The 57,671-nt window shown below is 39.9% G+C and carries 47 protein-coding genes and 1 tRNA gene (2 of these 48 cut by a window edge); 14 read left to right on the top strand and 34 right to left on the bottom strand.

Translation table 11 applies throughout. The annotated features are described in order from the left end of the window. The 10 genes from EAX61_RS06820 to EAX61_RS06870 all read left to right on the top strand — a co-directional run. A protein-coding gene (locus EAX61_RS06820; RefSeq protein ID WP_121916933.1) for an ABC1 kinase family protein crosses the window boundary here: on the top strand, positions 1–1,239 show its 3' portion. It extends 96 nt beyond the left edge of the window; 1,239 of the gene's 1,335 nt are visible here — the last part of the coding sequence; its start codon lies off the left edge, out of view; it ends in the stop codon at positions 1,237–1,239. A 90-nt stretch (positions 1,240–1,329) separates the two neighbouring features. Then, on the top strand, positions 1,330–3,165 hold the full coding sequence (locus tag EAX61_RS06825) for a WS/DGAT/MGAT family O-acyltransferase (RefSeq protein ID WP_121916934.1): 1,836 nt from the start codon (positions 1,330–1,332) through the stop codon (positions 3,163–3,165). Positions 3,166–3,168: 3 nt separating this feature from the next. Then, positions 3,169–4,101 (top strand): alpha/beta fold hydrolase, encoded by a 933-nt coding sequence (locus tag EAX61_RS06830; protein ID WP_121916935.1) that lies wholly within the window; start codon positions 3,169–3,171, stop codon positions 4,099–4,101. 8 nt (positions 4,102–4,109) lie between these two features. Next, a complete protein-coding gene (locus EAX61_RS06835) occupies positions 4,110–5,288 on the top strand; it encodes an alpha/beta hydrolase (RefSeq protein WP_121916936.1) in 1,179 nt (392 codons plus the stop codon). A 6-nt stretch (positions 5,289–5,294) separates the two neighbouring features. Next, complete coding sequence (locus EAX61_RS06840; protein ID WP_121916937.1) at positions 5,295–8,528, top strand: HAD-IB family hydrolase; 3,234 nt, start codon at positions 5,295–5,297, stop codon at positions 8,526–8,528. A 39-nt stretch (positions 8,529–8,567) separates the two neighbouring features. Beyond that, positions 8,568–9,569: an NAD(P)H-dependent glycerol-3-phosphate dehydrogenase gene (locus tag EAX61_RS06845; protein WP_121916938.1), complete on the top strand. Its 1,002-nt coding sequence runs from the start codon at positions 8,568–8,570 to the stop codon at positions 9,567–9,569. Positions 9,570–10,213: 644 nt separating this feature from the next. After that, positions 10,214–10,969 (top strand): hypothetical protein, encoded by a 756-nt coding sequence (locus EAX61_RS06855; protein WP_121916940.1) that lies wholly within the window; start codon positions 10,214–10,216, stop codon positions 10,967–10,969. A gap of 1 nt (position 10,970) precedes the next feature. Beyond that, positions 10,971–11,366, top strand: a complete 396-nt coding sequence (locus tag EAX61_RS06860) for a DUF5675 family protein (RefSeq protein WP_121916941.1) — start codon at positions 10,971–10,973, stop codon at positions 11,364–11,366. Positions 11,367–11,370: 4 nt separating this feature from the next. After that, on the top strand, positions 11,371–11,655 hold the full coding sequence (locus EAX61_RS06865; protein WP_121916942.1) for a hypothetical protein: 285 nt from the start codon (positions 11,371–11,373) through the stop codon (positions 11,653–11,655). Between the two features lie 5 nt (positions 11,656–11,660). Continuing rightward, positions 11,661–11,891, top strand: a complete 231-nt coding sequence (locus EAX61_RS06870) for a hypothetical protein (protein WP_121916943.1) — start codon at positions 11,661–11,663, stop codon at positions 11,889–11,891. 300 nt (positions 11,892–12,191) lie between these two features. On the opposite strand, the gene EAX61_RS06880 is transcribed toward EAX61_RS06870, so the two are convergent. Further along, positions 12,192–12,803, bottom strand: coding sequence for a hypothetical protein (locus EAX61_RS06880; RefSeq protein ID WP_121916945.1), 612 nt, complete (start codon positions 12,801–12,803; stop codon positions 12,192–12,194). 1,128 nt (positions 12,804–13,931) lie between these two features. Between EAX61_RS06880 and EAX61_RS06890 the strand changes: the two genes are divergently transcribed. Beyond that, a complete protein-coding gene (locus EAX61_RS06890) occupies positions 13,932–15,158 on the top strand; it encodes an ImmA/IrrE family metallo-endopeptidase (RefSeq protein WP_121916947.1) in 1,227 nt (408 codons plus the stop codon). Positions 15,159–15,162: 4 nt separating this feature from the next. Beyond that, on the top strand, positions 15,163–15,756 hold the full coding sequence (locus EAX61_RS06895; protein WP_121916948.1) for a P63C domain-containing protein: 594 nt from the start codon (positions 15,163–15,165) through the stop codon (positions 15,754–15,756). A 185-nt stretch (positions 15,757–15,941) separates the two neighbouring features. Here EAX61_RS06895 and EAX61_RS06900 read toward each other — a convergent pair whose 3' ends face one another. The 28 genes from EAX61_RS06900 to EAX61_RS07035 form a co-directional block, all read right to left on the bottom strand. Next, the gene (locus EAX61_RS06900) at positions 15,942–16,625 is read right to left on the bottom strand and encodes a P-loop NTPase family protein (protein WP_121916949.1); all 684 of its coding nucleotides are present in this window, start codon (positions 16,623–16,625) and stop codon (positions 15,942–15,944) included. Then, the gene (locus EAX61_RS06905) at positions 16,622–17,320 is read right to left on the bottom strand and encodes a hypothetical protein (protein WP_121916950.1); all 699 of its coding nucleotides are present in this window, start codon (positions 17,318–17,320) and stop codon (positions 16,622–16,624) included. The genes EAX61_RS06900 and EAX61_RS06905 overlap by 4 nt, the downstream gene beginning before the upstream one ends. A 5-nt stretch (positions 17,321–17,325) precedes the next feature. Beyond that, positions 17,326–17,604 (bottom strand): helix-turn-helix domain-containing protein, encoded by a 279-nt coding sequence (locus EAX61_RS06910; protein ID WP_121916951.1) that lies wholly within the window; start codon positions 17,602–17,604, stop codon positions 17,326–17,328. 187 nt (positions 17,605–17,791) lie between these two features. Further along, the gene (locus EAX61_RS06915; protein ID WP_121916952.1) at positions 17,792–18,649 is read right to left on the bottom strand and encodes an RteC domain-containing protein; all 858 of its coding nucleotides are present in this window, start codon (positions 18,647–18,649) and stop codon (positions 17,792–17,794) included. A 115-nt stretch (positions 18,650–18,764) separates the two neighbouring features. Further along, positions 18,765–20,729 (bottom strand): heavy metal translocating P-type ATPase, encoded by a 1,965-nt coding sequence (locus EAX61_RS06920; RefSeq protein ID WP_121916953.1) that lies wholly within the window; start codon positions 20,727–20,729, stop codon positions 18,765–18,767. Between the two features lie 11 nt (positions 20,730–20,740). Beyond that, on the bottom strand, positions 20,741–20,947 hold the full coding sequence (locus EAX61_RS16630; RefSeq protein WP_083798876.1) for a GDCCVxC domain-containing (seleno)protein: 207 nt from the start codon (positions 20,945–20,947) through the stop codon (positions 20,741–20,743). A gap of 5 nt (positions 20,948–20,952) precedes the next feature. Next, entirely contained in the window at positions 20,953–21,540 is a 588-nt protein-coding gene (merTP, locus tag EAX61_RS06930) for a mercuric transport protein MerTP (protein WP_121917036.1), read from the bottom strand. A gap of 59 nt (positions 21,541–21,599) precedes the next feature. Beyond that, positions 21,600–22,013, bottom strand: a complete 414-nt coding sequence (locus EAX61_RS06935) for a Fur family transcriptional regulator (RefSeq protein WP_121916954.1) — start codon at positions 22,011–22,013, stop codon at positions 21,600–21,602. After that, on the bottom strand, positions 22,006–22,647 hold the full coding sequence (locus EAX61_RS06940) for a cation diffusion facilitator family transporter (RefSeq protein ID WP_121916955.1): 642 nt from the start codon (positions 22,645–22,647) through the stop codon (positions 22,006–22,008). The genes EAX61_RS06935 and EAX61_RS06940 overlap by 8 nt, the downstream gene beginning before the upstream one ends. A gap of 5 nt (positions 22,648–22,652) precedes the next feature. Next, positions 22,653–23,879 carry an efflux RND transporter periplasmic adaptor subunit gene (locus EAX61_RS06945; protein WP_121916956.1) on the bottom strand — a complete coding sequence of 409 codons (1,227 nt, stop codon included), beginning with the start codon at positions 23,877–23,879 and terminating at the stop codon, positions 22,653–22,655. 5 nt (positions 23,880–23,884) lie between these two features. Further along, entirely contained in the window at positions 23,885–28,330 is a 4,446-nt protein-coding gene (locus tag EAX61_RS06950; RefSeq protein WP_121916957.1) for a CusA/CzcA family heavy metal efflux RND transporter, read from the bottom strand. A 119-nt stretch (positions 28,331–28,449) separates the two neighbouring features. Further along, complete coding sequence (locus EAX61_RS16725; RefSeq protein ID WP_041566902.1) at positions 28,450–28,758, bottom strand: DUF6660 family protein; 309 nt, start codon at positions 28,756–28,758, stop codon at positions 28,450–28,452. A gap of 47 nt (positions 28,759–28,805) precedes the next feature. Beyond that, positions 28,806–30,533, bottom strand: coding sequence for an efflux RND transporter periplasmic adaptor subunit (locus tag EAX61_RS06960; protein WP_121916958.1), 1,728 nt, complete (start codon positions 30,531–30,533; stop codon positions 28,806–28,808). 4 nt (positions 30,534–30,537) lie between these two features. Then, entirely contained in the window at positions 30,538–31,029 is a 492-nt protein-coding gene (locus EAX61_RS06965) for a DUF305 domain-containing protein (protein WP_121916959.1), read from the bottom strand. 25 nt (positions 31,030–31,054) lie between these two features. Beyond that, positions 31,055–31,762, bottom strand: a complete 708-nt coding sequence (locus EAX61_RS06970) for a PepSY domain-containing protein (RefSeq protein WP_121916960.1) — start codon at positions 31,760–31,762, stop codon at positions 31,055–31,057. 1 nt (position 31,763) lies between these two features. Then, positions 31,764–32,333 carry a DUF2911 domain-containing protein gene (locus tag EAX61_RS06975; protein WP_236641999.1) on the bottom strand — a complete coding sequence of 190 codons (570 nt, stop codon included), beginning with the start codon at positions 32,331–32,333 and terminating at the stop codon, positions 31,764–31,766. 34 nt (positions 32,334–32,367) lie between these two features. Next, positions 32,368–34,869, bottom strand: coding sequence for a heavy metal translocating P-type ATPase (locus EAX61_RS06980; RefSeq protein ID WP_121916962.1), 2,502 nt, complete (start codon positions 34,867–34,869; stop codon positions 32,368–32,370). An 18-nt stretch (positions 34,870–34,887) separates the two neighbouring features. Continuing rightward, on the bottom strand, positions 34,888–35,364 hold the full coding sequence (locus tag EAX61_RS06985) for a YybH family protein (protein ID WP_121916963.1): 477 nt from the start codon (positions 35,362–35,364) through the stop codon (positions 34,888–34,890). 134 nt (positions 35,365–35,498) lie between these two features. Continuing rightward, complete coding sequence (locus EAX61_RS06990) at positions 35,499–35,954, bottom strand: heme-binding domain-containing protein (protein WP_121916964.1); 456 nt, start codon at positions 35,952–35,954, stop codon at positions 35,499–35,501. Then, complete coding sequence (locus tag EAX61_RS06995; RefSeq protein WP_121916965.1) at positions 35,955–36,551, bottom strand: DUF3347 domain-containing protein; 597 nt, start codon at positions 36,549–36,551, stop codon at positions 35,955–35,957. Positions 36,552–36,581: 30 nt separating this feature from the next. Next, positions 36,582–38,996, bottom strand: a complete 2,415-nt coding sequence (locus EAX61_RS07000; protein WP_121916966.1) for a multicopper oxidase domain-containing protein — start codon at positions 38,994–38,996, stop codon at positions 36,582–36,584. A gap of 68 nt (positions 38,997–39,064) precedes the next feature. Continuing rightward, positions 39,065–39,631 (bottom strand): helix-turn-helix domain-containing protein, encoded by a 567-nt coding sequence (locus EAX61_RS07005; protein WP_121916967.1) that lies wholly within the window; start codon positions 39,629–39,631, stop codon positions 39,065–39,067. A 2-nt stretch (positions 39,632–39,633) separates the two neighbouring features. Further along, entirely contained in the window at positions 39,634–40,851 is a 1,218-nt protein-coding gene (locus EAX61_RS07010; protein ID WP_121916968.1) for a TolC family protein, read from the bottom strand. Then, on the bottom strand, positions 40,848–44,600 hold the full coding sequence (locus tag EAX61_RS07015; RefSeq protein ID WP_121916969.1) for an efflux RND transporter permease subunit: 3,753 nt from the start codon (positions 44,598–44,600) through the stop codon (positions 40,848–40,850). Before EAX61_RS07015 ends, EAX61_RS07010 begins: the two co-directional genes overlap by 4 nt. 108 nt (positions 44,601–44,708) lie before the next feature. Then, a complete protein-coding gene (locus EAX61_RS07020; RefSeq protein WP_121916970.1) occupies positions 44,709–45,128 on the bottom strand; it encodes an HYC_CC_PP family protein in 420 nt (139 codons plus the stop codon). A gap of 81 nt (positions 45,129–45,209) precedes the next feature. Further along, positions 45,210–46,463: a site-specific integrase gene (locus EAX61_RS07025; protein WP_121916971.1), complete on the bottom strand. Its 1,254-nt coding sequence runs from the start codon at positions 46,461–46,463 to the stop codon at positions 45,210–45,212. 232 nt (positions 46,464–46,695) lie between these two features. Continuing rightward, positions 46,696–46,769 (bottom strand) — tRNA-Arg (locus EAX61_RS07030). 129 nt (positions 46,770–46,898) lie between these two features. Then, entirely contained in the window at positions 46,899–47,648 is a 750-nt protein-coding gene (locus EAX61_RS07035; protein ID WP_121916972.1) for a hypothetical protein, read from the bottom strand. Between the two features lie 144 nt (positions 47,649–47,792). Between EAX61_RS07035 and EAX61_RS07040 the strand changes: the two genes are divergently transcribed. Then, a complete protein-coding gene (locus EAX61_RS07040; protein WP_201739430.1) occupies positions 47,793–48,305 on the top strand; it encodes an adenine phosphoribosyltransferase in 513 nt (170 codons plus the stop codon). Between the two features lie 157 nt (positions 48,306–48,462). On the opposite strand, the gene EAX61_RS07045 is transcribed toward EAX61_RS07040, so the two are convergent. The 5 genes from EAX61_RS07045 to EAX61_RS07065 form a co-directional block, all read right to left on the bottom strand. Continuing rightward, entirely contained in the window at positions 48,463–49,863 is a 1,401-nt protein-coding gene (locus EAX61_RS07045) for a peroxidase family protein (protein ID WP_121916974.1), read from the bottom strand. 176 nt (positions 49,864–50,039) lie between these two features. Beyond that, the gene (locus EAX61_RS07050) at positions 50,040–50,189 is read right to left on the bottom strand and encodes an SsrA-binding protein (protein WP_121916975.1); all 150 of its coding nucleotides are present in this window, start codon (positions 50,187–50,189) and stop codon (positions 50,040–50,042) included. An 878-nt stretch (positions 50,190–51,067) separates the two neighbouring features. Further along, positions 51,068–52,276 (bottom strand): redoxin domain-containing protein, encoded by a 1,209-nt coding sequence (locus EAX61_RS07055; protein ID WP_121916976.1) that lies wholly within the window; start codon positions 52,274–52,276, stop codon positions 51,068–51,070. Between the two features lie 58 nt (positions 52,277–52,334). Next, positions 52,335–55,130, bottom strand: a complete 2,796-nt coding sequence (locus tag EAX61_RS07060; RefSeq protein WP_121916977.1) for a M56 family metallopeptidase — start codon at positions 55,128–55,130, stop codon at positions 52,335–52,337. A 35-nt stretch (positions 55,131–55,165) separates the two neighbouring features. Then, the gene (locus tag EAX61_RS07065; protein ID WP_121916978.1) at positions 55,166–55,519 is read right to left on the bottom strand and encodes a BlaI/MecI/CopY family transcriptional regulator; all 354 of its coding nucleotides are present in this window, start codon (positions 55,517–55,519) and stop codon (positions 55,166–55,168) included. A 392-nt stretch (positions 55,520–55,911) separates the two neighbouring features. Here EAX61_RS07065 and EAX61_RS07070 point away from each other — a divergent pair, with 392 nt between their 5' ends. After that, positions 55,912–57,671: the 5' portion of a T9SS type A sorting domain-containing protein gene (locus tag EAX61_RS07070; RefSeq protein WP_121916979.1), read on the top strand. The gene runs 3,172 nt beyond the window's last position; the window shows 1,760 of its 4,932 coding nt (coding positions 1–1,760); its start codon is at positions 55,912–55,914; the stop codon falls past the right edge of the window.

The following is a 57,671-nucleotide window of genomic DNA, read 5'->3' on the forward strand; positions in this document are numbered from 1 at the left end:
TATGGCGATAAGATGGTAAACTCTGAAGCAGATGCTAAGGAGCGCCTCAACGAGAACAACGCCACAGACATATACGACAGCTTAAAAACACTTAAAGGGAGCGCTCTAAAAATGGCGCAAATGATGAGTATGGAGAAAAACATAATGCCTAAGGCATTTGTAGAGAAGTTCTCGCTCTCGCAGTTTTCTGTACCACCATTATCTGCGCCACTTGTCTTAAAAACCTTTAAAAAATCCTTTGGGAAATATCCAGAAGAACTCTTTGACACCTTCAATACTTCGGCTACGAATGCGGCGAGTATTGGGCAAGTGCATCAAGCCACTAAGGATGGAAAGACCCTCGCTGTAAAAATTCAATACCCAGGAGTTGCACATAGTATACAGTCCGATCTCGCGATTGTGAAGCCTATCGCGATGAAAATGTTCAACATTAAAGGCGAGCACTCAGAGCAGTACTTTAAAGAGGTAGAAAACAAGCTCATTGAGGAAACCGACTATGTGCTGGAACTGGAACAAAGCCTTGAAGTGGCCAAAGCCTGTAAGCACATTCCTAATTTGCATTTTCCAACCTACTATCCAGAATATTGCGCCGAACAAATCATAACGATGGAATGGATGAAGGGCATCCACCTTTCAGAGTTTACGCAAATTAATACAGACCAAGAAGCCGCGAACAGCCTCGGGCAAGCACTTTGGGATTTTTATATGTACCAGATGCACGTACTGCGCAAAGTACACGCAGACCCACATCCTGGCAACTTCCTCGTTTCTGAAGATAAAGAGCTTGTGGCGTTGGATTTTGGCTGTATGAAGGAAATTCCGGAATCATTTTACAATCCGTATTTTGAACTTTTTAAGATGGATGTGATTGATAATCCAGAACTTTTTCACGAGAACCTGATGGCGTTAGAAGTCCTTCGAGAAGATGATTCTGAGGAAGAGCTCAAGTTTTTCAAACAAATGTTTTACGAAGTATTAGCGCTTTTTATTGAGCCTTTCCAGCAAGACACGTTCGACTTTTCTGATGAGACCTTCTTTAATAATATTTCGGCACTTGGGGAACGTTATATGAAAAACACAAACATTAGAGATTTGAACGGGAATCGCGGTTCACGACACATTATTTATATGAATCGCACCTTCTTTGGACTTTTCAGTTTGATGTTTGACCTCAAGGCAAAAAATATTAAGATTAGAAATTATGATGCTTTAGTATCCCCTGAAAGCATTGGGGAATAAGCAGTATATGAGTACGCTTTCGCGAAACGCTAAAGACGTTTTTATAAAAAGCGTAATAAAAACCAATCCATAATTAAATTGCATTAGTAAATGGCAAAGAAATTAGATTTTAAAGACATTGTACAGGACGCCTTAGACGGAAATATCAAACAGATTTCAGGCTCTGACGCGGCATTTTTATATGCAGAATCGCCCACGAGCCCCATGCATATTGCTTCACTTTGCATCGTGGAGGGTTCAATCGAGTTTGAAGATTTTAAGAAAAATGTGGCTTCAAAACTGCATCTCATCCCAAAATTTCGCCAGCGATTGCTCAACGTCCCTATGAATGTGGATTATCCGTACTGGGTAGATGATCCTAATTTTGACTTAGATCTGCATCTTAATCGTGTACGACTTCCGGAACCCTCTAACTGGAAAACACTGCGATCTCTTACGTCTAGTATTTTTAGTGCACCGTTAGATTTGCGTCGTCCTTTATGGTCTATCCATTTTATTGAGGGTATAGATGAGATTGCGCAAGTGCCCAAAGGTTCTGTAGCGATTGTGAGCAAGGTGCATCACGTGATGATAGACGGTAGCTCGGGTGTGGGGATTATGGGAGTACTTTTTGACAAAGAGAAAAATCCTTCGGCTAAGATGCCTGACCCAAAACCCTACGAACCCGATCCGTTACCAGATGACATCAGTTTGCTACTTAAAAGTGGTTATGGTTTTCTAAAAAATCCATTTAAGCTCCCTAAAACGATTGCTGAGACGGCGTACACTTTCGTGAAATCAAAAGCAAACAAGACGCTCAGTATTCAGAAAGAGTTTGCATCTGCGCGCTACCCGGTGCCTATTACGATTTTTAATGAAAATATATCGGCCAAAAGGACTTGGGGAACAGCCATCCTTTCTTTTGACAGAATAAACGCACTCCGAAAAATCACGGGCGGTAGTGTGAACGATGTCATTCTCGCTTTCTGTGCGGGAGCGATACGCCGTTACCTTCAGGACAGAGAAAAATTACCCTTGCAACCACTGGTAGCAAATGTTCCCATTTCCATACGTGGAGAGGACAAGTCGCTCAACAACCAGATTGCAAATATGATGATACAGCTGGCCACGCACATAGAAGATCCGCTGGACCGTCTAGAATATATACAAGAGCAAACCATGCTGGGCAAGTCACGCCATAAAACGATGGGCGCCAAAACACTATCGAAAATGGCAGATGCTGTCCCTTTTGGACTGGCAAATCTCGCCGCAGGACTATACAGCAAGTATAATATGAAGGACTTGCACAGACCACCATTTAATGTGACGATTACCAATGTACCTGGTCCTCAAAAAGCTTTGTATCTCAACGGTCACAAAGTTGTCTCTGTATTTACACTTACTCCTGTAGTGGACGGCTTTGGACTTATCATTGCGGCCTTTAGCTACAATGGTAATGTGACTATTACCGCTACATCAGACTCTAAGACAATGCCAGATGCAGAGAAATTTGCAAGATACATACGAGAGAGTGCAAATGAGCTGGAAGCATTGGTGCTAAAAAACGAGAAATCTAAGGCGAAAGTATCAAAGGCAACCAAAGACAAAAGCAAGAGTGCAACCTTTTTTAGCACGCTTAAACGATACTTGAACAAGGAGGCCGAAGTAGTTAAAAAGTATAAAGGCGTTTACCACATAGACGTAGATTTAGGAGCAACGAGTCAGTGCTGGGTTATAGACCTAACCGGCGAAAAGGTGGTCATTAAAAAGACGAAGAACCTCGATCCAGCCACTTTGATAGAGATAGAGGATGCAAATCTTTACGATATGTATAAAGGAAAATTGCTTTTTGATGAACTTAAAATACAGCAACGTATTAAGATTTCTGGTACGGTTGCAAACAAGAAGAAATTTACAAATCTTCTTAAGGCATTTTTGGCGCGATAATTTATGCATTATAAAACTCATACATTTCAAGCCAGCGACGGCGAAATTATTTGCTACTACAAATGGGATACATTACCCAATGTAAAACAGCGAGGCGTCATCCAGATAGCCCACGGTATAGGTGAGCACGCCGGGCGTTATGATCACATTGCCCACCGTTTGCAAAAAGAAGGTTTTACGGTCTATGCAAATGACCATCGCGCTCACGGTAAAACGGCAGAGATCAAAAGGCTTTTTGGCTTTTATGATGGCGATGATTATTTTGAAGATGCAGTTGCAGATATGCACGACCTTTCCAACCTCATGCGCGCTGAACATCCCAGCGAGAAATTTGTTCTTTTTGGGCATAGTATGGGTTCTTTATTAAGCAGAAAATATGTACTTCATTATGGTGACGAAATAGACGCGCTCATTCTTTCAGGAACAGCAAGTTTTATAAAAGGACTTGGCCATTTTGGATTGGTTGCCACAAAAGCAGTAACTGCGGTACGTGGTCGTGAGCGTGGAAATGAGACGTTGAGAGCGCTGTTTTTTGATGAATTCAATAAAAAATTTAAACCTAATCGCACAAAACTCGATTGGATAAGTAGTGATGAAAAAGCGGTAGATGCTTTTGAAGCAGATCCGTATCGCATTGAGAATTTCTCACTAGGCGTTTTTGCAGATATTATTTCAAACTCGCGCAAGCTCAATAAAGATGAAGCTTTTAAAAAAACACCAAATGCATTACCCATTCTCATTTTCTCAGGAGATAAAGACCCTGTTGGTGAGATGGGAAAAGGCGTAAAGAAAGTCGCAAAAGGCTTTAAAAAGAATGGAAATGAAAACCTCACTTTCAATTTATACAAAGGAGGCAGACACGAAATGCTCAATGAGACCAATAGTGACGAAGTAGAAGAAGACATCATCACGTGGCTCAATACCCAAATCCCCTAAATCATAGAATGAACGAAAAATTAAATTTATATAAAACCTTTATCCAGTTTGCCTCAGCGCTCGGGCTCCTTAACGGACTCACGCTAGAGGAAAGTAAAAAGGTGTTGTTAGAAAGTTTTAAGCTCCACCCCAATAGCGAGGACATTCTGCCTATTATTGATGGTTTGGAACTGGATGAGAGTCCAGATATAAAGTTTTTATTTAACGAATGCATCCGACTGTGCGACGAGCTAGGTCCTAGCCGAGAATATATTACGTTACTAGTAATTTTAGAAAATATTCTCACAATCGCTTCACAAGCTGGAACAAAAGAACAAACGGAAGTAGCAAGCTCAGTATTCTTTAAGTTTAAACAAGAAATTGCCGAAATTAATTTAAAGATTCCTAAGCCTCCCTTGTTTAATATGTTGCTGGAAACACGCTCTATTATTGAGTGGGCTTCTATCTACGCTATTTATCCTTTTATTCCTAAACGTATAAAGGGTGAGGGTCGTCCTGTGTTATTGATTCCTCCATATCTAGGAGATGATTACTCTACTTCATTTGTCCGTAAGTATTTGACATCGCTCGGTTTTAAAACCTACAAATGGGAAATGGGTTTTAATATGGTAAAGTCGCATTATATCCCGAGGTTAGAGGAGAAACTAGATGATATTTATCAAGCTCACGGTAAAAAAGTAAGCATCGTAGGTTGGTCTGGTGGTGGCATTTTTGCAAAGATTATGGCAAACCGTCACCCTAACCAAGTGGAACAAATCCTGACTATAGGCTCTCCTATTTGGGGCGTGATGGATATGAAAACCCCTGTTTACGGTATCTTAGAGTTTTTTAGAGGAAAATCGCTCAAGGACAGGAACAAACGTTTTTTAGAAGAATTAGAACCTATACCAGACGTTCCAGTTACTTGTATCTATACAAAAACCGATGGTCTTGTCCCGTGGAAACATTGTATGGAAGCCGAAAGTTACCGTAACAACATTCGCAATATTGAAGTATTTGGGAGTCATTCAGGACTAGGCGCAAATGCCAGTGTGCTTATGATAACCGCAAATGCGCTGAGTGCAAATATCAATGGCCAGACCATACAACAGGCCACGACAAACATTGAGCGCGTCCTGTATCCTTTTTATTGGAATGGGAAAAAGCGTAAATTCACTTTTAAGAACTTTAGAGTACAGAAGACTTAAACGATAATGGAACATATAATCAACCATCCAGATTTTCAGAGAGCTTTAAAACGAGTAGCAAAGGAGGAGGATATCGCTTTCGCGAAAGCGCAAAAAGAAGGCGCAAAATACATCAAAGAACTCTACGCCGAACAGCATCCACTCGCTAAATCGCTCTCCGTACGCGGGTTTGATTATATACTTTCCAGAGCCTACAGCGACAAGATAGATGTAGATCCTAAGGGTATCAAAAAGTTAATGCGACTGATGCGTCAGAATTCGGTGGCGTTTATAATGACGCATAAGACATACTTGGATACTTTGGTGCTCATTTCAACATTGGCGAGATATGGAATGCCAGTACCCTACTCTTTTGGTGGTGATAACCTTGCATTCCCGGGATTGAAACAACTAGGAAACAATGCTGGACTTATCTTTATACGCCGAAGTTTTAAGGACAATGCGATTTATAAAGTAGCGTTGCGTCACTACATTTCAACCATTATAGATAAAGGAGAACATCTCACTTGGAATATCGAGGGAACGCGATCACGTACGGGGAAAATCCTGCACCCGCAAATGGGTATCCTTAAATACATTATGGATGCAGAAAAGCAAAGCACAAAACCTATAAAGTACGTTCCCGTTTCCATTGTTTATGACCTTATTCCTGACGTAAAGGAAATGACGGAACAGGCAAAAGGAAGCAAAAAACGTTCTGAAAATCTGAAGGAAGGAATTGATTATGTGCGTAGTTTGTCTAGTGATTATGGGCGTGCGGCCATTCGATTTGGAGAGCCCGTAGATGCAGATGAAAGTTACTCTGTGGTTGTTCCGCAGTTTAAAGAGAATGCGACAAAGCCCAAGAATTCGCTACCACATTTCGCCTTTGAGCTTATTCATCAAATGTCTAAAATTACACCAGTCACAACGGTTTCTCTGGTGTGTAATGTTTTACTTAATGACTTTGCACTCACAAAAAAAGAAATTGAGTTCAAGGTGAACAAATTGATGGAATACATCGAGAAAAAGCAACAAAACAGTTTGCTGGATCGAGGCAATCCTATTGCTGTAAGTATTCAAAAAGCACTTAATTTATTGCAAGGAGCAGGAATTGTTCAGAAAAGTCGTGCCGGTCAGAAAGCACAGTATAGTCTAGTTTCATCTGAATATCTGCCAGCCACCTATTACGCAAATATGGCTGCTGGACATTTTTATCACGCAGCGTTTATCGAGATGGCACTTGCCAAAATAAAAGACGATACTTCGCCGAATCGTATTGTACATTTTTGGGAAGAGATAATGAAGTTGCGCAACCTCTTTAAATTTGAATTTTTCTATACAAACAAACCAAAATTTAGCGCAGAGATAGAGGAAGAATTGAGCCGTTTTAATAGAAACTGGCGTTCCATATTGAGCGACCCGTCTAAAAGCGTAGAAGATATTTTAAAGAAGCAAAATCTCTTTGTTTCAAGGGCTTTACTCCTCACCTATTTAGAATCAGATAAAGTAGTTTGTCACACCCTCAATAATTGGGATGAGGACGATCAATTTAAAACAACAGATTTCTTAGAGCTCTGTATGTTTAAAGGAAAGGAGTTACACTGGCAAACCAGAATTACTCGCCTAGACAGCGTCTCAAAACCATTTTTAAGCAATGCGCTACGATTTGCAGAGAATGCAAAACTTACACCTGTAAACCAAAAAATAGACTACAAAGGACTAGAAAAATGGATGGAGCAACTAGACGACTTAACAGCCCGTCTTGCATATCTTAAATCTATAGAAGTTGATCCGAGTGTTAAAGTTCTTGAGCAAATGGCAGCTCAACAAGGCCTTGTACCTGATACTGATGAAAATGCTAGAAAACGTAAAAAAGATAAGCCTGAAGAAGGTCCGCACATAGCAGCTTATTTTGATATGGATCGTACGCTTATAAATGATTTCTCTGCAAAGAAATTTATGACTACGCGTTTATTTAGTGGGGAAACTACGTTTAAGGAGTACGTTACTCAGTTTATGACCGCTCTGGTATTTTCCTTTGGCAATCGCGATTTTGAAATTCTTACTAAAGTAGCAGCACTTGGCGTGAAAGGGATTCCAGAAAAAGTGTTTAAGGAACTTGGTCAGGCCGTTTTTGATGATTATCTGGTAAACACAATCTACCCAGAATCGCGTAAACTGGTTGAGAAGCATTTAGAAATGGGTCATAAAGTGGTGATTATTTCAGCGGCGACTACCTATCAAATTGAACCTATTGCCAAAGAACTAGGCATTAAGGATGTATATGCCACTAAGATGGAAGTACATAAAGGTAAATTTACGGGTAGAGTTGCAGAGATGTGCTGGGGAGAAGGAAAAGCCCGAGCCGCAAGAATCTTTGCCAAAGAAAATGACATTGACCTAGAAAAAAGTTATTTCTACTCAGATGCTATAGACGATTACCCGCTGTTTAAAATTGTGGGCAACCCTGTTGCAACTAATCCAGATAAAGCCTTATCTCAAGTGGCTTTTGAAAATGACTGGCCTATCCTGCGCTTTGAGCAACCTGTAGAAAAACCTGTGGTAAATGGACTACGCACCGGGCTTGCGATTGCGAGTATCTATCCTTCAGCATTAAAAGGTGCGATACGAGGATTAATGACAATGTCCCGTCAGGAAGCGGCAAATACGACTTTTGCTAGTATCGGTAATTTGGGTACAAAACTCGCTGGACTTGAAATCTCCGTAAAAGGCGGTCATAATTTGCGAGATTTTCGTCCCGCAGTATTTGCCTTTAACCATCAGAGCGCTGCCGACTTTTTTATCTTAATGAAAATTCTGAAAAACAACATTACTGGAGTTGCCAAGAAAGAACTAGAACGCACACCCATTGGTCCTATATTTTCAGCCTTAGGTGCAATCTATGTTGACAGAAGTAATAAAGAAAAAGCCATAGAAGCAATGGAGCCCGCGGTAGAAGCGTTAAAAAATGGTATCTCTGTAGTGATCGCTCCTGAAGGAACTAGAAGCGGTAGTGCAGAACTAGGAAGATTTAAAAAAGGTGCTTTTCACCTTGCGATGCAAGCAGGAGTACCTATCATTCCTATCGTGATTAAGAATGCTTATAAGGCAATGCCTAAGGGAACCTCCGCACTGCGACCTACACATATTGAAGTAGTCGCACTGGATCCTGTAGATACAGGACTTTGGAAACTAAAAGACCTAGATAAAAATATAGAATACGTAAGAAATCTCTATCTTCAAGAACTAAATAATTAAGTAGCATATCGAGCTCTTGCTTTAAATAAAATCAGCAATATGAAACTAAAAGTCGGATTATTAGGGGGTGGCTCTTGGGGGACAACAGTTGCATCGCTCACTGCAAAAAATGCAGATGTCACCATCTGGGCGCGTAGTGAGGAAACGGTAAACGAGATCAATGAACATCATACCAATCATAAATATCTACCTGGTGCAACATTGCACAAAGGGTTAAAAGCATCGACCAGTTTTGAGGAGGTCGTAGGAAACGCAGACGTGTTGATAATGGGTGTACCATCGCAACATTTCCGGCAAGTTTTACTGGACGCCAAACCTCACATAAGACCGTGGATTCCTATTGTGAGTCTTGCCAAAGGTCTAGAGTTGGGCACTAAAATGCGTATGACGCAGATCATCCAGGAAGAACTTCCTGGGCACCCAGCTGGGGTCCTGACTGGTCCTAACTTGGCTAAAGAAATACATAGTGGTAAAGCTGCGGCTGCAGTAATCGCAATGGTAGACGATGTTATAGCCAAAGAGCTTCAGGATATCTTTAATTCTGGCGTGTTCAGAGTATATCGTAATACAGATGTTATAGGATGTGAACTAGGTGGTGCACTTAAAAATATTATGGCAATTGCCACAGGAATGGGAGATGGGGCAAATGCTGGGGATAATACCCGAGCAGCGCTTATAACAAGAGGACTTTCTGAACTTACGCGCTTAGGAACAGCAATGGGAGGGAAGCGGCGCACCTTTGCCGGACTTGCGGGGATGGGCGATCTAGTTGCCACTTGCTCAAGTTCTAAAAGTAGAAACCACCACGTAGGGTTTCAATTGGGCAAAGGAAAGAGTCTGGACGAAATCATCGAAGAAATGAATGAGGTGGCAGAAGGTGTAAAAACAGCTAAAGCGGTTATGGAGCTTTCTAAGGAATATGACGTTCCTATGCCTATATCGGAGCAGGTTTACAATATTCTCTATGAAGGAAGCTCCGTATATGATGCCTTTAAAGGCCTTATCCAGATGGAAAGTGGTTCTGAGGCTGAGCCAGGATAGCAATGTAATCTATTGCTTGATTTCGATCAGGATGAATATGCCCATAGAACGAAAAACCACGTTCAAAAAAATGAACGTGGTTTTTAATAGTCGTGACCTCGACAGGATTGCCGTAAAACCACGCATTATGCAGTATTTTCAGGGCTTAAACAGTTAGTCAAGATATACAACTGACCGATTAACTACCATTTTTAATGAACTTGCTTGAATTGTTTTGATACTTTCAAGACTATATAAAGATAACAATTTCCAGTATTCAAACCTACATAAACAGCACTAAATACTATGAAACTTGCTGTAAATATTCTGTGATAATTTCCTCTTCTATGCCGCTATATTCGGCGAATTCTTTGACGGTTACAAACTGATGGGATTGCTTATCAAAGTGCCTTCTAATATCATTTAAAAGCTTCCTGCCATAGCGTTCGCTTCTGCCAGTTAGGCAATGCACGTCTTTTGGGAATATGCAGGCTCTTAAAATCTTCATAGTGATACACTATCCATACGTCATCCATAGGGAATCCTTGCTTGAAGTATAGGTCATTCTCGGCAAAAATCGTGCTAATCGGCTGAGGTGGTATGGGTTATTTCTCTTTCCTTACAAATCTACTTTGATTTGTTGAGTAATCATAAAATTTTTAAAAATGGCAAGACAAACTGGTATTATCAAACTGAAGGGAACACTTGGCGACATTTCCTTTTACAAAAGCTCTGACGGGCACTTGGCGCGCACCAAAGGTGGTGTGGATGCCAATCGTATCGCCAATGATCCAGCGTTTCAAAGAACGCGTGAGAATGGGTCTGAATTTGGACGTGCCGGCAAAGGCGGCAAAGTCATCCGCAATGCTATCCGTGTGCTTTTGCAGAATGCAAAAGACAAGCGTGTGGTAAGTCGATTGACAAAAGCACTTGTGGCAGTAACCAAAACGGACACGGTCAACGAGCGTGGCGCCAGAACTATCGAAGATGGTGATATGGCAACGCTACAAGGCTTTGAGTTCAACCTCAATGGGAAACTTGGTGCAACCTTGTTTGCTCCTTATTCCACCACTCTCGACCGTGCAACTGGCGATGTGGAATTGAACTTGGCACCATTTGCACCAGCGGTGCGAATTGCTGCTCCTGGTGGAACTACACACTTCAAAGTTGTAACTGGTGCTGCAGAGCTTGACTTTGCAAATGAGACCTCGAGCTTCGAGAGTGCTGAGACGGCAATTTTGCCGTATGACGGTGCAAACACCGCAGCCATCAACCTTGCGGTCGCTCTTCCAGCTGGATCGGCGTTGCCGATTGTGCAGGTGGTTGGAATCGAATTCTATCAGCAAGTGAACGGGCAGATGTATTCGTTGAAAAATGGTGCATTTAATGCGCTTTCAGTTGCAAATGTAGATAAGGTTTAAGATGGACCTCATCCTGAAGCGAAGCTATTTTGAAAAGGGTACCAACGGTGCCCTTTTCATCAATGGCAGATTCATCTGCTTTACGATTGAGCTGCCTTGGCAGGACAATCGGCGGAATGTTTCTTGTGTTCCGGAAGGCGCTTATGAGGTTGTACCGAGAATTTCGAAGCGGTTTAGAAATCATCTTCACATTTTGAACGTTCCTGGTCGTAGTTTGATTCTCATACACCCTGCAAATGATGCCGCAAAGGAACTGCGCGGCTGTCTATCGCCAGTTTCGCAACTCTCAGGCATTGGAACGGGCTGGTTATCTCGGGCTGCATTGCAGAAGCTGTTATCGCTCTGCTATCAAGCCTATGACCGAAAAGAAAAAGTAACATTAACTATAAAATCTTAATACAATGAACCTTGTACAACGTTATAAAAAACCAACACCGAAGTTTTTCAAGACTTTGAGAAATATAGGTATCGCATTGGCCACCGCTGGCGGTGCCATTATCGCAGCTCCCATTGCACTTCCTGCAGCTGTTGTAACCGTCGCAACCTATATGACCGTCGCTGGCACGGTTGCCACAGCTGTAAGTCAAGCAGTAGTTTCAGATGATTCCGCTTCCGCGAAAGCGAAAAAAGAAAAGTCTGAGGATATAGGCAAAACTGATTCCCGTCTAAGTAGGAATGAAAAGTAATCGCTATGCCACACCGATATCTTCCAACGATAATGGGCACTTTTGGTGGTACTATCGCTGCTACTGTTCCGAGTATTGACAGTGAGAGCTTCTTGACCTCAGCAATTATGGCAGTATTCGGTGCGACTATCAGTTTCATAGTGTCTTTACTTCTCAAGATTTTGGTTAAGAACCGTATTAAGAAGATACTTTCGCGAAGTACCAATCGGCAGGTAAAAAAGCGTAAACGAAAATGACATCGGTAATTGAGTAAACCCTGGAATTAGTTCTAGGGTTTTTCTTTTAGCAGGATGTTTCTACTTACTACCAAAGCCCACCAATATTATTTTAAAAGAAAAACAAAAAAAGAAAGCAATCTCTCTGGTGGCGTGGCGATGCTGTCAAGTTTTTTGGTAAAAATCTTGCGACCGACCGATAAAGGGTTGAAAAAAATGATGCGTTTCTTCGGCGCATTATTTTTTTCAAAACCGATAGGCCTGAACTTTACTGCATCATAACGCTGGCCGTAGGAAGCCAACTATATTTGTGACCTTTTTTTATTTTATCGATTCTAAGCTTTTGATGAAAGAATCATAAACATCACTGTGCTCTAAGACGAAAAATATAGTTGCATTTCTTAATTTATTGATGTCGAATGTGGTTTGATTATATTGTTTTGATACTATATAATTCTCCGGACTCAAATCGAATATTGTTTTGAAATGACTAACATTATTCTTTATTAATGGATAAAAGTTTTCAGTAGCGTAGTTGAACCACTTTTTACCGACATCCTTTAATTCTGGTCTGATGGATATTGAATATAAGTGCAACGCATCTACTTTGCCATTGCCAATATTGTTAACTAAATAATCAGTTTTACTAACTGAGGACTTCAAGCAAGATTTTATATCAATATTGCGGTATAGTGATTCAAATAAGCAGCCGTAAAATGTTTGGGCATATTCTTTAGCACTATTAATTGGGTTGTAACTGCCGGTTGTAGCTTTGTCAGTGGAAATACTACCATTGTAAAATTTAGTATTTATTCTTGGTTCAATTTTTAGTCCTATAGCTCTTCTATCATAATTGTATAACCGGAAATTTAACTCTAAGGCAATAAAATGACCTAATTCGTGTATAAATACTTTTTTGAAATCTTCGTTCATTTTCTATTACTAAGTGTATAGGATTAATGTATAACGCAAAGGTCTTTTTATTTGTTGTTAAGCAGGTAATCCAAAAGGCGCGAGCCGCCTGCGAGATGAGCAAGGGTGCCGTGAGTGGGCGCCTGTAGGCACGGAAGGCGGTCACGGCTATGTTGTACACTAGGTGGCGCAGTTTTTTGATTCTTTTTAATGGAAGGATGAGGTTTCTTGATATGGGTAAGTGCTGTGCGTGAGTGTAGTGGCTGACGATAGGAAGTCGCGGAAGGAAGGTACAGCTCTTACTTGCCAGGACGGAAGCTGTAACACTTTTTCTGTGTTACGGCTGTAGGACGTTATTGCATTTACAAGTGTTTATTAACTAGACATCAAAAAATGTGACACCGTATAAGCCCGCAGCGACACGCAGGCTCGCAAAACGTGAAGCGGCGGTTGTCCCTTACTAATTATGCCGGCGATAGCCGTCCTATTTGGGATTTTAAGGGACAATAGTAGCCGCGAGTGCAGAAGGCGTGGAATGTGTGGAATAAAACAAGCCAGCACTTCTGGATGGCGCGTTGGACGTGTGGCGGTCCCGACAAGGGCAGGCAAGATGTGTGTTTAATTTGAAGACCTATTGCTAATGCCTGTTTATATACCCTTGTCGGGATGTTTTATGGAACAAAATGGAACAACTGGCGCACACCTTATTACCTGCCTTCCCGAATGTTAATGCTATTACTGCTGTTTAATTGAAAGACAAATCTTTCGACGATTGTGCGCGCAAAGGCAAAGGGTACGAGCAATGATTATCTAAATGAAGATTTAAAAAAAGATGCGTCATAAATTAACCATAGCAGTTAGTTTATTATTTGAATGATTGTGGTAATCATTGCTGGTACCGCGCGGAACCGTAGGCTCTTGTTAGTGAAGAGTGAATGGACGAATGTAGCGTGCGGAATAAGGTAATGAGTGATGAGCTGGCAAGTGCCGTAGGTGGGGTATTAAAATTGAATTATGAATGGTTGATAGGAATAAAATATAAGTTAATAAGTTTGTTAAAAACGAGCGTAACAAAAAAATGTATGGATACATCTTTTGCGTATTTTTACAGAAATTCTATAAATAAATTTTTATACATACATCTGATATATGAGTAAAAAGCATTCCGATATTGACGATATTCTAAGAAAAGTATTTGAACCAAAACCCACACAGATTAAGGAAAATCTTGAAGAATTGTTCGAAAACAGAATCGACAGTTTAAGTATTACTAAAACTACCGCACTTAAAATGATGGGGATGACGGTCAGGACCCTTGATGGAATACTCACAGGGCAGCAAAAAATGTTGGATTACACTCAATTGATTAAGCTGTCTAATTTCTTGGGTGTTGAACTTGAAGAAACTACCGTTTTGTATGTAAAAAAGTTACAAGAGGTTCACAACCCTGAAGAGGACTTAGAAAAGATGAGCCAGAAAGTAAAATTTGTCAACGAAAAATTCAATCTGGCGGAAATGCGAAAAGTGGGATTAATAAAATCTCTAAGTGATTACGATGATATCATTGAACGCTTATGTAACTATTTTGGACTTACAAATATTTTGGACTACAGAGAGCCTGATATAAATGTTGCTTTTAGCTCGGGTAAACGCGCTAAAAGAAATTGCGCTATTATGAATTGGATGTATCTCGCCGAGAAAACTTGTATTGAGCTAAGAAACACAAATGAATTCGACCAGGAAAAATTAGTATCTTATTTTCCAGAAATTAGATGGCAATCTATGGATGTTGACAATGGTTTGGTCAATGTAATTCAACAGCTATATCAACTTGGCGTGACCGTTGTATTTATACCTTCATTTCCCTCACTACATATTCGAGGTGCTACTTTTGAAGTTAATAATAAGCCCTGTATCGCCTTAACAGATTATGTAGGCTTCTATCCAACCTTGTGGTTTGCGTTAGTGCACGAGTTGTACCACGTATTGTTTGACTGGGACGAAATTAGGCTTTCTTCATATCACATTTCTCAAGAACAACAAAAGAGCCTTGATAGTCATTCTGCAAATGAAGTTGAAGCTGATGCATTTGCAAGAGAGTACTTCTTTTCTACGAGTAAAACAAATGAGGTGCGTGGTCTTATTAAAAATGACAATTACATTAGAGAATTTGCTTTGTCTAATAATGTACACCCGAGTTTCATCTATACGTTTTACGCGTGGGATACTCCTGATGCCGACAAATACTCTTGGGCCAGAGCTAAAAAATTTAATCCTGATACAACGAGACTGCTGCGTAAAATAGATTTTCCGTTTGGTAATAATATGTCATATAGCGAGCACATAAAAAATTTAAGAAGAACGATTTATAACTAAAATTATGAAAAAAACAGAGATGACTCCAGAAGAGTTGAGACAGGTACAGGCATTACAACAGAGCAAGAATGCTCAAATGCTCAAGCGTTTTATTCTTGATAAAACGGAAGCCAGAGTAAAGGATAAAACCTCGGACGAGTCATTAGACCAAGAGATTCTGAAAAGGAAAATTCTTGATACTATTGAAGACAAATGGAAGCTAAAAAATCTTGATGCGAAGGTCCTCAAAACACCTGCCGAGTATGAGCCGATTTTTACCCAAGAATATTATAAAGAGATGTTCAGGCTTAAGGGCTGGGAATATCAAGGGGTAATAGCAGAGAAACCGTGGATGGCGGGAAGACATACTAATGAGATAATCTATTTTCGTTTCTCACAAGAGGTTCTGCCATTTTTGCGGATTGTAAATCCATTCATAATGCCTGGAATCAGAAAATATAAACATCATCAATATTTGACACAGGGTGAGAGAGAGCTCCTTAAACAGTTTATTGAAGAAGCGACTGAATGTATGAGAGGGCACGCTGACTGGAATTGCTTTAGGATTGATTATTGCAAAAAATACAATGTACCATATCAATTGAAATTCAGCTTATAAAGCATTTTGTAGCCGTATATGGCATATATAAACGTAATTCTAATTAAATTCATTTCATCTGCTCCCAGCAGGAACTTATAAAGCTATTGTTTAAACCCTTTTGTCAGCACTATTTTCATCAAACGATATCAGGTTAAACATTTACTCGCAGGTTTTCTATTTTCCAAATAGGTGCTCGTGAATGTTCAACCACGCTTATCGGTGCTATTTGATGGAAAACTAACAAGGTTGAACATTTCCCTCATTCGTGACCTAACTCGCTCGCCGTATTTCTCTTGTAGCTCGTCTGCGTTGAGGTTGGTGGTGATATGTGTTTTGATGCCTTTCTGTTTGAAGATGTCGTATCTGGAAATGAGGATTTCGCCCATCACATTGCAGTCCTTGCCGTAATAACGGCCTACGTGCTCAACACCCAAGTCATCAAAGCAATAGGATTTGTGGTCTTCGTAATCCTGTATCATTTTGAAGCCTATTCCATTAAAACCAAAAACGATATTCCGGCACGGAATGAAGTTGTAACCGCGCTTGTGTGGAACGATGTGCGGTAACAACCGCATCAATGTGGTTTTACCACATCCTACTGGACCTGTTAATAGCAGGCCTTTATCTATGTCGATGTCGTACTTCTTACACTCGACTGCATCAGCTACGAAGTAGCTGCAGAGCTTGTACAACAATTGTTTGTCTTCATCGTAAAGTTTGAAGTTCTTACCGAAAAGTAACTTCCCTTTGGCATCAATGTAGCGAGCTATGCTTGCGAAATCGTATTGGATAAAGCTACCGTCAAACGTACCGAGCTTATATTCCACAGCACCTTCAATAATGATATGAGGGTTCTTTGGGTCGAATGTAGTATCCGGTGTTTTCATAACGGCTTATTATAATTCTTGTTCCGAGTGGTATGCAGGTTGTCCTGACCCTTCGACAAGCTCAGGGCAGCGTTTTGGGACAGCTCGTTTTTATTTTTTTCTTGTTTGAGTTCTTCGGCTTTTAGCATCCAATTTTTTGCGGAAGCGTGCCAATTCTCAATTTTGATTTTCCCGCCAATCTTCCAGCCGATAGATTGGTAGTGATTGAAGAATTTTTGCGCTTCGACTTCTGGCCACTCTTCTTTTTTAAAAAATTGTAGAACTTCAATTTCATTTTTAGGCTTGGGTAGTTTATAACTGTTTAGATTAGTTTGTATATGTTTATTATAACGTACCACTGCTTGTCCTTGATTTGGGACAGCTTGGTACACAGCTTGTTCCAATACTTGTCCAGAAGTTGTCCCGAATTTGAGCATCTTAATTTTTGACCCTTTAAATGGATTGTGTGATGGCTCATAGACCAAATATTTATAGTGATTTAACTCCTTAACACAACGGTGATAGGTAGATTTTGACCCAATCTTTGAGAGCTTCATCACATCTTCACGGTTGACGTGAAAGCTTTCGCGAAAGCGATGGTGATTCCAAAGCTGGAACAACGCCAGATATAAGCTGATGTGTGTAGGATTTAACCGGCTATCTTCTTGGAATGCTTTGAAAACTGCGTTGAGGTGCTGGATGTAGTTGACTTCCATTTCATCTATTGAGAATTATCAATACGGTTCTCGAGAATTACTTTGGTAATCTCATCGGCATCGTAGAAAATGATGCCACCAATTTTAGAATAGGGCAGGGTGCCGTTTATTCTCAAATTTTGAAGTGTTCCTGGGCTTACCTGTAGCAATTCCATAACCTCAGCTGACTTGAGATATTTCTTCTTTTTAGGTTGAACAGGTGTCTGAATAAGTTCTTTTAGGTCCTCGAGTAATTCCATTTTGAATTCTCTTAGGTCATCTGATGTGATAATCGATGTGGGCATAGTAAAACGGTTTAAAATTAAAACAACCGCCGAACTGATTGCAGTTCAAAGCGGTTGCTTTGCTTTGCTTTGACTTGACATTCGTTTTACAAATGTGTGGTTGTTTGATGAATTTTATTCCCAAGTTGGGAATGGGTTGGTAAGAGTTTTAACATTTCAAAGTGGTTAAGTTACTCATTCCTTATGTCTAATATCTTTCATCATCATTTTTCATTTTTTGTTCAAGATCTGTTTTGAGCTTAGTTAAAAATCTTGTTCTATCATTTTTACGCTCTTTAATTTCAAAATAGGTGCGATAGAAATTTCCTAATTCTAAATCAAATAATTTTTCACAGACCAATGCCATCTTATTGATTTCTGCCTGACCATTTCTAATCGCACCAGACGCTTGCAGTGCATATATAATCTCAACTAAATCAGTCTTGGAAGCGGTCCAGGATAAATTATTAAGAATTGCTGGGCTGTCTGGCTCAATTGATAAGTTGAGTTCTTTTTTACGTAGTCTATCCAATTCTTCATTATAATGTTCAATCAACAAATCATAGGCTATTATCTGAGCTGCCAAATTATCGTGACTGGTGCTAAATTCTGGATCTGTATAAAAGTGTGAAGAGTCAGACGCTAAGCCTATCTCGTCTTTGCCACGTACGAAATAGTATTTGTCTAAATTTTTTTCATCCCTTCGATAGTAACCTACAAAATCAATGTTTTTAAAATTATATGCCTCCAACTTCAATACGGCTTCATCAATGTGCGCCCGTTGTTTTGCTATACTTCCTTGAGGTTTGAGAAGTAAATATTTATGAAGTTTTACAAAAAACTTTAGTCGTCCATATACATAAGGTTTTGTGTATTTGAAGAAATGTACCTCAGCTTTTCTACTTCTAAATTTTGATGATCTAAGAGTAGTTCTGAAACTATGAATACACATTCTTGACTTTGCAATTCCATTGCTTACGATTGCTATATCTGATAGGTCAGATGTAATGATGGGTTCAATTTCTGTTTTGTAATTTGAAAGTGTAGCGAGTAAATTTTTTTCCATTGGTTGATGTTTGCCAAGAAAATTAATTTAAAAACAATTCCTTTCATAACAGAAAACCGTAAATGTAACTTTTGAGTAAGTGAATCATCCAGTTGACTTATTGAATTCTACAATGCTATTCCCACTTCATTTTCTGTAATCGCACAGCATTCAGAATAGCAAGCAATGCGACGCCCACATCTGCAAAGACTGCTTCCCACATTGTGGCGAGACCTCCAGCGCCTAATATTAATACAATAACTTTCACGCCAAAGGCAAGTATGATATTTTGCCAAACAACCCGACGTGTAGAACGGCCTATTTTTATCGCTCTTGAGATTTTACTGGGTTGATCTGTTTGTATAATAACATCTGCGGTTTCAATAGCCACATCGCTACCAAGACCGCCCATCGCGATTCCTACATCACTAGCCGCAAGTACAGGCGCATCATTAATACCATCACCTATAAAAGCCACCTTAGTATCTGGTTGCTGTTTTAATTTTTCCACCTCATTGAGTTTGTCTTCTGGAAGCATTCCACCTTTTGCCCAGTCGATGCCTAATTCTTTTGCTACTTCTTGAGTGATAGAATCCTTATCTCCAGAAAGCATAATAATCTTATCGATTCCTGCTGCCCGTATTTCTTTGATCGCTTGATGCGCATCGTCTTTCAATTCATCGGCGATTGTTACATAACCTGCAAATGCGCCATCTATGCCTACCATCACTATAGACTCAACAATGTTATCGGTTGCTGCTGGAACTTCTATCTGATGTGCTGTCATCAATGCTTTGTTCCCAACTAAGACTGTTTTTCCATTTACGCTACCTTTCAAACCTTTACCTGCAATTTCAGAAACGTCTGTAGCGTTATAATCTGCTCCTTCAGCTTTATATTCCATAATGGCTATTGCTATTGGATGCGTGGATTGCTCTTCCATTGCCATTAGGTATTTCATAAATTCTGCTTTCGCGAAAGCGGAACCAGTAACAATTTCTTTAATCTTAAATACTGCTTTAGTGACCGTTCCCGTCTTATCCATCACTACGGTATTAACTTGAGTCATTGCATCGAGAAAGGACGCACCCTTAAAAAGAATACCATTACGTGAAGCAGCTCCCAAACCACCGAAATAACCTAGCGGTATCGAGATAACCAAAGCACAAGGACACGAAATCACGAGGAATATCAATGCACGATATAACCAATCTCTAAACACATAATCATCTACAAAAAAGTAAGGAAGAAACGTCAGGCCGATGGCAAGGAATACAACGATAGGCGTATAAATCCGCGCAAATTTTCTAATGAACAATTCCGTTTTTGATTTTCTAGCAGTTGCGTTTTGCACCATATCGAGAATACGTGCAATGGAACTGTCCTTAAATTCTTTTGTTGTTTCAACTTCAATAACTCCATCGAGATTAATACTTCCAGCAAAAACACTATCGCCTTTAGCAATTGTATCAGGCTTGCTTTCACCTGTCAAGGCCGCAGTATTAAAAGATCCCTTTTCAGAAAGCAGAATACCATCTAGTGGGACTTTTTCGCCCACACGCACTTGTATCTTTTCGCCAATTTCAACTGTCTCGGGATTTACTGAAACATAATCGCCATCACGATAAACTAATGCCTCATTTGGTCTTACATCGAGTAGGGCTTTTATATTTCCTTTTGCACGGTTAACAGCCGCATTCTGGAAGAGTTCGCCCACAGCATAAAACAGCATTACGGCTACCCCTTCTGGATATTCTCCAATCGCAAATGCACCCAAGGTGGCAATGGACATTAAGAAAAATTCTGTAAAGACGTCTCCACGCATAATACTTTTCCAACCTTCTTTAATAACTGGAAAACCTACAGGTAAATAAGCAATGGTGTACCAAACAATCCGTACCCAACCTTTAAAGGCTGGAATGGCATCAAAATAATCAACAGCTATGCCTAGAATAAGCATTACAAAGCTTACTATCGCAGGGATGTACGTTTTAAATGCACTTCCATCTCCGTGATCGTGATTGTGACCATCATCGTGAGAATGTTCGCCTTGATGTTCTTTTGGGTCTATGTCACGTAAGTTTACTTTTTTCTTTTTCATCTAATTTTGTGTTAGCAACAACTTTTGTTTTGTTGAATTGGTGGACAAGGAACGGTTCCGTATGAGCAATACACGCAGCAATCTCCTTCCTTTGGTTTGAGAACTATTTTACAATCCTTACATTCATAAAAGAACTGACAGGCATTTGTTGGCATATTTTCTTCTTTTTTATAACCACAGGCTGGGCAAGTGATTTCCGATTTTAATATGGTTTGCATCAATTTTATTTTTTATCAGTTACTTTATACCCTGTAGCATTAATTGCTTTCTCAATTTCCGTTTCGTTCGTTTTAGTTTTATCATACTTAATAATTGCGTTAGCATTTTCGTATGATGTTTTTGAATTTACAATTCCGTTGAGTTTATTTACTTCGTGGTTTACGTGTGCTTCACAACTGGCGCAGGTCATACCGCTTATTTTATACTCTGTTGTTTTGATATTTGAGTTATTAACTATTATGATTTGTTTTTCGGTTTTTGGATATAACATACTTGAGTAGTATGGGAAAGCCAACATCACAATTGCAAATGCCGTTACAATACCTAAAAAGGTTTTTGAATACATAAATTTTGGTTTTTCATCCGTTTCACATTCGCAGTCTATTTCTTTTTCTGGTTTCAATTTTTGATACCAAGCAAACAGAAGAACCAATATGGTTAGCCCTATTAAGTAAGGTCTAAATGGTTCTATCCAAGAAAAAGTTGAAGCTACACCACTTGTTCCTGCAATTAATGCCAAAACAGGTGTGATGCAACACAATGAAGCTGTAATTGCTGTTAGGATACTTGTAACCGCTAATTTATTTTTCATTTTATTTAATTCATTAAGTACAAAAATGCAAAAAATAGTTGCGCAACTGTTGTGCAATGTCAACTACTGCACTTTTCACAAACACCTGTCACAACAAGATTTACATCTTCGGCTACGTAGCCATCTGGAAGGTTGATGTGTGGTATTTTATGTTCTGTCAAGCAAACAGTTTCATCACAATTACTGCAATGAAAATGCAAGTGTAAATCTTGATCTATCTCGCAATTGCAACCTGGCTCACAAAGTGCGTACTTATTGATTCCGGTACCATCTTCTATTTGGTGTACAATACCGTTCTCTTCAAAAGTTTTTAATGTTCTAAAGATGGTAGATCGTTCCGCTTTCGCGAAAGCGGTCTCTATATCAAGCAAAGCCAGTGCAATCTTTTGTTGAGCCAGATATTTGTAGATCAAAATGCGCATTGCGGTAGGACGCACCTTATGATCGCTCAATGTTTTTTCTATTTCAGTCATTTTTCGCGATGTTATAATTGATGTTTCTGGCTTTGTTGTAGGCTTCCCAGCCTTCTTTTGCCGCATAGGGCACGATAAGCAATGCTGCCACAGGGTCTGCCCACCACCAGCCTAACCAATTGACCAATAGTAAACCTATAAGAACGACCACGGTTTGGTATAGACAAATAAAGGTGTCTTTAGCATCGGCCATTAAAGCTGGACTGTCCAGTTTCTTTCCATATTTTCTTTTGAAATATATTAGAATTGGATTTACAGCGAGGGAAACCAATAATATAATAAGTCCCAAAGTGCTCCAGTTTGCAGTTTCTTGATTTATAAGCTTTGTAATGGAGTCATACGAAATGAAAACACAGATGAGCGTAAATGAAATTGCTATTACGTTTAACGTGATTTTTTGTCTTCGTTTTACTTTTTCTTCATCAATACCTTTAATCTCGCCGTGTAGTCGCCAGCCTAATGTTCCCGCACTTACGACTTCAATTGTGCTGTCTAATCCCCAACCAATCAATGCCGAACTATTGGCCGTAAATCCTGCTATAAGCGAGACCACTACTTCAATAACATCATAAATAACATTCCAAATCTGTAGTGTCCTGGCTTCTTTTAAATTTTGTTTTCTTGCTTCTTTCATATCTTTTAATGTTCGTGTTCAGTTTCTCCCTTTTTCATTTCTCCCATCAGGTAATAGGCATTGTTGAATGCAAAACGTGTGTTAGGATCTGGGGTTTCAAAAAAGCGTATGGCTATCCAGTCGCCATCTTTCTCGCCTGTTGTAACCTCTACTGGTTTAAAACTCCAAGCATCGCCTTCCCTTTGCGCTGTAAATACATAATTCTTTCCAGCTTCTGTAACTATGGCACTTTCAGGTAGTGCAGTAGTCTGTTGGTTATCAACTTCAATTTTACCTTTTATATACATACCAGGGATAAGACCACCTTCTTTATTCTCAATTTCAGCGTGTACGTGAACCGCTTTTGGATCTTGCTCAAAAGTTTGACTAACCGAATAAATTTCGGCTTCCAACTCTTTTCCTGGCCTCGATTGAATACTGAAACGTACTTTTTGGCCTTTCTTCACTTTGTCCACATCTTTTTCAAAAACCATTAAATCTGCGTGCACGTGGTCTGTATCTACTATTTGCATTAAGTTGGTCTGTGGCTCCACATATTGCCCAGTCTTTATAAATACTTTTTCTACGACACCTGCTATGGGACTGCGCAATGCCACACTCTGATAGATAGTACCATTGCGCACACCACTCGTATTGATGTTGTACTGTCGCAACTGCGCTTCAAGCCCTTTTACCATTGCGGTAGATGACTGATAGTCTGCCGTTGCTTTTTGGAAATTCATTCCTGATGCTACACCAGCTTCATAAAGTCTTTTTTGACGTTCATATTCCTGTTTCAGAAATTTACTATTGCTGTAAGCGTTCAAATAATCTGATTGAATCTGGATGATGCTGGGATGTGATAAATAAGCCACCGCTTGATTCTTTTTGACTTCGTCTCCTTCTATAACCTCTATGGATGCCACATTTGCTCCTGCAAGCGCGGTAATATTTGCTTCGTTTTGCGGTGGTACTTCCAGCGTACCGTTTGCTTCTACATAACCACTCATATTGCGTTGCGCGAGCGTGTCAATTTCCATTTGTAAGGCATCAAACTGCTGTGCCGTGAGCATTACTTCTTGAGCTTCGCCTTCGTTAAGGTTTTCTTGACCGGTCTCACCCTCAGAATTGTTTTCTTCTGTATCAGAATGGGTGGCTTCATCGTGGCCATCTTCAGATTTTGTGTCGCCACAGCTGAGTAATGTCAATGCAAAAAACATTGCGGTAATCGGTATATATTTTATCGTTTTCATCTTTTTTAGTTTTGGAAATATTGTAAATCAAACAGGGCTTCTAAATATTTATCAAGTGCATCGAGCGCGTCCATTTCGGTCTGTATGGCATCACGTATTATTTGCGTGAATGCTGCATAATCCAGCGCTCCTTCTTTGTATGCCAGCAATGCACCTTTGCGCTGGTCTATGGCAAGTGGCAAAGCTTCGGTTTTATAGAAAAACCAGGTATCCCGCCATCGTGCATAATTTTGTTGTGCCTGTATGAATTGCGATTGTAGCTCACGCTGTTTAAAGGCTGCATTGGTTTCTGCAATCTGTGCATCGAGTTTAGCAGCCTTTGCACGACTACGGACAGGTCCAGAAAACAGTGGTATGGAAATCCCAGCTTGATAGGTATAAAAACCACTATCGCCATTGACACGTTGCAGGCCACCTTGCAGATTAAACTGGGGCAGTAAATTTGCCCTTGCTGCGTCATAGCTTGCTTGTGCTTCGTCTATACGCTTTCGCGAAAGCGATAACTCAGGATGATCATTCAATGTATTATTAGACTCTAAAATTGAAATTTCACTAGCTCCCAATTCATCAGAAACGCCGTACATCGCATCTGGTGTCAACCAAAGGTTGAGCTTTTGCAAGGCGATGAAATAGTCTGTTTCTGCCTGCTGAAACTTATTGTTAATTTGTAGTGCTTGATTGCGCGCAGCAGCATATTCCAGTCTTGAAATGGCTTCCACTTCATAATTGAGTTCTACAGATTGTGCAAACTGATCATAAATGCTGTCCAGTTCTCGGTACAAAACAAACTTCTTCTTTGCCTGAAAAGCTTCTGACCAGGCCTTTTTGACTTCCCGTTCTATCTGGATTTCCGAAAGGTCAAGAGCTGTTTCGGCTAACTGGATGCGTTGTTGTTGCAAACGTTTTTTAGCACCTATTCCCAGTAGATCAATATTCTGTTGACCGATACCTATCAAGGTATAAATACCCTGACCATCTGCCACTTCTTCGCCACCCGTAAAGATCTGTGTACTACCGAAGTCGTAGGCATTGCCTGAGAGTGCATTCTGTCTTTCGATTTCGAGCTGGCTTGCTTTGAGTACAGGATAATTTTCTTTGGCAATTTCTACAGCTCGTGATAATGTGATGGGCGTGATGCTGTCCTTAGCAATGAGATCTTGCACAGGTGCTTGTGATTGTTGCGCTCTCCCTTCGACTGCGCTCTGGGCAGGCGCGAAAGCGGTGCCACCTAACATAAAACCAACTATCAAAATCGTAGTCAAGCCTTGCGGATTAAACGAACCAATCTTATTCTGCTCTTTGCGCTCGCGTCTCTTTTCTATAAAGGTATATAGTACGGGAAGCACGACCAACGTGAGCAGCGTAGCTGTAAGCATTCCACCGATAACTACCGTAGCGAGCGGCTGTTGGACTTCTGCACCGGCCGATGTGGAAAATGCCATAGGTAAAAAGCCGAAAATATCAGTGGTGGCCGTGAGCATAATGGGACGAATACGTTCTTTAGTCCCTTGAAATATTCTATCCTTTATACTTATCACACCTTCTTCTTTTAAGGAATTAAATCGGTTTATAAGTACCAGTCCGTTAAGAACTGCAACACCAAATAGCACAATAAAGCCGACACCTGCCGAAATACTAAATGGCATATCCCGCAACCATAGGGCAAACACACCACCGATGGCCGCCAAGGGAATCGCTATGTAAATCATTAGCGATTGTGAAAAGGATTTTAAGGCAAAGTACAGCAGTATAAATATTAAAAACAGGGCGATGGGCACAACGATTATCAAACGATCCTTTGCGCTTTGTAGATTTTCAAACTCACCACCATAGGTAATATAATAGCCTGATGGCAAGTCCAGTTCTTCATCTAATTTTTGCTGAATATCTTTTACTACAGACTCCACATCCCTGCCTCTTGCATTTACACCTACGTAGGTTCTTCTATACGTATTGTCACGTGAAATTTGCATAGGTCCAGGGACGTATTCAATTTCGGCTATTTCGATAATGGGTATCTGATTGCCATCCTTAAGATCGATATACATATTGCGTAGGTCATCGATACTTTTTCTATGGCTTTCATCAAATCGTACCACGAGATCAAATCGTTTCTCGCCTTCAAAAATTACTCCTGCGGTTCCCCCAGCGAATGCGGTACTTATGTAATCATTTACTTTTTGAATATCCAGTCCATATTGCGCCATTTTATCACGCTTATATTTTACGGTCATCTGTGGTAATCCTGCAGTTCGTTCTGCACTCACATCACCAGCGCCAGGAACGGTCTGTATAATCGCTGCCATTTCCTGAACCTTTTGTGATAACACCTCTAAATCTTCGCCATACAGCTTTACCGCAATATCTTCTCTTACACCTTCTAACAGCTCGTTAAATCGTAACTCTACTGGTTGTGTAAAGACTAAATTCACACCTACGAGTTCTTCATCTAATTTGTCTCTAATGGCATCTATCAAACCTTCTTTAGTAGTAGCTGTTGTCCACTGGTCCATATTCTTGTTTAGGATGATGTACATATCTGCAATATCCATAGGCATAGGATCGGTAGGAATATCTGCAACACCTATACGAGCTGTGACTGTTTTAATTTCAGGGAAATTTTCTAATAGGATAGTTTCTATTTTCTTGGAAACTTCAATAGATTCGGATAATGAACTTCCTGGTCTAATGAGTGCTTGCATTGCTAGGTCTCCTTCATCAAGCTGGGGCACAAATTCTCCACCCATATTAGAAAAGATAAAACCAGCAATAAGAAGTAATACGGCAGCAGCTGATAAAACAATAAGTTTTAGTTTAAGGGCTCCCTTTAATAATGGCATATATGTACTATGAATAGCACCTATAATTTTATCACTTATTTTTTCGAGCCAGCGCTCAAACCTGCCGAACCAGTTTTTGGTATTTTGTACTGGTTTCATAAAAAGCGCTGCCATCATAGGCACATACGTGAGACACAAGATGATGGCACCTATCATTGCAAAGCCAAAGGTGTATGCCATAGGTTTAAACATTTTACCTTCTACACCAGTTAGAAAAAGTATAGGCGTAAAAACGATGAGGATAATTATCTGTCCAAAAAAAGCGGAACCCATCATCGTGCTTCCTGCATCATAAGCTACTTTATCCATCACTCCTTGATTGAATTTTAGCTTGCCAGACCTAATTCGTTTTTGGATCTCATAAACCGTTCCTTCTATAATAATTACCGCACCATCTATGATAATCCCAAAATCAATAGCTCCCAAGCTCATTAAGTTTGCCCATACATTAAACTGCTTCATCAGGATAAAGGCAAAAAGTAAGGACAAGGGTATGGTCGTGGCTGTTATGATTCCACCTCTTAAACTACCCAGCAATAACACAAGGGCAAAAATCACTATAAGAGCACCTTCCAGTAAATTAGTTTTAACCGTATCTGTAGTTCTGGCAATAAGCTCACTACGATCAATTATAGGGGCGATCGTTAAACCTTCTGGCAGGGATTTTTCAATTTCTGCCATACGATCCTTTACATTTTGAATAACTGCATTAGGATTAGAACCCTTGAGCATCATAATCATACCGCCCACGGCTTCCTTACCGTCTTGGGTAAATGCACCATAACGTACCTGACTCCCAAAATGGACACGCGTTGCTACATCTCCAATTGTTATGGGAATGTTGCCTTCGTTGATAATCGAGATATTCTTGATGTCTTCCAAAGAGCGAATAAGACCTTCACCTCTTATGAAATTTGACATTTTATTTTTTTCTATGTAAGCACCGCCTGTATTCACATTGTTCCGAGCGAGAGCCTCATACACTTGTGAAATACTAATACCCAAACTATTCAACTTATCTGGGTTGACAGCGACCTCGTACTGTTTAATACTGCCTCCATAAGAGTTGACCTCTACCACGCCTTCCAGTAATGTGAGTTGTCGTTTGATAACCCAATCTTGCACGGTGCGCAGTTCCATAGGCGAATACTTGTTTTCAAAACCCTCCTCTGGCTTTATAGTGTATTCATAGATTTGACCTAAACCAGTAGAGATGGGACCCATAGATGGACTTCCAAATTTTTCAGGGATAGATTCGCCCAGTTCGTTTAGTTTTTCCTGTACCAGCTGTCGAGGAAGATAGGTTCCCATATCGTCTTCAAAAACGATGGTTACTACAGAGAGTCCGAAACGTGAGATAGATCTTATTTCGGTAACGCCCGGTAAATTACCCATAGATAATTCTACAGGATAGGTCACGAACTGTTCAATATCTTCCGTTCCCAGATTGGGCGATTGCGTGATGACTTGCACTTGATTATTGGTAATATCTGGCACAGACCCAAGATTTACCGTTGCCATTGACCAGATACCAACTCCTATAAGAGTCAACGTAAACAAGCCAATAATAAATTTGTTATTGATTGAAAAATCAATGATTCTGTTAATCATAGATTAATGTATTAATTCAGTTAAAAAACGAGTTTGCGTTTTCGCGTAGCAAAAACATAGTTGAGCATTCCCATTAGGAAAACTTCAAAAAAGGATATAGTTATCCTATGAAAACTGAATTATGCCCGAGGTGGCTGAAAAAGGGAATGGGGAATATCTTTGCCAAGGTCATCGAAATGGGCAAAGAATTCTTGAGGAATAGCAGGCTGTAGCGGTTGAAATGCAACAAGCCCAAAATTTATCGTGTGAACGTGACAACAATGGCATTGGCAAAAAGGCGAGCATAACTCACAGTCTTGGTCGTGGTCGCCATCAATATCGATTACTGTAACTACTTGGGTATCATCAGCTCTATTTGCCGCATCGCTACAAGGCACTACATTGAGTGCCAAGAAATAAAACGATAAAATGATTGCTACAACTTTCACAATGCAAAGATAAAATTTTTTTGGTGCAACTGTGTTGCAAATGATTTTTACAACGAATCAATCACACTTCCGCAAGTCAACATTGCATCGCCATAGTATGGATTTCTTATTTCTTCTTCCATACTTAGCCATACCGCACCTTTATTGTTATTTGCCATAGGGCATTTCTGAATGTAATAATTTATCGAGTTTTTTATGCTCATTGCAATAGGCACGATATTCTCGTTTAGAATGACGAAGTGAGCGCGCTGGTTTTCCAGATTATCATTGTTTGCAACGGCATCCAGCATCTCAATACTTTTGGTTAAGTGTTGTTTTTCCATCGTACTTAAATCATCAGTCGATATTGCTTTTAATTTTAATGATGTCGCTTTCGCGAAAGCGGAAACTTGACTTGCATCGCTTGCTACAAGGGCATCTTTCATTTTGAGATATGATGGTAATGCTTTGTCGAAATCAGAACTAAACGCATTGCTGAAACTCATTTCCATATCGCCCATCATTGCTGATTCGTCCTGCATCATTTGCTGATTCATCATTGATTTTTTACCCTGTAACTGTGCCGCTGCATCTACTGTAAATGTTCCATTGGTAACAATTTCATCGCCATTATTTAATCCGGCCGATACTTGGTAAGTTTCGCCAGAGCGATTGCCCAAGGTTACTTCGTGCATTTCAAATACAGGCTCGTTAGGATTGGTTTTCACATATACCAATGAGCGCTCGCCCGTCCATAACACAGCACTTGCAGGCACGGTAAGGGTGTTTTCCATAGTTTGTGTTGCGCCTTTAACCTTACCTGTAACAAACATTCCTGGTTTAAATAGGTCGTCTCTATTTTGAAGGGTTGCACGTACCGTTACCGTTCTTGTAGCATTATTTAAAATTGGGTCAATAAATGAAATTGTTCCCTCAAATTCTTTATTTGGATAGGCATTGGTCGTGATGTTGATTTTTTGCCTAACGTTGAATAGCGCTATTTGATTTTCATAGGCATCAAATTCTGCCCAAACCGAATTGAGGTTGCTCAACTTCACAATAGGCTGTCCTTGATTTACATAATCGCCTTGTGCTGCCATTACTTCTGAAACCGTTCCGGAAACCGTTGCATAAATCGGGAAATTCTCTCGTACCGTTCCACTTTCTTCAATAGCATTGATTTGTGTATCTGAAAGTTTCCAGTTTTTGAGTTTATTGCGAACTGCTTTATACAAAGCGGGTTGCGATTCTTTCAACGATGCTGCGGTAATCAATTCCTGTTGTGCCGCTACAAGGTCTGGTGCGTAAATGGTTGCGAGCAGCTGACCACGATTTACTTGTTGACCTTCGTAGTTGACGTTGAGTCTTTCTATTCTTCCTTTGAAATAGCTGGCTTGCACAGTATTGTTTTCTTCATTAGCAGCTATTTTTCCAGAAAGGGATGTCATCCCATCATCATCGCTGGCTTCTGCATTGCCCACGATAGTGGTTTGAATATTTGCTAATGCCATAGCATTTTCGGTCATTTTTATCTCGTTTGCTGCGAGACCTTCAGCACCAGCTTCAGCAGGGATTAAGTCCATTCCACATATAGGACAATCACCAGCTTCGGGTTGCATTATCTTTGGGTGCATCGAGCACGTCCACATCCGGTCTGCGCTCTCACCAGAGTGGTCGTGGTCTGACATTTCGGACATATCCTTATTTGAATCACTTGACCCATTTCCAAAAATGAGCCAGCCTGCGCCCAAACCTATGATTACGGCTATTGCTATATATAAAATGTTCTTATTCATAATCTTATTTTTCGTTTTCTAAACGTTCAATCATTTCTTTCATTTCGGCAATTTCTCGTCGTTGTGCCTTAATAATATCTTCTGCCAGTTTTTTTACTTCTGGGTCTTTAATATCTGCACGCTCACTTGTTAAAATTGCTATAGAATGGTGCGGTATCATTGCTTTCATCCAAAGTACATCGCCCACGGTTGATTTTTGGTCGCGTACCAGTCCTAATGCTCCCAAAAACAATATAACACTACCTGCGAGAATTGCAATATTCTTTTTCTTGTCTTTATACATATTCAACATAAATAACAACATAATAACAGCCATAGTAGCTATTCCTAAACACACCATATAAAATCGTGTAAGACTGAACCACACGTGGTCAAACTCGTAGGTATTTAAATACATTGTGATGTACATTGCTATAAATGATGACCCTAGCATAAGGAAGAATTTAGTGTATTGGCTCATTCCTTTGTTCTTGTTTTCGTGTTCGTTTGAATTCATAATTTTTGGTTTTATTTGTTACTAATTATTTAATTTTCTTTTTTAGTTTTCTGATTGATGGGGAGCTGATATACCACAAAACGAAACCGCTTAAGACAGTTATCAATCCCAAAAGTGAAAATGCCCTTAACAACAACGTGTTGAAATTATCCCTTCCCTGATAATCCATCGTATGGGTCATCCATAGAAAATCAAACCAGCGCCAGTCTCTGTGTCTCACCGTTTGAAAAGCGCCATTTTCAACCGCCACATAGGCTTTTAAATTTTGTGGTGTCTCATACGAGATTTCATAAGCTGGAAGTGGGCGACCTCGATATTCGTGATGTGGCCCTACAGAATCGACTAATTGAATTTTTGCTATTTCTAAATCGTCCAACATATACCTATTTGCAACTTGTTGTGCCTCTTCTTTAGTAATTCCATTTTTCCTTTGACCGGTTCTTGCATTATAAAGCTGTGCATCATTAATCCAATAATAAGGTTCATTGGCTATTTCCAGTAATTCCAAAGATTGTATGGGTTCTTTAATAGCCAGTTGGGATGTGCCGAGCAAATTATTAAATGTGGTCTTTAAAGGTGCTTCTTTCTTAAAATGGTCGCCGTGTATCTCGTCGATGTCTGTCCAGCTGAAATACATCCCACTAATCGTCCACATCAGAAACTGAATCCCTAAAAAGATACCCAAATAGCGGTGCGCTTTTCTAATCCATTTCGCTGTTTTTCTGTTCACCATTTTACTTTATTTCAAAAGGAAATTCAATCGTGACTTTTTCCCAACTCATTGATATTGTTCCGGAAGTCTCAGTTGTTTTGTTTACTTTATACTCTAAATGTTCCTTGATTTCCTCGGAAATTTTAGGTGTCACTTTAAATCGTAATACATCATCATTTTCAGTATAGTCGTCCTTACCGTGTTGGTTCCAATTCCTGTTGAAAATGACAGTCCATTCTTCTTGATTCGGAATTACAAAAAATCCATATTTCCCAGCTTTTAATTCTTTACCGTCAATTTGTATATCCTTGTTTGTTTCCAACCAAGTAGCCATATGGGCACCAGCCTGCCAGACTTGGTCGTAAGCCAACAATCCACCGAAAATGATTCTATTCCGCACGCCTGGCGACGAATAATCTATATGGATATGTGTATCGCCTATCATCGCCATTGCCGATGTATGTGGACTTAGGGTTTTTTTGTTCTCAGATGTAGGTTCACTTGGGGTATGATTGTGTTCTGTCTCTATTTTGGGATTATTCTTTTCTTCATTTTTACAGCCGATGACAGCAACGACCAATAGAATTATCAAAATTTTGTATTTCATAATTATTCAATTAGTTAGATTATATGTTTTTACTTTTTAGACGTAATGAGTTGGCAATTACCGATACCGAACTGAAGCTCATCGCCAAAGCCGCAATCATTGGCGATAAGAGTATTCCAAAAAACGGATACAGTAGTCCTGCTGCAATAGGGATACCCAGCGTGTTATAAATCATTGCAAAAAAGAGGTTTTGTTTGATATTGCGCATTACTGCATCACTTAGGTTTCTTGCCTTTACGATTCCGTGTAAATCGCCTTTCACCAAGGTAATTGCTGCACTTTCAATGGCAACATCTGTTCCTGTACCCATTGCGATACCTACGTCACTTTTTGCCAACGCTGGGGCATCGTTTATACCATCACCTGCCATTGCAACCACCTTGCCTTGTTCTTGTAATTTCTCGACTTCTTGTAATTTATTTTCCGGTAGCATACTTGCCTGAAAATCGGCGAGGTTAAGTTCGTCCGCGACAGCCTGTGCAGTATCGTGATTATCACCCGTAAGCATTATGACTGCAATTCCCTTATCCTGCAAATCCTTTATAGCTTTTGCGCTCGTTTCCTTGATTTTATCACCTATGACCACGTAACCAGAAATTTTACCATCAATGGCGAGATAGGAAACCGTCTTACCTTGCTTTTGATAAGATTGCGCTTCGTTTTCCATCACTTGAGTAAGTGTAGCATTCGCCTGTTCCATCATTTTGGCATTTCCTAAAGCCACTTCTTTTCCGTTCACTTTCCCTTCAACACCTTTTCCAGTAACCGCACTAAAACTATCAGCTTTTAAAAATTCTGCGCTTTGTTCTTTTCCATATTTTACCGTTGCTTCCGCCAAAGGATGTTCACTTTGGCTATTAAGGGATACAATGTATTGTAGCACTTCGCTTTCGCGAAAGCTTTCATCAAAAGAAACCACTTTTTCAACTGTAGGTTTTCCTTCGGTAATAGTTCCAGTTTTATCCACGATTAAGGTATCAACCTTATCCATTTTTTCAAGTGCTTCGGCATTTTTGATGAGCACACCATTTTGTGCGCCTTTGCCGACACCCACCATTACAGACATTGGTGTAGCAAGTCCCAAAGCACACGGACAGGCGATAATCAATACGGCGATTGCATTGACCAAGGCATAAACATAGGCTGGTTCTGGACCCCAAATTGCCCAAACGCCAAATGTAACAACAGCGATTATAACAACGATTGGCACGAAATATCCCGAAACGGTATCGGCCAACTTTTGGATGGGTGCACGGCTTCGACTGGCATCGTTGACCATCTGTATTATCTGTGATAACAAGGTATCGGAACCTACCTTTTCAGCTTTCATTAAAAAGGACTGATTGCCATTAATAGTTCCGCTACTTACTTTATCATCTACTGATTTGTTTACGGGAATGGGTTCACCAGTAATCATCGATTCGTCGATGGAAGTTTCACCTTCGGTAATCACGCCATCCACGGGAATCTTATCGCCCGGCTTCACACGTAGGATATCGCCCAATTCAATTTCATCGATGGCCACTTCCTGTTCTTCCCCATCAACTACCTTTATAGCCTTGTTAGGTGCCAATTTTAAAAGTTCCTTGACTGCGGAATTGGTCTTGCTATGCGCACGAGCTTCGAGGACTTGACCAAGTAGAACCAAAGTTAGAATCACCGTAGCAGCCTCAAAATAGACGTGAACCGTACCGGCTTCGGTCTTGAATTGGTCAGGGAAAAAATCGGGTACGAGCATCCCGAACACGCTGAAGAGCCAAGCAACGCCAGCACCGATACCGATAAGCGTAAACATATTTAAGTTCCACGTCTTTATACTGCGGTAGGCACGGTCAAAGAACATCCAAGTAGCGTAGAATACCACAGGAATAGAAAGCGCAAATTGAATCCAGTTCCAATATTTTAATTCTAAAACATCATATAAGGGGTTGTTGGGCAGCATTTCGGACATTGCAATGATAAAAATGGGCAATGTGAAAGCGACCGCTATCCAGAACTTTTTAAGAAGTTTTTTATAGGTCTTTTCCTCTGCGGATAAATCGGGTTCCATAGGAACTAAATCCATTCCACAAATTGGACAGCTTCCCGGTTCGTCCTTAATAATTTCTGGGTGCATCGGGCAGGTATATTGGGTGTCGGAAGTAGCCGTTAGGTTAACTTCTTCAACCAAATCCATTCCGCAAACAGGACAGTCGCCTGGTTTGTCGTAAGTCTTGTCGCCCTCGCAATGCATCGGACAGTAAAATGTTCCCGTTCCTTGACTTTTGGGTTTCTCAACTTTCTTCTTATCGTGGGTATGCTGCTGTTCGCCATTTTGATGGATACTGTATTGCCCACCATCCGCTTTTAGAGCCTCTTGAAATTTTTCGATGGGAATATGTGCTTGCATTTCGATGGTCACTTCGGCTTTTTCTAAATTGACAGATGCATTAGTTACACCTTCTATTTTGGAAAGCGTCTGTTCGACGTGGTTTCGGCAACCGTTACAGGTCATTCCGTGTATGTGATAGGTGTGTGTCATTTTATGATTGGCTAAAAATTATTTAACATTTCTGGATGATGAATGTATTTTTACTATCTGCCATTTTTCATCTATCTTCTTAAGGATAGAAGTCGCCACCCCTTTTTTCTTTATGGTTCGAGTATTGCCTTTATCATCGGGATTGAGAACTATGGTGTAGACATAAGTTTCGGTAGTAAACGCATAGGGCAAATCTACTTCTGCATCAATTTCATAATCTGAAAATTCAAACTTCTTGAAATGCCCCAATTCTGGACCTAAATGATGTTCTATATAGTGGGCATAGGTGCCTTCAACACCACCAGATTCAAAAACCTCGGAATCTTCTGTAAATAAGTCAAAAGTACCTTCGGTTGTCAAGTTTTGTAGCGCATCTTTGTAGGTTTTCATTACTTTAAGCACGGCTTGCTTTTCTGTGTTTGTATCTTGTCCGAACACTTGGCTTGTTGCTATTATAATTAATGCGAATATTGTAGTTTTTCTAAGTGCATTCATCCTGTTTATTTTTAAGAATTTTTACTCAAATTCATTTATATCATTATTCATTTTTCTAATATTTTTTATTGTGCCTGACAAGGGAAGGGCTACTAACTAACCAACCATCAACTTTCCCTTCCCATATCAGGACTTTATTCCAAACTGTCTTTTAACGCTTTCATATAATCTATTATCATCCTCTTATCTTCATCTGAAAGAATTGCATCTTTATGAATGAGTGTATAAGAATCCAAGGGCATTTTATCTTCTTCGATTTGGCTTATAATAGACCGAAGTTTACTATTCTTTCGCCGGTCTGAATATGTTGCCCATTCATTAAAATTAAGTTCGTCCTTACCTTCTTGTATGTGATCTTCCAGAAACCAAGTCGCAGGCTGTATCTTACTATACCACGGATAATCTGTATTATTACTGTGGCAATCGTAGCAAGAAACCTGCAACCGATTTTTTATCGTTGCAGGCACTTGATTTTCGACCATAAAATCACTTTGCGGTACATAATCGCTCTCGTTCAGAATTATTGGAAAGAACTGAATCACTATCAATGCCACAAGGGCAAGCCACGCTATGATTTTTAAAAACTTCAATTAGTTGATTTCTCGCTGTACTTTACCGCATTTCAACATTTTGTCACCGAAATAGGGGTTTCTAATTTCTTCGTTCATACTAAGCCAAGCACCACCCTCATTATTATTATACATAGGGCAGAATTGCTCGTATATCTTCATCTCTGTTCCAGTAATGGCAACCATATCGGTAACATCCTTGCTTAATATCTTAAAGTGCTCACGTTGGTGTGCCATATCACTTTCTGAAATGTGTTCTGCGTGTTCAATTGCGTCTTCCATAATATCCTTGAGTTCTTGTTGCTCACTATCTGAATAGCTCGATGCATCAAAACTGCCTAAAGTGCTTGCCAGCGTGGCGCCCAGTTGTTTTGCTTTGTCATTGTCATCGCCTACAAGAGCATCTTTTAAGTTGAAATAGTCATTCAAGATTGCTTCTGCTTTTGCATCTTGGTTGTCATTCATCGCCATATCGTCTTTGTCATCCATAGACTCTTGATGCATCTCATTACTCATAGGTGCAGCCGGTTCGTTCTTGTTTACATCTTTGCAGGAAACCGTTAGTACCGTTGTAGCAGCAAGTGCCATCATACCTAGTGTTCTTTTTACTTTTTTCATCTTTGTTGTTTATTTAAGTTAATTATTGTTTTAAAATCTTAATGAAAGTCCGCCACCCCATCCAAAACGGTTGTCATAGCTTCCCATTAAAGAGAAATCTCTACTCAGTACATATTCAAGTCCTACTTGCCAAGTCGTTTCTTCTTCAAAATCAGTCCCTTCTTCAAAGTCATTTACCCAACCAAAATCCATTTGGTATTCATACTCACCATAAAGGGCAACATTTCTAAATATCATAGTCGCTGTCGCAAAAGAGATAGTAGGACGTAACTTGTTATCAATCCGTAAATCGGAATCGATTAGAAGTGGAAGCAAATAACGAACACCTACGACACCTGTGGTAGATATTTCTTCAAGGCTATCCACGCCTTCGTTTTCAACATTTACACCTCCAAAAACCCTGAAATAACTATTGAGCCAACGCTCGTATGTAAACTCTGCTTCTAAATTTTCATTCCAGCCATATTCTCCTCTTAAGGTAAACTGATTACGAATGTTCGTTGCCGTATAATATAATTCTGTCATATGGCTTGCCCCAGTGACTTCTCCCCAAGTGAACATATGATTTGCCTCATTGGTAAGATTGGTCAAAGGATATCCTTCTAATCGTTCATCTCGTGGTGTATCGTAGCTAAAAATTCTAGCCATACCACTGTTTACGTGATATAGAACGTGACAATGAAAATACCAATCACCCTTTTCATCCGCAGCAAACTCAATGACTACCTTTTGCATCGGTGCAACATTAACCGTGTGTTTTAATGGACTGCGCTCACCATTTTCATTAAGTACCCTAAAAAAGTGTCCGTGTAGATGCATTGGGTGGTGCATCATTGTCATATTGTTAAGCGTTATTCTTACAACTTCTCCCTGATTGATTTTTATTTTATCGGTTTCTGAAAGAGGTACTCCGTTTATTGACCATACATATCGGTTCATATTACCAGTTAGGTTAAATAGCATCTCACGTGTAGGTCTGTCTTCGTCAAATTCGGTACTTTCTGGCGCTTTTAAATAGTGATAATTAAATTCAGGATTACCACCTGTTTTCATATTATTACCTATCACTTTGTCTTTTGGAACCATATAGCCCATTTTCATTCCACCATCCATTTGCATCTTATCGTCTTTCATTTTCATATCCTGATGAGCCATACCGTTGTCTTTCATTTTGATGGAATCTTTATCTTTCTGCATCCCATCCATCTGCATTTTGTCATCTTTCATATTCATTCCATCCATTTGCATTCCATCCATTTGCATTCCATCCATTTGCATTCCATCCATCTTCATTGCGTATTTCTTCATTTTTTCAATACTATCATTTTTTGAAGGGTTGAACTTAACTGCTGGGGCTCCCATTTTCATATCCATTGACATCATCTCTTGCATCTGTTTAATCAAATCAGGTCTAGGAACTTCTGGAGCTTTCAATGTATTGCCTGTTCCTAAAAAGGTAGATGCTTTACCAGAACCGTCTTGTGAAGTTGCAAGGATTTCCAGCTTTCCGCTTTCTGGAATAGTTACTATAAAGTCATATGTTTCGGCAACTCCGATTAATGTTTTATTGTGTGGTACAGGAACAACATCTAACCCATCCGCTGCTACTAGCGTAGGGTCTTCGCCACCGAATGTAAGCCAGAAATAAGTGGCAGCAGCTGCATTTACAAAACGTACCCTTACCTTTTCACCAGGTTTAAAATCAGTATAGTTCTGTTCAGGTTTTCCATTTATAAAAAAATAATCGTAGTAATTGTCAAGTATAGCCATATCTGGCATACGTTGCCACATCATTTTCAACTTAGCTCCAACAGCACCTCTGGCGATTACTTTATCCCAACTTTGTACTTGATTTTTCTTAATGAGGTACCATTCATTACCTCGTTTTAAGTTACGGAGTTGTGTTTTAGGATTTTCATCCATCCAGTCCGAAAGTACGAGTACCAAATCTTTATCATACTCTAATGTGGTCTCTTTAGGATTGATTTGAATTGAGCCATAAACACCACGTTGCTCTTGCAATCCCGTATGTGAGTGATACCAATAAGTTCCAGATTGTTTGAGCGCAAATTTGTACTGTTGAGTTTCGCCTGGCTTAATAGGTGGTGTATTTAGATAAGGTACACCATCGTAAAAATGTGGAAGTATTAAACCGTGCCAGTGCACAGATGTTTCTACATCCATTTTATTGGTTACGTTAATAATAGCAAATTCCCCTTCATTAAATTCTAAAGTTGGACCAGGAATACTACCATTAAAGGTCATCGCTTTTATATCTTTACCCGTGTAGTTTACAGTCTCATAATCAATAGTTAAATCATAGACACGTTCTGGCCAATTATCAACATTTTCTTCCGTTTTGTTAGCTACAAAAGGATTATCTGGTTTTTGTGCTTGCACTGCAAATCCAAATAATATTAAAAAGATTATTAATATTTTTTTCATATTTCTTTTAGTTTTTACCAAAATTAAAGCTGTTTTTGAGCGAGCTGTGTCATAATTCTGGTTGTTATCTATACAATTTGGTCTAATGAATTCCTAAAATTTTTATGGTCATCCTTGTATTTTGTCAAGCTCATTCCTGTTTCGGTCTTAAATTGTCTACTCAAATGATTGATATGGCTATAATCCAATAGTTGACTTATCTCGGTAAAATTCTTTTCCTGTGTTTGTATGAGTTCCTTGACCTTTTCGATTTTCAGTTTAATGAAGTATTTTTCAATGGTATTTCCTTGTGTGAATGAGAATACCTTACTGATTTTTGAATAGTCTTGATGTAATTTTTCTGATAGGTGCTTAGATAATTTGTCGCTTAGTTGGATGGGTAGATTTTCCATCATTTTTATAAGAATTATTTTCACCTGCTCAGTTAGTGTATCCTCAGCAGAATCGATAATTGCGAAGCCGTTATTACTCAGAATTTCCTTAAAAGCATATCGCTCATCGTCGTTCTTGATGTCAAGTTTTACACGTCCCAATTCAATTTCTTTTAGTTCAATGCCCTGCAATTCAATTTCAGATTTGAGCACCTTGATACATCTATCACAAACCATATTTTTTATGTAAAAATCCTTGACCATAATTAATTGATTAAATAGTTAATAATGGCCGATTGTACATAGTACATTTGCACCGACTCGATTTGATTCATTTGAAATTTTAATTGCAGTTCCTGAATGTCCAGCACATCATTAAAATCGATGGTGCCTGTTTCATAATTTTTTACCAGAATTTCTTCGGCATCTTGCGCTTGCTTCAGGTTGCTGTCTTGGGTGTTATAAGCGATGCGGCCTTGGTTGCGTTGTGATTGCGCTTTCGCGAAAGCGGATTCCAGCACATTCAATCGCTGTTCCCGTTGGGTTTCTATTTCTTGCTGACGCAACTCGTTTTGCCTTGAAATGGATTTATAACGGTTGTTGAAAATGGGGATGGATACCGAAACCATTGGCATCAATACATCTTTCCCATTATCGCTAAAGTTCACATCGCTACGTTCCGTTACGGGCAAGTAATCCACACCAAAACCAATCATAGGCAAACTCTCACGCTGGTTGAGCAGTTCGGATTGTGCTACCGATTCATAGAGTTTGTCATATTTGAGCAGTTCAGGATTGAGTGATAGCGCATCATTAGAATAAAATGGGTCTTCCTGCGGGATTTCCATTTCTGGAACTACGTCAACCGTCATCATTGATTCACGGTTGAGCAAATTGTTAAAAGCTGTTTGTTCTGCCGTAAATTCTTCTTCCAGCACTTCCTTTTGTTGTTGTAATTCATTTTGCCGTATTTGAAGTCGCAACACATCTACGGCACTCGCTTTACCTACTTCTACAGACGTGAGTGCAAGTTGCTCATAGGTTTGCAATAGCTGTATATTTTCATCCAGCACAGCTTGCTTGGCACGTATAGAATACAGGCTATAATAGGATTGTGCGACCGAAAGTGCGAGCTTGCGCTTTGCAATCGTGATGTCCACATATTCAGCATCTGCCATTGCGGTGGCATAATTTTCACGAGCTGTAATAGTACCAAACCACGGCAACATCTGTTTTACACCTATCCGTGCACGTTGTGCGCCCACTCTGGTTTCTGGCTCGCTCACAAAGTAGCCGGCACTTACTTCGGTATTGGGAATCCAGTTGGCTTCGTTTACCTTTTCTTCGGCGATATTATAGCGCAGTTCAAAAGCTTGAATTTCTGGATTGTTGGCTTCAGCTTCTTGGATGTAGGATTGTAGCTGTTGCGCTTTCGCGAAAGCGGAAACAAACAAAAACACGAGTATATATTTTAATTTTTTCATCTGTTTGCTTTTTTAAGTTGGTATTCCTTTTTCCAGCTGTATAAAACTGGTAATAGGAAATAAGACGTAATGTCGATTATCATTCCGCCAAAAATGGGTATCGCCATCGGTATCATTATATCGCTTCCCTTGCCTGTGGATGTGAGTACGGGAAGTAGTGCCAGCACCGTTGTTACGGTAGTCATCAAACACGGACGAATGCGTTTACCTGCGGCTTCCAAAGTGGCGAGTCTTATACTTTTTTTATTGTCTGGTTCGTTGCTTTTGAAAGATTGGTCTAAATAGGTGGCCATTACCACGCCATCATCCGTTGCAATACCGAACAGGGCAATAAAACCTACCCAAACAGCCACACTTAAATTGATGGTTTTCATATTAAACAAGTCCCGCAGATTTTCGCCGAAAAAGCTAAAATTGAAAAACCACTCTTGCCCATATAACCATATCATTATAAAGCCACCTGCAAAGGCTACGGCGATTGCGGTAAACACCATTAGCGATGTAGAAACCGACCTAAATTGGAAATACAGAATCAAGAAAATAACCAGCAAACAAAGTGGTACAACTACCGACAGCGTTTTTTCTGCTCGCAACTGATTTTCATAGGTTCCCGTAAATCGATAGCTCACGCCTTGCGGCACGACAAGCGAACCATTATCAATATTTTCTTGAATCAAGGCTTGGGCATTTTCTACCACATCTACTTCGGCAAAGCCGTCCAGTTTGTCAAACAGCACGTAGCCAATAAGAAAAGTGTCTTCACTCTTAATGACCTGTGGTCCTTGCTCGTAGCGAATATCTACCAATTCGCCCAGCGGTACAGGACTTCCTTTTTCAACAGGAACATAGATGTTTCGCAAGTCGTCTGGATTTGCCCTTAATTCTCTTGGATAGCGGACACGCACGGCGTAGCGTTCACGGCCTTCCACGGTTTGCGTTAGTGGCATACCGCCCACGGCCACTTGAAGGATTTCCTGAACGTCCATAATGGATATGCCATATCGAGCCAATTGGTCTCGCTTAATATCGATGAGCAAGTAGGGTTTGCCCACGATACGGTCTGCAAAGACAGCTTGTTCTTTAACGCCTTCGGCTTGTTTCAAGATGTCTTCCAGTTGCAGTCCAAAATTTTCTATGGACTTTAAATCCGGACCTTTTACCTTGATACCCATAGGCGCACGCATTCCCGTTTGTAGCATTACCAAACGTGTTTCGATGGGTTGCAACTTGGGTGCAGATGTCACGCCTGGTAGTTTGGTTACTCGAACTATCTCGTTCCAAATATCATCTGGACTCTCGATGTCTGGTCGCCAGTTTCGGTAATACTCGCCGTTTTCATCTTCAATCAACTCTTCGCGTGTAGCGGTAGTCTTGAGCGATGCTTTGTCATAATTGACATCTTCGTCTATCTCATTATTTGGGTTAATAATAAATTTGTCGTTCTTCAGTACAAACAATCCATCGTCATTGACCTTATAGCGTTGTCGTTGGCCAGATGCATTGCGCATATATTCAGATTTATACTGAATCACATTCTCATACATCGAGAGTGGTGCCGGGTCGAGTGCGCTTTCCGTTCGTCCTGCTTTTCCTACTACGGTTTCAATTTCAGGGATGCTCGCCACCGCCATATCGAGCTGTTGCAACACACGCTTGTTTTCTTCCACACCAGCGTGTGGTAAGGATGTAGGCATCAGCAGGAAAGAGCCTTCATTCAGCGCTGGCATAAACTCTTTGCCCGTATTTCGCATAATAATGATACCCAACGTGAGCACCGTAGCCGGAACGATTAAGAATAGATATCGGTTCTGAAGTGCCCATCGCAAAATACGCTCATAGTATATCCTGAAAATCGAGAACACACCAAGCAGTCCAAAACAGATAATGGAAACAAATAAAAAGTTCATCACAATACTTCGGTCAAAGCCTAACGGTCGCCAGTAGGTAGCGAGCAAGAATACGATGGCAACCGATGAAATGATGATATCCAGTAGATTTTTACGCTTTCGCGAAAGCTTACCACGCATCTTTAAAAATGATGTGATAGCAAAGGCGATAAGAATTAGTCCTAACCAATAACCGTAAACAATGGCGATAATTCCCAATAAAACAAGCAAGCCATTAATGGCATACTGTGTACCTTCTCGCACACTCGTCTTGCGGAACAGGAATGCCGCGATGGGTGGAATGAGAAATAACGCAATGATGAGTGATGCCGTGAGTGCCATTGTTTTGGTAAAAGCAAGTGGGCGGAACAGTTTTCCTTCGGCACCTATCATCGTAAATACGGGCAGGAAACTGATAATGGTCGTCAGGACAGCTGTTAGGATAGCACCAGAAACTTCGGCAGTTGCGTTGTAGATGATTTCGTTTGTGGTGTATTCCTTACCGTTTTCATTAAGCCGCAACTTTTCATCTTCCAAGTGCCGAATCATATTTTCGGCGAGTATCACGCCCACGTCCACCATAGTTCCGATGGCAATAGCGATACCAGAAAGTGCGACGATGTTTGCATCTACATTAAAGAGCTTCATCGTGATAAAAACCATCAAAACTGCTACGGGTAATAGTCCTGAAATAAGGATGGATGCACGTAGATTGAACACCATAATGATAATAACTAAAATGGTAATCAAGATTTCCAAAGTCAAAGCTTCGTTGAGTGTGCCCAAAGTTTCCTGAATGAGTTCGGTACGGTCGTAAAATGGCACGATAGTTACTTGCGAAGTGCGCCCATCTTTCAAGGTTTTTGTTGGAAGTCCAGAGCTTATTTCGGCGATTTGTGCTTTGACATTATTGATGACTTCCAGCGGATTTGCACCATAGCGAGCGACTACAACACCACCTACAACTTCGGCACCTTCCTTATCGAGAATACCACGTCTTGCGGCTGGTCCCAGATGAACGTTTGCCACATCCTTAATGCGTATGGATGTAAAGTTTTCAGAATCTACTACCGCATTTTCAATATCTGCTATGGACTTTATGTAGCCCAATCCGCGCACGAGATATTCCGCTTGATTGATTTCGAGCGTTTGTGCGCCTATATCTTGATTGCTCTGCTTTACAGCTTTGACTACATCGCCCATACTCACGTTGTACTGGCGCATTTTTTCTGGGTCGATATCCACTTGGTATTCCTGAACATAGCCACCAATGGAAGCTACTTCAGAAACACCACTTGCCGATGACAATCCATATTTCACATAGTAATCCTGTATGCTACGCAATTCCTGTAAATCCCATCCGCCAGTTACGTTGCCGTCTTTATCACGACCTTCCAGCGTGTACCAAAATATCTGTCCGAGACCCGTGGCATCTGGTCCTAATGATGGATTGACACCATCAGGTAATAGGTTTGCAGGAAGTGAGTTCAGTTTTTCAAGTATGCGACTGCGTGACCAGTAGAACTCGATGTCTTCTTCAAAAATGATATAGATGCTTGAAAATCCAAACATAGATGAACTACGGATGGTTTTCACACCTGGAATACCGAGAAGCGAAGTGGTAAGAGGATATGTGATTTGGTCTTCAATGTCCTGTGGCGAGCGACCTTGCCACTTGGTAAAAACAATTTGCTGGTTCTCGCCAATATCAGGTATGGCATCAACGGCAACTGGGTCTGTAGGTAAAAAGCCCGTTTCCCAATTAAAGGGTGCGTTGACCACGCCCCAACCCACAAATAGGGCGAATAGTAGAACGGCAACAAGTTTGTTTTCTATGAGAAATTTAATGCTCTTATTCAGCATAACATTTGATGTATTAGATAATTGGAATTACGTGTTGCGGAAAATGGCAAACACGAGTTTTAGCCCACGACAGCGTAGCTGTTGGGCTTCATTATAAAATCTAACAAATCAAATTAAGAAAGTCTGGTGCAGCACTTGCACATCCCGTTTGACAAAGGGTCGCGGGTAATCTTCAAAAGGAACTTCTTTAGATTCTGTTCCTTCAAAAAGGTTTATATAAGAATATGTAAAAGCAGCGATGAACGTTTGCTGCTCAAAGGTTAACTTAGTAAAGTCTTGCTTTAAATTATCCTGTCCTTCAATAATTAATTGCTCATCAGAGCAACAGGAATTTTTGGTAAGCATCGAATTTTCACAACCTATACTTGACTGCTCTTTTTCCATTCCACAGGTTTCTGCTGATTGGAACAATGAAAAATCTACAAGAGAATCCCCACAATAATGCATATCCACAGTAAATGACATCGTGGTAAAAAGTACCACGACTGCCATTAAAATAGCCATCGATTTGTGGAGGAATTTCTTCATTAAGTACAAAAATAATAAAATTTGATATAATTTGTTGTACTTTCTTATTTAGAATGCTTCTTGAAAGTATAAATTTGGTTATTAGTCTGCTTTTTTAATGCGTTCATTTTTATTCTTCAACAACTTGTTTTTCAAGATATCCATATCATTGCTAACCTTATGCTCGAGTACTCGAGCATAAATTTGAGTAGTAGCAATTTTACTATGTCCTAAGAGTTTTGATACCGTTTCTATAGGAACACCATTGGAAAGCGTTATGGTAGTTGCAAAGGTATGGCGTGCCATATGAAACGTTAGATTTTTAGTTATACCAACATAGTGAGCAACTTCCTTTAGATACACGTTCAATTTCTCATTAGTGATTACTGGCAAAAGTGTTCCTGTTACTTCTGTCATAGGATGCCCTTCATATTTAGAAATGATTTCTTCTGCTTTTCCAAGTAACGGGACTTTGACTGAAGATTTTGTTTTTTGACGTTTGGTATATATCCAATTTCCGCCATCCATACCAAGCACCAAATTATCTTCTGTCAAATTCATTATATCCACATAGCTGATACCGGTGTAGCAGCTAAACACAAATAAGTCACGCACTCTGTCCAGGCGTTCGATAGAAAACTGAAAGTTTTCCATATTGGAAAGCTCATTTTCAGAAAGAAACTCACGTTGCTTCTTCTCGTAAACTGGTTTCCATCTTACAAATGGGTCCCGTGGAATCCATTCCATATGATAAGCCAACGTTACTATTTTACGTAAACGTTGAATATGCTTCATTATAGTATTCTGGCTTAAGGCTTTTGGATGACCAGCTGGCCAGTAGTTGGCTAAGTAATTTTCGAAGTCGCACAGGAATTTATAATCGAGCTCTTTTAAATAGATATCGGTTGTTTTCTTGACTTTGTTGAGAAATCTGTTGAGGTAGTTTTCGGTCACTCCGAAGTTTCTAATCGTTCCCTTTGCCAGAGTATTTTCAATTTTTTTACTGTGATAGGCGATGAGGTTTTGAAGTGATTTGGATTGCTCGTTCTCGCCTGTGTAGTGGGCTTTTATGAGCTTGGCCGTTATCAATTTTTCTTGAAATTTTAAGTCTTGGTATATCTGGAAGAGCTTAGTGTAAGTCTGGTCGATATACTGATTGAGTTGGCGAGCTTGTGCAGAGTTACCCTTACTTCGGTTTTTCTTAGGGTCCCAAAGTTTTACCGGCACTCGTCTTTTTAAACTGATGTTAGCTCGTTTTTGGTTTACCGTGATTCTGGCATAAACCAGAGCTTCGCCATCTGTGGCGTTCTTTTGGTCTGCCCAAAAGAGAATTGAGAATGTGTTTGTTGACCGCATAGTTGTCGTCTTTAGATTATACAAATCGTCTTGACGAATGTCAAATCAACTATAGCAAGTATTTCAAAGCTTTTCTTGAAAGTGTCAGTTCAACTGACACTTTGAAAATTAACTGACGATTAGCTACCATATAGAAGCAAATCGTTTCATTTCAAATGTTGGTCTAAAAACCAGAAAACCACGCAAATCATAGTGATTGCGTGGCTTTGTTGTCATTTTGCAATGACTAAAGTGACCTCGACAGGATTCAAACCTGTAACCTCTTGAGCCGTAATCAAGTGCGCTATTCAGTTGCGCCACGAGGCCTTTAATAATTCCCAAACTCAGAATAAATGTTCTTTGTTTCGGGGTGCAAATATAAAACAATACTATAAATATAAAACAAGTATTGTAAAAAAATTTGAAGTATTCTTAATCTATTTATAGTCCGTAGTTCTAGTAAATAGCAAGAACCGAAACGGTATCGCGATCCTGACCAAATACTGCAGTAAACGCCTCTTTAGTATCTGTGTTAATACTACTATAGACCAGAGCGTTAAACTCAATATAATAATTTCCTGCGGGAAGTATTCTTGTAAAACTGCCATTGTTGTAAAGATATCCCCCTACGGCCTCTATGTCACCAGTAGCATTGGTATAAGTTTGTCCAGATACACCCAGTCCACCACCTAAAGTCGTATAAACTGTGCCAGAAACAGGGTCGTTGATAAAACTGTAAAGCGTTAGAAAATTCTGTACGAGTTTAGGGGATGGATCACTTATATTAGAGGTGTTTGTATAATCCTTACAATCAAAACTCAATGAGTAATTTACCATTACTATTGCATCTTGTTCTAATGTAAAAAAAGTATTTCCTATTACATTTATCACCTGTCCACCTGTTGCGCTGGTTCTTACTTGAACTGGAGCAGCATTATTTATAAGGTCAAATTCAGGTCGTATAAGTTCACCATCAGCAGGAGCAGTTGGGATTATAAAATCTCCATTAGTATCCACGTGCACAGGCGCGCTGCGCGTTCCTAGGTTACGGGCATTGTTTGTACTGTTAAGTCCATCCACACGCACACCACTCGTGGCACCAGCGATATGAATTGTATTTTGTGGGTCTGTCGTATTAACTCCCACCTGCGCGTTGCAATAAGAAATAGCACCTAACGTAAGTGCTAACATTGTATTTTTAAACATCTTTAATGATTTTAGGGAAATTAAAATTAATGAACTATTCGATCCTGTGGCGGATGTCTATTTACAATTGCCGAAATTTGACATTTTTTAAACCCATTTTGAACAAAATCAATCTTTCGGGAATTGAGATATTATAAAACTATGATAGATTTAAAGGAGTACATCCGTGACATTGAGGACTTTCCTAAAGAGGGGATTACTTTTAAAGATATAACACCGTTGTTAGGTAATGCGTCCGCTTTCGCGAAAGCGGCAACAGCTCTCCTTGAATTAGTACCAGATGTACAAATAGACAAGGTCGTGGGGATTGAAGCACGGGGATTCTTTTTTGGAACCCTACTCGCCGAAAAACTGGGTGCAGGATTTGTCCCAGTGCGCAAGCCAAAAAAGCTTCCGCATACTACCATCGCCCAAACCTACGAACTAGAATACGGAACAGATACCCTAGAAATGCACGTAGATGCAATTTCTAAAGGAGATAAAGTATTATTGCACGATGATGTTCTTGCTACGGGAGGAACGGCTGCCGCGGTAATACAGCTGATTGAAAAGGCGGGTGGCGCGATCGTACAGTGTAATTTTTTGGGCGAAATCGCATTTCTCGAAGGAAGGAAGAAACTTGAAGGTCAGGAAGTAAAAGCGCTGTTTCAGTTTTAATTGCAGGGCGATAGCCATAACGTTAAATTTCCCAATCATTCCTTTTTTTTGGTTTTTACATTCCCTAGGCGAGCATTAATATAGTTTATTAAAAAACCAGCCATAGTTTTGGGAATGGAACACTAGGCTGGCTTTAGAATTGAGTAGGGCGCTATTTCTAACTGAATGTGAGAAGATCTTTCATTGTAAAATCTCCGTTATTTGTTAGGTTGGGTATCCAATTTCGGTCTACGCTCAAGAAAGAAGTCGTGTCGAGTTCTAAAAGTCCTATCAACGTTTCTCCTACAATGCGACCGCCTAGAGGACCCAAGCCTTCACCTGGTTTATTTCCTCCAGCATCTTTACGGCCTATACACTCTGCCTCGGCAAGGATATAATACCAAAGTGGGGTTCCGTTAGATAGGTCTATTCCAGCAGTATTTCCCTTGACGTGTGCTGTTACCTTGTCAATTATTGTTTGGTCTATTCCGGCAGCCTGGGAGGCTTTCTCACCAGAAGGTAGTAGGAAACTTTGCCCACGGAGCAGATTGCGCGTTGCGAGAGAGTTTTCACTTCCGGCCGGTATAAAAGGCAACGCAAGCAAGTCCGTAGGCATTTTTGTATCTAATTTATCTGTAGTCTGGAATGGTGTAGCGTCTATGTTAAAAAGTACTTCCCACTCAATGATTTGCTTGTCGTCAGAGATAGGCTGAAAACCAAACCCAAGTGTTCCCCCGAAGAGTTCAAAATCGTGTGTCTGTGCTTTTCTAACTTTGAGCTTTTGAGGAGCTAGCGAATGTCCAAAACGATATGCAGCAGCACTAAATTCAATTGGAATCTGTCCCTTATGTGGGGTAAACAGTTGGCGACCTTCGCTCATTATTTCTTGCACAAGTGGTGCTCCTATCATTGTAGGAAGAAACTCATTGAGTATCATCCAGTGGTAGTGCCAGCGGACTTCCTCATTTGCCTTCTCATAGAGTGCTCCATGATTAAGGCTAGGGTCTGCTGCTTGTAAATGCGCTACAACGTGGTTATGGAAGTTTATAAAAGCCAATTGCAGTTGAGCAATCACGCGATTCTCATCGTTGCGAGGGTCACCTATAATTGCTGTACCGGTGCTTGTGCGAGCAACATCGTTATCGCGATGATTTTGTGACTGTGAGGCTAGGGCTGTGCCATCCTTGCCAGTAAGTAGTGATACTCCATCCTTAAATAGGAAATTGGAAGCTTCTGGACCGAGACCGTAAACACAATCTAAATCTAGCGCAGGAGTTCTAAAATTAAAGATTGCATTGGGATCGTTTACTTTATCTAGTCTTGATGTAGTATCTAGCGTGATGTCGTGATCAATAAATTGTCCCAAAAATACCATTCCCATAGGAATTGTTTGAGAGTCGTTACGAGCTTTACCACCATCCATAGGACCGCCTTGAGCACCTAGTTTTTTGAGTTCGCTAGGTTTTGTGTACAAAGCCGGAAGTCCTGAGAATAGTCGCCCAAAGCGTCCTTCGTTGTGATTGTCTTTTTCGCACATAGCCATAATGCCATGCTGTGGTTTCATACCGTGATGTGCCATTGTATTGAGTTTTTAAGTGTGTTACAAAACAATGAGGGAAGGAGGGATAGTGAGAGATAACCGTAGTTGTTATTTCTTGACGACAAATATAGTGTAGTGCAACTTGTTGTAAATCAGTTAAATGCCCCTTTTTTGAGGAGTCTTTAAAACGATAACCATTAAATGGAAAGAGGTGGTTAGAGCGCCCTTTTGGTCACCCAAGCGCGAAAACCAATAATGGCAAGTTGCCATTTTTTTGCTTTGGCGAGGTCTAGTTCCTTTTTTGAGTAAGATGGTAGGACGGCTTTGTTAATTTTGGCCAGCGTCTTAAAGAACTGTTTTTTCATACCCGAAAAATACAAAAAAAACCTCCCAATGTTCGATCAAGAGCAGGGAGGTTTTATGGTGAGCGGAAAACGCAAGTGCTCACCATATAATTGGGCTAATCACTTATGTTTTGCTCATTTTAGGATGTAAACATCCGTACGACAATGGGTCGCAAAGCAATATTGACATAAAATTTGTGGAATTTGTGTGCGGTTTTAAAATTTTCGCGAAACCTGGACTGAGCGCAGTCGAAGTTGCGTAATTCAAAACCTAATTAGGGGAAACGGCTACCAGATAGGCCTTTGTCTGGTTCAGTAAGGGTCAAGTTTATCCGAAGATAAGTTCAAGTGCAGTAATGATTAATTGTACCATGTGATTGATGTTTTAGTGGTTAGTAAAAAAGTTTGATTAGTGACTCAGATGTTGTACGTATGTTGCAATCGTATAACTGATGCTCAGACTTACCATAAAGATGGTGTACAATCCTAATACTTTGTTTGTTCTGGTAGTTGTGTTTTGCGTTTTCATAATAGTAAAGTTTTATAGTTGTTTGTTATTGATGAAACAAAGAAGTACCCTTTTGCCAGAATGACCAAAGAAATTATAAGCTTTTAATACAATTAACTATAAAATTGTAAGTATAAAGATGAATTGTATTTCAATATTGTTAGTTACGCTTTCGCGAAAATATCAACTCATAACCCACAATCCAGTATTGTGGAAAATCTGTAAGAACTCAAGGGCCGTTTTGACCCCTCTGCAAAAATCCTAGGGGAAAACTGTCTTAAAAGTGGCTGATTTCCGTGTTTTCATCATTGAGACCTTCAAATGTTAGTAAAAAAAGAAGCCCCATTTGCAATGGCAAATAGGGCTGATTTATCTTTTGATATGGTAGTAGCTAATCCGAAAGCACAAGAAAATCTATATTCCTTTTGGCTTTTATAACTTCGAGACCATACTTTTTAAGTTCGTCCATACCTTTTTTAGTGTTCTCTATATACCATTTTACAGTAATGTCGTATACATCATTATATCCAGTATTATCCATAACTGGCAATCCTAACACTTCTTCATAATAATTTACAAGTGTTGTTATAGGTTCACCTTGTAGTGTGACACCCTCGCCATATCTGGTAATACCGTTGGGATCGGGTTTTTGTGTAGATATGGGCAATGTTATGGAAGTGTTTGGGATTTTCTGGAGCAGGTATACATCCGTGAGTTGCGTTTCGACTTTGGCGGTTATGTTTGAAAGGTTGGCTAATTCTTTTTGCATCAGCTCGAGTCTACTTTCGCGCAAGCGGTTTGGAAAAATCATTTCATAACAGTATAACTGTTCTTTATTGTCATAGCTATATATGTCTGGGTCTTTAAAGTTTTCTTTTACCCTTGTCCAGCGATATCCATAAGCCATTTTAAATAATGAAGGCATCGTAAGATTGTAGGCAAATAGTCTATTACCGTTCCTACCATCATTACTCATCCCGGGAGCGCTTGGGTTGTAGGGGAGGAGCGTGCTTTGAAAAATAGGTTGTGAAGTATTTGTAACTAGAGAAATGCTAGGATCAAAATCTACATCTTCTTTTTTTACCTCAAATTCCATTTCCTGGCCAGATAGCAGACGTTCTATATTCTCTTGAGTAATTGCATCACCACTTGTAATGGCACGAACAATTTTATCTTTATCTAGAATGACATAATGGGGAATCACTCGGTGCTTAAAATAGCTGTTGATACTTCCATCAATATCTATCGCGATGGTAAAGGATTGTGGTCGATTCTCAAGGAAAGTGGCGATGCGTTCTTTAGACTCATCTGTAACGGCAATGATTTTAAGTTGATTACCGTAGGTTTCTTGTAGTTTACTCATCTTAGGGAAGCTACTCAGGCAAGGACCGCACCACGTCGCCCAGAAGTCTAGAATGACAACATCGGCCTCGATATCATACAAGGACAGTTTTTCCTTCTCGTCATTGAGTAGTTGATTAAACTTGAGGTTAGGTACTTGAGCACCTATGGTTGCTTCCTCAGTATTAAGCATAGCAGTTTCTTGCTTGCAACTCCATAGAATGAGGATTGCAAGACAACTTAAGATTGTCTTTTCCATAAATTAAAGTTTAAACCGCTACGGGAAGTAGCGGTGGTAAAGGTGGTTTGTAAAGGTTTTATTGATCTCCCGTATAGCCTAACCAGACTGTTGTGATGGGATCCTTCTTATTTCCAAAAGTTGACGAGGTTCTATTGCCAGATCGACCTATCAGTAACAGAGTGATTTGAGTGATTTCTCCATTTGGGTTCCGTTCAATAGTCGTTTTTTGAACGGTAATGCCTTCTTTTTGAAAAGTTGCTTTTATATTATCGATATCTTGATCTGTGGCGTCTTTGTCAATTTTGGCTTGTGTAACTCCGCCAAAGTTTGCATTACTTTTTATTCCCGTGTCGCCTTGAACTAAAAATAATTTTTGACCACTCACATCTACCGCAAATTTGTTATTACTGGGTTTTAGTTTCTTTATTGTAGCATATTTAGGGTTGCTCTTTGTGGTAATTTCAATCGCACCATACTTTGCAGTTTCTCCATAGGCTACAAGTGCTTTTTCTCCTTTTAGGATATTCATATGCCCTATATGATCAGGATCAAGCGTATTCATAGCATCATATGATATGACTTCGCCGTCTAGGATAACTAGTGGTTTTGTAGAATTGTCTAATTTTCCAAATTCCGACAACTTTAGTTTAGGTTTTTCTTGAGAGAATAATCTTTTACTTCCTATTTTATCATTACTGTCCTTATCAGTTTGTGCGCGACCATAAACTCTCCGTTCTGCTCGTTTTTCTTTCATTTCGTTCATTCTGGCTTCCATCTGAGCTTTGCGTTCTTCTATTTGAGTTTGCATTTGTTCCCTGCGCTCCTGTGACTGGACTTCCATCTGCGTGCGTCGCTCTTCCATTCTAGCTTTCATTTCCACCATACGTTCTTCCATTTCGGCGCGGGAACTAGCGTTACCCATTCCTGTGCGACCATCTGCATCACGGTAAATGAAGATATCGCTTATAGGAGAATCACTACTCGTGCTGTAATTCTTACTGTTACCATTTGCATCTTTAAAAGTGAGTTGAATACTCGTGATTTCATTTTGCGCGTTAAAATCCACATTTTTAAAATCTAATGTTGCGTTGTGCTTTTCTTTGAGCATTTGTTTTAATGCTTTGAGCTCTTCGATTGTTGTTTTTTTTGTGATTTTAAAGCGGTAGGTGTCTTGTGGCATATTCACATCAAATTCAATTGCTGTGGGTGTGGTAGTATCATTTGCTGGGAATTTTACTGCTTTATCTAGAAAGACAAGTTTTTCGGCATCTATTTTAAATGACTGACCTATCTTACCTTTTTCAATAACCACGATTTCTTGAGCTGGTGTAATTTTTATTTCATATCCATCCCAATCAGTAGGTAAGTCACTATTCCTGTCAAAACGAGTAAAAAATCTAGATTGTCCTGTGAATTTTGTTTGAAACGCAAATCGTTGTAGTTTACCGTCAGTTGCAAATTTGCGGTTGCTAAATCTAAATGTAGATTCCGGATATTTTTGAGCTACTATTTTCTCTATACGGTCTAATTCTGAAGCGGTGCTTGTGGAGTTTATACCAAAAATGTTCTGAATGCTAGTGGAGGTTTTGCCTCTATTCACTGTACCATCTTTGTCAATACTAAAAGTATCAACTGTTGCAATTTGTGTGGTGACCGTAGCCTTAAGGGTTTCCTTATCAAAAGTGAGTGTAGCGTCTTCAATTCCTTTTCCCACAACTTTTTCTTTAAGGGTGTGCCTTGTTTGTTCACCACTTCCCGCAGGATGCGTGATCACATACATAGAAGCAATTGTTCCATTCTCGTTTCTTACAACCTCTCCATAAGTAAAGACGATTCCTTTGGTAAAAAGGTCTACGGTGACGTTGTTGAAATCATCAAGAACAAAGTCTTTCTTGATGGTTACATTTAAGGTGTTTAGAGGGGTTTCCGCTACTTCGGCTCCGCTCAGCACAGGTTTCGCGAAAGCGTAATTATCCCCATCCACTTCTTCAAATTGTACTACTTCTTTCGTGTGAAAGGAATACATAAATAGTGCGAGTGCGGGAAGGATGAGTCCCAGTTTCAAAAGGTTGCGTCGTTGTGACGCGGGTTTGTTGAGCATAACGATTCGTTTTTTGATGAATGAATGATAAAAATTAGTAGTAAGTGCTGGTCTGTATGAGGTTGATGAGACCTTGACCAGTGTGCGTTGATATTTTTTGTGTGACTGCGCTTGCTGGGCGGCAGTACTATCGGCTATATATTCTAGATTTTGCTCGATGCTGTTTTTGTAAAGCCAGGCGATGGGATTGCACCATTGCAATGCAAGTGCAACTTGAGTGAGCAATACATCTATGGAATGCAGTTGGCTAGCGTGTACTTGCTCGTGTGCAAGAATCATTTCTTGATCTTCTTGAGAATGTAACTGCGGGTTGTAAACGATATACTTAAAGAAAGAAAAAGGGGTAATATCCTGATCAACGGCGATATAGGTAAACCTATTTCTTGCAACAACAGTTCCTGATTTAATGAGGCGTTGCAGTGAGAAGAGTTGTATAAAAAAGCGTGTAATCATAACGGAAACACCTATACAGTAAATAACAAAAAGTACTTGGAACCAATCGATGGTAAATTGTGCCTCAGCAGGAGTCATTGTCTCCCATTGTGCGCTGTCAAAGTTGTTTATAAATGGAAGTTCTTCTACCACGGGAGCGGGGACATAAGTGATGGTTTCAAATTCCAAGAAGGGTAGGAGAATAGCAGCAAGAATTCCTCCTATGAGATAATGCCTATTTGCAGTAAAAAATGTGTCCCGTCGCAATACAATCATGTAGATGACATAAAAAATACCTAAGATCGCAATGCTTTTTATGATGTAGGTTAGTGTTTCCATAACAACAATTAATTTATCGTCTGTTCTAAGGTAATTTATTTTTTTTCAATGATTTCCAAAATCTCTCTCAACTCAGCGGCCGATATTTTTTCCTCCTTTGCAAAGAAAGAGACCATATTCTTATAAGAGCTGTTAAAGTATTTTTGAGAGGCTGTATGCATAAACGACTTTCTGTAGTCCTGAAGTTTTACAACTGGGAAATACTGATGCGTTTTACCAAAGGCTTGGTGTGCCACATAACCTTTATCCTCAAGGTTGCGGATAATCGTGGAAACGGTGTTATAATGATTTCCATCTGGTAATGCCGCGACGACCTCTTTTACAAATGCACGTTCTAAATTCCAAAGGGCATGCATTACTTCTTCTTCTTTATTTGTGAGCTTTTCCATAAGTATAAATCGCTGTAAGCGCAATTTTTAGTGATATCTCTGGAGGTAGATAACTCCTTTGTGGTTAAATCATATTCTGATTGATAATTCAAACATACAACGATATTTTTAGTTAAACAACTATTTTTGTAGTTATTCAACTAAAAAAGTAGTATTCAGACGTGTTTGTGCTACTTTCAATTAGTTTTTAAGGGTACAATAAAGGTTAATAGAGAGCATTTCTATGAAATGAAAATTTTCAGAATAGCTTTATGAATCGCATCTAACATCGTTCTGTAGGTTTTCTCTGGTTAATAATAGGTTCAATGAGGTTCAAAACACCATCCTAAATCGTTTAAAGGTTGCCGATCCATTTTAAATGGTTTAGTTTTCTACTTCCAAATCAAAATCCTATGCAACTACGCTTACTACTCTTTTGCTTTTTAATTACCTGTATCTCATTTTCTGCAATGGGTCAAATAGATGTAGATACCTACTTTCCGACAGCTACTGCAACTCACATAGCGACTCAAGATGGAGATTGGGATGAAGCAACCACTTGGGGAAGTGCTGGAATTCCGCCAGACGGAGCAATCGTTCATATCCCTGCAGGAATCACTGTCAATTATAATCATAATTCGACAGTACACATTTTTGCAATACGTGTGGATGGTACGTTTATCTGCCAAGAGGATGTGGCAAGTCAGACTACAGCATTAAAGTTTGATACGTTTATTGGAACTATGAGTTCCGATGTACAGTTTCTAGCAAATGGCTCTACAGATGGTGAAATAGAGGTTAATATCGAAGCCTATGACCTGTCTAACCCTCCTGCAATTTGGAATACGCAAGCCCTAGGACATTTTACAGACAATGAGACGGTAAAGAATATGGAGATTACGGCCTCTGGACAAGATAGATACGATTCCTATCAAGAAGCTATTACGAGTGCAGACCCCCTAACAATTACTAGAACAGCAAATGGAGATGTAGCTGATGGAATAGGAGTGCTGGGCCGTTACAATTGGGATCCCACCCAAGTAAGCTTGGGAATAATGACAATGGGAGACGTAAAAATTGAAGGAAAGGAGAAGCTCAATATGTCACAGTTACAAAATGATGCGCTTGTTGGAACAACCACAATTCGACTAGCTCAAGTGCCTACTGGTTGGGAAGTGGGCGATTTTATCATTATAAGTAGCGGGGGAAATAAGGATGCTGCAAACAATGGGGAAGACCGTAGACGAATCACAGGTATTTCTGGCAACGATATTACACTAAACAATGGTCTTTCAAATAGTCATGAAGGAAGACCTGCTGAAGGTTTACACTGCTATGTTGGGAATTTAACGAGGAACATAACATTCCAATCACCAAATAATGTACCCATAGACGAGCGTGGTCATTTTATGGCAATGAATGGAGCAAAAGAGCATCTTATCAAAAATGCTACGTTCCTGAGAATGGGAAGAACAGATAAGTCGAGACCTACGGATGACTTCTATTTTGATAAATGGGTAGAACCCGTTGTTTTTCAGTCTAAAATCTCAACATTAGGTCAAGAATGTGCGGAGACGATTCAAAGTCCAGTAGATGAGATATCAAATATGCGCGGTCGGTACTCCATTCACCTACATAAATTAGGTGCTGAAAATGGGGCTAATAAGGCAGAGGTAATCGGCAATGTGGTTTGGGATAATCCAGGTTGGGGAATAACCCAGCACGACTCCCACGCAGATATTTCAAAGAATGTCGTTTATAAGGTAACAGGTGCTGCCATAGTCTCTGAGTCTGGAAGCGAGACAGGTCTTTGGGCAGATAACCTAGTGGTAAATGTCTCGTCAGGTCACGATGGCGATGTTTATGAATCCTCCCTTTACTACGATGATATCCTATTTTCCGGTGTAGGATTGGGGATGAAAGGAAGAGCAGTATTATGTAGGAACAATGTCATTGCAAATGCAACTTTTGGTATACGAGTAATCAACTTCAATAATTCTAAAACACATCTTGACAGGCTTGATGCTGCTGCATTGGCAAACACGAGAGTAGGGTACGAGGTAGATAATTTCCCACTGAGCACATTAGGATATAGTAAGGAAGGTGATGGCGTTATTCCGTTAGAGGCTGCGCTCATACTCGAGAATACCATTGTGATAGACTGTAGTCAGGC

Source organism: Dokdonia sinensis, assembly GCF_003688895.1.
Taxonomy (GTDB): Bacteria; Bacteroidota; Bacteroidia; order Flavobacteriales; family Flavobacteriaceae; genus Dokdonia; species Dokdonia sinensis.

What these genes read in the sequence shown, in the direction of transcription:
- EAX61_RS06825 (WP_121916934.1), top strand. Translation starts at nt 1,330, where the DNA reads ATGGCAAAGAAATTAGATTTTAAAGACATTGTACAGGACGCCTTAGAC.
- EAX61_RS06830 (WP_121916935.1), top strand. Translation starts at nt 3,169, where the DNA reads ATGCATTATAAAACTCATACATTTCAAGCCAGCGACGGCGAAATTATT.
- EAX61_RS06835 (WP_121916936.1), top strand. Translation starts at nt 4,110, where the DNA reads ATGAACGAAAAATTAAATTTATATAAAACCTTTATCCAGTTTGCCTCA.
- EAX61_RS06840 (WP_121916937.1), top strand. Translation starts at nt 5,295, where the DNA reads ATGGAACATATAATCAACCATCCAGATTTTCAGAGAGCTTTAAAACGA.
- EAX61_RS06845 (WP_121916938.1), top strand. Translation starts at nt 8,568, where the DNA reads ATGAAACTAAAAGTCGGATTATTAGGGGGTGGCTCTTGGGGGACAACA.
- EAX61_RS06855 (WP_121916940.1), top strand. Translation starts at nt 10,214, where the DNA reads ATGGCAAGACAAACTGGTATTATCAAACTGAAGGGAACACTTGGCGAC.
- EAX61_RS06860 (WP_121916941.1), top strand. Translation starts at nt 10,971, where the DNA reads ATGGACCTCATCCTGAAGCGAAGCTATTTTGAAAAGGGTACCAACGGT.
- EAX61_RS06865 (WP_121916942.1), top strand. Translation starts at nt 11,371, where the DNA reads ATGAACCTTGTACAACGTTATAAAAAACCAACACCGAAGTTTTTCAAG.
- EAX61_RS06870 (WP_121916943.1), top strand. Translation starts at nt 11,661, where the DNA reads ATGCCACACCGATATCTTCCAACGATAATGGGCACTTTTGGTGGTACT.
- EAX61_RS06880 (WP_121916945.1), bottom strand. Translation starts at nt 12,803, where the DNA reads ATGAACGAAGATTTCAAAAAAGTATTTATACACGAATTAGGTCATTTT.
- EAX61_RS06890 (WP_121916947.1), top strand. Translation starts at nt 13,932, where the DNA reads ATGAGTAAAAAGCATTCCGATATTGACGATATTCTAAGAAAAGTATTT.
- EAX61_RS06895 (WP_121916948.1), top strand. Translation starts at nt 15,163, where the DNA reads ATGAAAAAAACAGAGATGACTCCAGAAGAGTTGAGACAGGTACAGGCA.
- EAX61_RS06900 (WP_121916949.1), bottom strand. Translation starts at nt 16,625, where the DNA reads ATGAAAACACCGGATACTACATTCGACCCAAAGAACCCTCATATCATT.
- EAX61_RS06905 (WP_121916950.1), bottom strand. Translation starts at nt 17,320, where the DNA reads ATGGAAGTCAACTACATCCAGCACCTCAACGCAGTTTTCAAAGCATTC.
- EAX61_RS06910 (WP_121916951.1), bottom strand. Translation starts at nt 17,604, where the DNA reads ATGCCCACATCGATTATCACATCAGATGACCTAAGAGAATTCAAAATG.
- EAX61_RS06915 (WP_121916952.1), bottom strand. Translation starts at nt 18,649, where the DNA reads ATGGAAAAAAATTTACTCGCTACACTTTCAAATTACAAAACAGAAATT.
- EAX61_RS06920 (WP_121916953.1), bottom strand. Translation starts at nt 20,729, where the DNA reads ATGAAAAAGAAAAAAGTAAACTTACGTGACATAGACCCAAAAGAACAT.
- EAX61_RS16630 (WP_083798876.1), bottom strand. Translation starts at nt 20,947, where the DNA reads ATGCAAACCATATTAAAATCGGAAATCACTTGCCCAGCCTGTGGTTAT.
- merTP (WP_121917036.1), bottom strand. Translation starts at nt 21,540, where the DNA reads ATGAAAAATAAATTAGCGGTTACAAGTATCCTAACAGCAATTACAGCT.
- EAX61_RS06935 (WP_121916954.1), bottom strand. Translation starts at nt 22,013, where the DNA reads ATGACTGAAATAGAAAAAACATTGAGCGATCATAAGGTGCGTCCTACC.
- EAX61_RS06940 (WP_121916955.1), bottom strand. Translation starts at nt 22,647, where the DNA reads ATGAAAGAAGCAAGAAAACAAAATTTAAAAGAAGCCAGGACACTACAG.
- EAX61_RS06945 (WP_121916956.1), bottom strand. Translation starts at nt 23,879, where the DNA reads ATGAAAACGATAAAATATATACCGATTACCGCAATGTTTTTTGCATTG.
- EAX61_RS06950 (WP_121916957.1), bottom strand. Translation starts at nt 28,330, where the DNA reads ATGATTAACAGAATCATTGATTTTTCAATCAATAACAAATTTATTATT.
- EAX61_RS06960 (WP_121916958.1), bottom strand. Translation starts at nt 30,533, where the DNA reads ATGAATAAGAACATTTTATATATAGCAATAGCCGTAATCATAGGTTTG.
- EAX61_RS06965 (WP_121916959.1), bottom strand. Translation starts at nt 31,029, where the DNA reads ATGAATTCAAACGAACACGAAAACAAGAACAAAGGAATGAGCCAATAC.
- EAX61_RS06970 (WP_121916960.1), bottom strand. Translation starts at nt 31,762, where the DNA reads ATGGTGAACAGAAAAACAGCGAAATGGATTAGAAAAGCGCACCGCTAT.
- EAX61_RS06980 (WP_121916962.1), bottom strand. Translation starts at nt 34,869, where the DNA reads ATGACACACACCTATCACATACACGGAATGACCTGTAACGGTTGCCGA.
- EAX61_RS06985 (WP_121916963.1), bottom strand. Translation starts at nt 35,364, where the DNA reads ATGAATGCACTTAGAAAAACTACAATATTCGCATTAATTATAATAGCA.
- EAX61_RS06995 (WP_121916965.1), bottom strand. Translation starts at nt 36,551, where the DNA reads ATGAAAAAAGTAAAAAGAACACTAGGTATGATGGCACTTGCTGCTACA.
- EAX61_RS07000 (WP_121916966.1), bottom strand. Translation starts at nt 38,996, where the DNA reads ATGAAAAAAATATTAATAATCTTTTTAATATTATTTGGATTTGCAGTG.
- EAX61_RS07005 (WP_121916967.1), bottom strand. Translation starts at nt 39,631, where the DNA reads ATGGTCAAGGATTTTTACATAAAAAATATGGTTTGTGATAGATGTATC.
- EAX61_RS07010 (WP_121916968.1), bottom strand. Translation starts at nt 40,851, where the DNA reads ATGAAAAAATTAAAATATATACTCGTGTTTTTGTTTGTTTCCGCTTTC.
- EAX61_RS07015 (WP_121916969.1), bottom strand. Translation starts at nt 44,600, where the DNA reads ATGCTGAATAAGAGCATTAAATTTCTCATAGAAAACAAACTTGTTGCC.
- EAX61_RS07020 (WP_121916970.1), bottom strand. Translation starts at nt 45,128, where the DNA reads ATGAAGAAATTCCTCCACAAATCGATGGCTATTTTAATGGCAGTCGTG.
- EAX61_RS07025 (WP_121916971.1), bottom strand. Translation starts at nt 46,463, where the DNA reads ATGCGGTCAACAAACACATTCTCAATTCTCTTTTGGGCAGACCAAAAG.
- EAX61_RS07035 (WP_121916972.1), bottom strand. Translation starts at nt 47,648, where the DNA reads ATGTTTAAAAATACAATGTTAGCACTTACGTTAGGTGCTATTTCTTAT.
- EAX61_RS07045 (WP_121916974.1), bottom strand. Translation starts at nt 49,863, where the DNA reads ATGGCACATCACGGTATGAAACCACAGCATGGCATTATGGCTATGTGC.
- EAX61_RS07050 (WP_121916975.1), bottom strand. Translation starts at nt 50,189, where the DNA reads ATGAAAAAACAGTTCTTTAAGACGCTGGCCAAAATTAACAAAGCCGTC.
- EAX61_RS07055 (WP_121916976.1), bottom strand. Translation starts at nt 52,276, where the DNA reads ATGGAAAAGACAATCTTAAGTTGTCTTGCAATCCTCATTCTATGGAGT.
- EAX61_RS07060 (WP_121916977.1), bottom strand. Translation starts at nt 55,130, where the DNA reads ATGGAAACACTAACCTACATCATAAAAAGCATTGCGATCTTAGGTATT.
- EAX61_RS07065 (WP_121916978.1), bottom strand. Translation starts at nt 55,519, where the DNA reads ATGGAAAAGCTCACAAATAAAGAAGAAGAAGTAATGCATGCCCTTTGG.